20 protein-coding genes are annotated in these 57,671 nt (G+C 36.7%); 10 read left to right on the top strand and 10 right to left on the bottom strand.

Translation table 11 applies throughout. From position 1 onward, the window contains the following. Nucleotides 1-5,552 precede the first annotated feature (5,552 nt). Together HBA_RS03550 and tilS are read left to right on the top strand one after the other, a co-directional pair. Nucleotides 5,553-5,714 carry a hypothetical protein gene (locus tag HBA_RS03550; RefSeq protein ID WP_157774263.1) on the top strand — a complete coding sequence of 54 codons (162 nt, stop codon included), beginning with the start codon at nucleotides 5,553-5,555 and terminating at the stop codon, nucleotides 5,712-5,714. Nucleotides 5,715-5,812: 98 nt separating this feature from the next. Continuing rightward, nucleotides 5,813-7,375 carry a tRNA lysidine(34) synthetase TilS gene (gene tilS / locus HBA_RS03375; RefSeq protein WP_457920924.1) on the top strand — a complete coding sequence of 521 codons (1,563 nt, stop codon included), beginning with the start codon at nucleotides 5,813-5,815 and terminating at the stop codon, nucleotides 7,373-7,375. A 4,151-nt stretch (nucleotides 7,376-11,526) separates the two neighbouring features. Here tilS and prlC read toward each other — a convergent pair. The 9 genes from prlC to trxB form a co-directional block, all read right to left on the bottom strand. Beyond that, entirely contained in the window at nucleotides 11,527-13,569 is a 2,043-nt protein-coding gene (gene prlC, locus HBA_RS03370; RefSeq protein WP_097032590.1) for an oligopeptidase A, read from the bottom strand. A 2,021-nt stretch (nucleotides 13,570-15,590) separates the two neighbouring features. Next, complete coding sequence (dapE, locus tag HBA_RS03365; protein ID WP_097032589.1) at nucleotides 15,591-16,718, bottom strand: succinyl-diaminopimelate desuccinylase; 1,128 nt, start codon at nucleotides 16,716-16,718, stop codon at nucleotides 15,591-15,593. Nucleotides 16,719-19,865: 3,147 nt separating this feature from the next. Beyond that, on the bottom strand, nucleotides 19,866-20,906 hold the full coding sequence (waaF, locus tag HBA_RS03360; RefSeq protein ID WP_097032588.1) for a lipopolysaccharide heptosyltransferase II: 1,041 nt from the start codon (nucleotides 20,904-20,906) through the stop codon (nucleotides 19,866-19,868). 37 nt (nucleotides 20,907-20,943) lie between these two features. Continuing rightward, nucleotides 20,944-21,867, bottom strand: a complete 924-nt coding sequence (gene rfaD, locus HBA_RS03355; protein WP_097032587.1) for an ADP-glyceromanno-heptose 6-epimerase — start codon at nucleotides 21,865-21,867, stop codon at nucleotides 20,944-20,946. Between the two features lie 5,561 nt (nucleotides 21,868-27,428). After that, nucleotides 27,429-27,932 (bottom strand): DNA starvation/stationary phase protection protein Dps, encoded by a 504-nt coding sequence (gene dps, locus HBA_RS03350; protein WP_097032586.1) that lies wholly within the window; start codon nucleotides 27,930-27,932, stop codon nucleotides 27,429-27,431. Nucleotides 27,933-32,532: 4,600 nt separating this feature from the next. Beyond that, nucleotides 32,533-32,751: a translation initiation factor IF-1 gene (gene infA / locus HBA_RS03345; protein ID WP_097032585.1), complete on the bottom strand. Its 219-nt coding sequence runs from the start codon at nucleotides 32,749-32,751 to the stop codon at nucleotides 32,533-32,535. Between the two features lie 391 nt (nucleotides 32,752-33,142). Further along, nucleotides 33,143-34,867, bottom strand: coding sequence for a heme ABC transporter ATP-binding protein/permease CydC (cydC, locus tag HBA_RS03340; protein WP_097032584.1), 1,725 nt, complete (start codon nucleotides 34,865-34,867; stop codon nucleotides 33,143-33,145). A gap of 2 nt (nucleotides 34,868-34,869) precedes the next feature. Next, nucleotides 34,870-36,630 (bottom strand): heme ABC transporter permease/ATP-binding protein CydD, encoded by a 1,761-nt coding sequence (gene cydD, locus HBA_RS03335; RefSeq protein WP_097032583.1) that lies wholly within the window; start codon nucleotides 36,628-36,630, stop codon nucleotides 34,870-34,872. Nucleotides 36,631-36,846: 216 nt separating this feature from the next. Next, nucleotides 36,847-37,824: a thioredoxin-disulfide reductase gene (gene trxB / locus HBA_RS03330; protein WP_097032582.1), complete on the bottom strand. Its 978-nt coding sequence runs from the start codon at nucleotides 37,822-37,824 to the stop codon at nucleotides 36,847-36,849. Nucleotides 37,825-38,815: 991 nt separating this feature from the next. Between trxB and HBA_RS03325 the strand changes: the two genes are divergently transcribed. Continuing rightward, nucleotides 38,816-39,943, top strand: a complete 1,128-nt coding sequence (locus HBA_RS03325) for a DNA translocase FtsK 4TM domain-containing protein (protein WP_097032581.1) — start codon at nucleotides 38,816-38,818, stop codon at nucleotides 39,941-39,943. Here the strand turns inward: HBA_RS03325 and HBA_RS03545 are convergent. After that, on the bottom strand, nucleotides 39,926-40,099 hold the full coding sequence (locus tag HBA_RS03545) for a hypothetical protein (protein WP_157774262.1): 174 nt from the start codon (nucleotides 40,097-40,099) through the stop codon (nucleotides 39,926-39,928). The genes HBA_RS03325 and HBA_RS03545 overlap by 18 nt on opposite strands. 541 nt (nucleotides 40,100-40,640) lie before the next feature. On the opposite strand from HBA_RS03545, the gene lolA reads away from it, so the two are divergent. From lolA to ihfB, 7 genes are all read left to right on the top strand, one after another. Then, nucleotides 40,641-41,249 (top strand): outer membrane lipoprotein chaperone LolA, encoded by a 609-nt coding sequence (lolA, locus tag HBA_RS03320; RefSeq protein WP_097032580.1) that lies wholly within the window; start codon nucleotides 40,641-40,643, stop codon nucleotides 41,247-41,249. 1,386 nt (nucleotides 41,250-42,635) lie between these two features. Next, complete coding sequence (gene serS / locus HBA_RS03315; protein WP_097032579.1) at nucleotides 42,636-43,928, top strand: serine--tRNA ligase; 1,293 nt, start codon at nucleotides 42,636-42,638, stop codon at nucleotides 43,926-43,928. 5,610 nt (nucleotides 43,929-49,538) lie between these two features. Further along, the gene (gene serC / locus HBA_RS03310) at nucleotides 49,539-50,624 is read left to right on the top strand and encodes a 3-phosphoserine/phosphohydroxythreonine transaminase (protein WP_097032578.1); all 1,086 of its coding nucleotides are present in this window, start codon (nucleotides 49,539-49,541) and stop codon (nucleotides 50,622-50,624) included. A 244-nt stretch (nucleotides 50,625-50,868) separates the two neighbouring features. Further along, nucleotides 50,869-52,167: a 3-phosphoshikimate 1-carboxyvinyltransferase gene (gene aroA / locus HBA_RS03305; protein ID WP_097032577.1), complete on the top strand. Its 1,299-nt coding sequence runs from the start codon at nucleotides 50,869-50,871 to the stop codon at nucleotides 52,165-52,167. A 59-nt stretch (nucleotides 52,168-52,226) separates the two neighbouring features. Continuing rightward, nucleotides 52,227-52,913, top strand: a complete 687-nt coding sequence (gene cmk, locus HBA_RS03300; protein WP_097032576.1) for a (d)CMP kinase — start codon at nucleotides 52,227-52,229, stop codon at nucleotides 52,911-52,913. 113 nt (nucleotides 52,914-53,026) lie between these two features. Next, entirely contained in the window at nucleotides 53,027-54,703 is a 1,677-nt protein-coding gene (rpsA, locus tag HBA_RS03295; RefSeq protein ID WP_097032575.1) for a 30S ribosomal protein S1, read from the top strand. 91 nt (nucleotides 54,704-54,794) lie between these two features. Next, nucleotides 54,795-55,079: an integration host factor subunit beta gene (gene ihfB / locus HBA_RS03290; protein WP_097032574.1), complete on the top strand. Its 285-nt coding sequence runs from the start codon at nucleotides 54,795-54,797 to the stop codon at nucleotides 55,077-55,079. The last annotated feature ends 2,592 nt before the right edge of the window (nucleotides 55,080-57,671 follow it).

Genomic DNA, 57,671 nt, shown 5'->3' with positions numbered 1-57,671 from the left:
CTTTTGATTTAAATATCTATTTTCTTACCCTAATACTGACTATTTTCAGGAAAAGTATTTGTATATAACGAATAGCCGATAAGTATTTTAATACAATAATTAAAATAAAGTAATTTAGTGCTTTATTGTTTAATTTAACTGGTGAGTTAATGTATTACTTTACAAGTATCTTGTCTAAGAAATTTTTACGGTATAGTGACATTAATGCATTTATAATGCAATATATCAAAACAGCTAATTAATAAATGCACGGCTGCAAATAGCCTAGATTTCTAGGTGGTTTTCCCATGATTGTTTTTATTAATAAATAGTATCTGTGACACTAGTCATAAGGTATTACTGATGTAATTTATTAGTACCTTAATCTTTGATTTAATTGTTTCACTCTAAATATCATATTACTCATTTCTTGATACTAAAATAAGCGCAATCGCGTTACTTGTATGGCTAAACAAAATAAGAGATTATATAAATTTGTACTGTTGAATGATAGTGAAATTTATTTATATAATTAATTATATGTGTTAATATTTTCTTATCTTGATATATTCTTTTATTATCTTTAAAAGTTTAATGCTCACCATGAAGCGTCACTTAGTATTTTACTATGCCAAATTTATGTTTAATTAGTTAATTAACAGTATTATAACGATAAATTGGCAATATTTTAAATATAACATTAATAATGATAATTATTAATGTTTAGCCAATAAAATTCATGACTAATATAAGTTATTATAGATCAGCTAACTATAAACAATCATTTTAAATCTAATAGTAATGTTAATTACTAATATTATTGTCAGTTGTTTTATGTTCAGTAAGTTATCATTAATCATGTAAAATATTTGGTTATAGTTTAGTTTTAAATAGCAAATACTACTTAGTTGTTTACGATATGATATCTAATATTTTATATATTTCTGCTGACTGTATATGATATTACAAATATTTTATAAAATACAGTCAAAGATTTTGTTATCAACACAATATTGATTGATGTTGTTGCAACCATTGAAATGTTGCTTCAATATTGTAAGGGAATAAATATCATTTAATTTATATATTTTAATGTATGCAGTATCAGAAGTAAATTCCTCGTTAACTTTTCTTAACAATATCGATAAATATAGTTATGTTAAATAATGTTTTATAATACACAAGTTATCTAACATAAAGGTGATCATGGCTAGATTACCATAATATGGAGATAGTAAGTGATTTTCTAATTGATGATAATTTACTAAAAACATTACATGTTGTTTATTTAAACAACTGCAGCTAGTATTATCACGACGTACGTATCAGATAAATAGCTTTTGATATATTATGTATTTTAAAAGATTACGTACTAAGATATAAACACTATAACTTAATTAATAATGAAGTAATGCTGCTACTTAATATAATATATGTTTTAGAAAATCTTAGTTAAGAAAAATTTTATTTTATGATTTTTATTTATAATTAGTAGTTTAAGTGAATTCTTATTTAAAGTCATTACCTATAGTCGTAAGAAAAGTAATTTTATATTTACTAAATAATAGTTTTATTTTCAAGGAAAGAAAAATTAAATAAATGAATAAAATGTAGTTACGCATAGTAACAACTACAGCATAAGTATAAGTAATATTTCACGTTATCAACGGAGAATATTTATTCTCGCCATGCATGTGAGTGATGATTATAACTTATTATATCAAATAATAGGCAAAGTATTTGCTCAATTGGAGCTGCTTTAATATCAGCAGGTTTCGAGATTGTAGCCGCTTCCTAGCGTTACTAGGAAGCTTTTGACATTGTTGTGCTGTTATATGATGTTAAAATGACTTAACTAAGTTTGTGCGTTCCTTAACTTTGACGTAAACCAGCTATAAAACCTATTAGATTGATTAATATCGGTAGTGGAAACAATTTAAATACGGTCATTTTCCGGGGTGTGTTTACGTCGTAATAACGTGTCGTTCATACCGTTAAAAACTGCGGTTGCAATATGCTCAGATATCTTGCGCGTAATATTAGTACATCTTGTAAGAACGACTAAATTGGCTACTTAAGTTTTAGAGTTTTATTTTACTTAAACTTCATTATATGCTTGATAGGTGATCTAATGAGTAAAGTATTGACTGCTCGGTTTAAAACTTTAAATCGGTCAAGCTTATTTTTTATTTTTTGAGGACAATGTGCAAGTAATAAACATCAGCTTGTTAGCTATTAGTCATTGAGTCAAAACTTGTGTTTTGAATGGCAAGGAAAGTATTAATAATAGTATTATTACGCTCTAACAGATTAACTTCTTAATCTTTAAGAAAAGACAGAACTCCTTTACATAAAGGAATTGCATTTGCAAAATATTCATACGTTATCAATATCTGATGTATGCATCTTTTCTTGATAATAGACAAACCAAACACACAACTAATTGTACTATTGCATCATATTTTAATATTTATCTCAGTATTCATTTGTTTATAACATTGCTATACTACTATATATATTTTTAGCGAGTCCTTGACAATCAAATCTAGTGTCAAAATCCTGTGTGTTAGCGGTAACCATGTTAATGCGAAAAGCATCGCTCTTTTTATCATAACATTATACCCACAGGGTGTGATAGGCTTTTGGCCGGTTAGATATGGAAGAACTGTATATAACCAAGAAGTTACTAGGGTTCAAACTAAAAAGTAAATATAAAAAACGTACACGGTAAGATATCACATCTTATAGATTAAGATGTTCTCAATGAGAAATGTCCCCATAATCTTATGCAGCTAACGTCAATTACATCTCTCGATGTGGCTAGAGCAGCTCTTTAGTGGTGGTGCTAGATATGTTTGTCCGGCCATACACCGCGATGCGCTGGGCAATATTAAACTCTTGCTGGATTTAATGCTAACTATTACATCTTTTTAAGATAGCCTAGGAACCAGCGATCGGTCTGTTATACTAGATCAAGAAATATTTATTATAGATTCTTGCATTCCAGTAAGCTCCGCAGAGCTATCAAATAACGTAAAACATGATTCGTAGAGATAATTTTGATAAGAATTACATGCATTTTTTTAGAAGTATGAAAACATATAGATGTTAAAGACAATTGTACTAAAACGTTAGTAAGGCAAAATTTATTATAAATTACTAAATCAAGGAGTTAGTATAGCACCATTAGGCAGCAGTAGTATGATGAAATTATAACGTCAACCTAATCAAGGTTGTTATTTATAAAAATCATGAGATAAGGTAACTAGCGTGAATTAATCACTGAGGTTGCTGCTAACATCGCATATTTATCATTGTATACGTAGGTAATTTTGCATGATTTGTTCTATTTCAACTAAAGATAATGTAGATTTAAAGATCTTTTACTAAAATATCTATTATCTATTAAAAACAGATTAAATCAATAACTTGATTAGCAATTTTATCTAGATAAGATTATATGCCCACAGCTAGTTAGAAGATTATTAATTATTAAGTAAATAGTTGTTTGTTGCTTGCTTTTCGTTTCTGGTTACGGTAGGATTTTCGTTAGAACGCCAACGGTATACTATTTTGCGTCTATATCAGACTCGCTACAAACTAGTTAATATTTATAGCAGACAGCTAATAACACATATTAAGACTCATTCAAGAATGAGTATATTTTCAGCGCTGGCTAAGGTTTAATTCGTCAATCATTTGACTTTCATCTAAAACTTTATTGTATTTAATCGCTAAGTTCTACATAGAATTAGCTTCTAACTTAGCATATCTTAGTGCTTATTATCTACTGTGTTTCTGGATAAAATAACTATCAACTATAGCTCGTATCAAGCAGTACTTTTATACATTTTCTCCTTTTAGTTAAATACACCTTAAATTCTTCTATTATTCACAATTTGCAGTTTTCTACTAGAATTTTATTCTAGCGCGATTTTACATGTAATTAATTGAATTTATTTTACGGTCGTTTTTTTGGAGTAGGTTATTTACTATTGTGTACTACTCATATCTGCTCAGAGATAGAGATCTTACGGCGATAATATTAAATGATAAAATATTGTAGCAACAAATTACTACCTTACTCAACAAGAAGAGTAAATGTGCTTTATGCGATTATTTTCTAGCTCTTTACTGCCAGCTTTTACATTTTAGTTAGTATGCAAGGTGTACATCATTTTTATTTGCAGCTTCTCGAAAAAGCTATTTAAATAACTTACTAATTATGCGATGGCATCATGATATCTATCATGACTAATTTTTAGTATAGGGTAAGTAAGTATTTATTTCTTATCTTTTTATGTTTCTGAGATTTTTTGTAATTATAGGCGATAGTTACCCTAACATAGAGGGATTTTATGAACACATTTTCACGCAGTTTGCATGATACATATCTCTCCCTCTCGGCTCTTTAAAGAAAGCATCGTGGTGTTCATTTAGATGGTGTCGTTACTAACGCACTGCACAGTATAGTTGAATTTTGTAGTTGAAAGGGTAACGTTATTAGATATCTGTCAGCTTTAGAACATCAAAAATAAAATTTGTCAACTAATGAAGTTATGAGCACTTTTGCACAGATTTTTATATACCTATGGTATTTATACCTTAATCAAGGTTACTACCATGACGTGGTAACTAGGCAATCCCGGCTGGAGTAATGGCGTTAGAGTGAGATTTTTTGACTTTGCGGGGCGACAGATATTTTATATGATCTTGATATGGTTGTGGAACTAAACTCTTATATCTCATTATATGATAGAATATCAGTTCTAATAAAATTAAAAGATAATCTTGTTATACAAATTGACTTAATTTAAGCACTACGACGATTTTAATTTGTGGATACACAATCTTAATATATTGCCTGATTGTACACAGAAGGCATGTGTTTATAACATTATAATTACATGTTCATAATTTGACGCAGGGAACGCATAAGTTAATTAATAAATTTCATCTGATATCTTTTGTGCTTAACTTTTGAGGTAATAAACAAAATAAAATAAAGAACTATACCGTTCGTTAGTAGCATATGTTATGCAATATATAAATTACTACTTAATTATTAAACTTAAATAAGTTGATTCTCTGCTAACGCGCTGTTACCGTACCAGCGGTTGTTACTCGTGGTGTTTGCAAGCAGGATCTTTCTTGAAGGAAAGATGCATATTGCTAAATTTATTATTGATATTGTGCTTTATTCTATTAACGCTATATAAAATTTTCAACCGATATTTAGGATACGGAATTAACCTAGAATAGTTTTTATTCTGCGGATACTGAAATAAATCGTTATTTTCTGTAGATCTTGTATGGGCCGCGGTTGTGGCCGGAAAGCGGGAAAATTAGTATACACGAGGGTGTTAGTTGTGAGCAGAATATGTTGCCAGTAAACATAATATAGTTAGGGATAGATATTATTTGCCTACAAAAGTTGTACTATATTTACATGATAGTCAGCGACTATACGCGTAGTAAACATTTTAACTATCAAGTCATGAGCGTGGTGTGTTTACTCATTAGTGGACATCCCCATATAAGACCGGAATTGTCGTAAAGGAGATTTATCACAGTTGAGTGAGTATTTTATTGAGTTGCTATGCCTGCTGCAACTTGGGCAGGCAAGTCGGCAGGCAGCCCAGAGTTTGTGTAACTTAGCTTTCAGTGTTGTTAATGATCAAGCAATTGCCAATTTTAATGTCTCCAGCTTGACCTGCAAACTGGAGACAGGTTGATATGCTCTCCTGCAAGAAATTATTTTTTTTTACCGATCTTGATCGGTTACAATTGTAATTATTGTATGTGGTCTAATGCAAGTGAGCGGGTGCAGGCAATGTGCAACAGTGTTGCATGTGATGTTGCGCCTTACAGCTTGTTGGTGCTGGGATTCAGTGGCGGTTTGGATTCTACGGTATTGCTAGATATACTCACCACATTGCGCGATGGTGCAAACGAGCTGCATGGTATAAGTAAATTAATTTTCAGGGCGGTTTATATCCATCATGGATTAAGCCGTAACGCTGATCATTGGGCTGCTCATTGCGCGCACGAATGCTTTAAGCGTAACGTTTCTTTTGTCACGGCACGTGTGGTTTTTGACGCTAGGTTGGATGGTATTGAAGCTGCGGCGCGAGCCGCGCGTTATCAGGCGTTCGCATCAATGTTAGTAGAAAAAGAAGTGTTACTTACCGCACAACATCAGGACGATCAGGTAGAAACGCTGTTGCTAGCGCTTAAACGTGGCAGTGGCCCAGCCGGGCTGGCTGGGATGGCGGCGGATGTACCATTTCGCGGTCACCGCTTGTTGCGACCTCTATTAAATTATAACCGAGCAGAGCTAGAGGCGTACGGCCATGTACGTAAGCTCCGATGGCTGGAGGACGATAGTAATACCAACTTGCGGTTCGATCGCAATTTTTTGCGTCATAAGATTCTGCCCCCCATGTGCCAGCGCTGGCCACAATTTACTGCTGCCGCCGCGCGCAGCGCACAGCTCTGCGCAGATCAGGAGTTGCTTTTGGATGAATTGCTATCGCCAACGCTAAATGCGTTTATTCAGTTGGACGGATCACTGCGTTTAACGGAGCTAATAAACATGAGCAATATTAAACGAGCTGCCTTGTTACGTCGTTGGTTGAGTAAATGCGGCGTGAGGATGCCTTCATTCCTGCAATTGACACGACTGTGGCAAGACGTAGCTCTCAGTCAGCGCGATGCGGTTGCGCAAATACAGATCGATAATCGGAAGGTAAGACGCTTTCGTGATCGTCTTTATGTGTTGCCACTTTTGACGACTATTTTTGATTGCATAACGATATTGCTCTGGCCACCGGATAACGATCGACTAAAGTTGCCTGCGGAGCTTGGCACTCTTATTCGATATCTAGTAAACGTCGACAACAACTCTAATAGCCAAGCTTTTTTAATCGGCCTACCGAAGTGGAACGTGGGTATAACGGGGGTTGATAGGTTGCACGATGCCGCAATGGTCACTGTTTCAGGCTTCCATACATCCCCTAATGCCACCAAGATTATAACAGACAATAAAGTTGACATAGAGGCTATTACTTCCATTGCTGTTGGTACCCTTAATGACGCGTTGCCCGCCGCTATCGTTCGTATACCACGACTTGACGAACAGGTATCAGTGCGCTTTGGTCCAGTGAGCGGTTTGTTATATATAATTGGACGGCATCGTGGTAGAAAGTTGAAAAAAATTTGGCAGGAACGTAATGTTCCTCCTTGGCGGCGCAATAGCATACCGTTGCTGTTTTATAATGATCAGCTCATCGCAGCGATAGGGATATTTATTACCCGAGAAGGAGCACCACAGAAGTTTGATAAGCAATTATATCTGTTTCGATTATCATCGAATAGTAATTCAAGTACTAGTTAGCTTGAGAATAGTAATAGGTAAGTTATATTGTTAGAGGATTATGGTCGTGTAAATAATTAATGGTAAGTATAACACCCATCACGGATCGAGTAAAATAGAAGAACTTAAATTATTATGCACTATTGTCATTTTACCTAATTCGTGATAAACTGGATCGTGAGTGGTATTAATCTTAGTCAGGGGTATGATTAATTTGCTGATGTGTCCTTAAGGAGTAGAATATGATTCATTAGTTATTCTTTATTAGTAACTATATTTAGTTCCTAAACCATTATAGCATGGAACTTATCTTCCTAGAAGATAAAATGGTTAATTAACATGGTGCTACACTCACAAATGACACTACTAGATAACGACAAGTTAAGTAACTTACACTAAACATTATAAGATAAAGGCAAATCACGATAATCTGAAAATATTATCGAAAAGCCCTGGGTAATATTACCGTTATGGACTGTCATAATAATTTTAAAGTAAATTTAATATTAATGCAAATTACCTCAAAATATTAAACACCTTATGCAAGTGTATTGTAAATATGGTTCTCTTTTGGAGAGAACTTTCTTTAATTAATTCGTACTCTTAACGTAGAAAATAAGATATTGTTGTCATTTTTGATATAACCATAGTAAATAGAAAACCATGCATTTCTCTAGCATAAAAAACTTCACATAGTTTCCACGTCTTACGAATTTATTTTGTAACCTATTTTAACAATAGAGAGATTATAAGACATAAAAGCGTCAGGTATTAGCGAATACTAGATATTCTCGGCAATCACTTTCCATAAATTTATCTGTTGTCTTCTGGGAACAGAAGACTTAATGATATACACAATTAAGTTTAGCGCTCTATACAGAGCGTGTACTGTCACAACACACTGAGCTCTCTCTTGATAGCAAACAGCATTTGAAACTGTTCATCCGTGTTGGGTAGTTATGCTAATCTCAACTGTTTTCTTTACCTGTGAATTAATACGAAAAGTATTTACGGCCAAACTTAGAATTAAATTAGTCTAGTTAGTTCTCGATAAACTTATACTTATTAAATAAATAACGCAAACTATTAATATCAGTTGTTCGGCCATTCATTTATAATATGAGAAAAGAGCGTTTTGTTAGTAAGGCAAAATGTTATTAAACGTACCATTAACCCTAAAATAAATTAACTTTATGATTTTGAATTAAGAGAAGACAACGTCTAAGAGTAAAATCCTAAAATATTAAAGCGCTCTCGATACTTGATTTATATGAATTTTTCGATAAGTGATACGCTTAGAACGCGATATCTAAGCGCATAACTACTTTATATTTTGATGTTTATTGCAATAACATCCGTTTATGTCTTAGTAGTACTGCTGCTACTTGATCATTCATGCATTTTTCAAAATACAGTCGCAATTTAGTAGAAATAAACAAAGAATGCTAGCGTTGGTGGCTACCGGTGCCATAAGCATCGTTTTCATCGTAATTTTATACCCAAGAAATGATAAGTAGGATCTTTAGCCGGCTAAAAGTTGAAAAACCGGGATAGTTAGTCGCTAGATCTGACTTACACATAAAAACGCTTAATAGTAAAATAACATGGCAATATGATACATCTTTTTAACGAAGATTTCGCAGTTAAACTAGCCTAGCTAGGTATGATACGGGAGTGACGTTACTGATATATAATTTATGGAAAAGTGCTTCGTTTATTTAAGGGTAGTACTAAATGTGCGCGAATGTAAATTAATGGTCTGGTTATGTCAACATCACCTTTTAGAACTTAATGTTAATTTATTGAATATCTTTAGATTACCTGGAAAGCATTATTTTTCACTAGTAGCGATATTAATAACAGCGTTATTATCTGTCGTAAATATAGTCCTGATTTGTGGTTCTATCGAATAACTACAGAAGTTGCCGTTCTTTAAAATCCTGAAGGCAAAATAGATGCCTGAGGCAGGCATCTTAATAGAGTCTTGCTAACAATATTTACAACCATCTTAGATTAAAGTGTACTATTATACCACATCAAATAATGGTATCAGATTGCAATATTATAATAGAATTTTAGCGCCAAATAAATAAAAGTGCCTGTTTTTAGAAAGACTTAAATAAGTAGCTAGTATGAATTAACAGTATGTCTATTATTCCGCAACTTTTGCCAAAATAATCTTGATACGCTTGCGTTAGGAAATTCAGCTAGTACTACCTTGCAGTATTTAAGTAATATATCTGTTTTTAAATCTTTGGTATACTCCTAGATTGGGCGTTAAACTGATACCACAGATAGATTTTATCTATTAAGTAATTTTATTAAATAACTAGATGATTTATTTGTGAACATTAAAATGGATAGCTATATCAAATATAATTTAAGTATTTTAATTCGTTTCATGATTTATATAAAAATGTGATGTGTGTTTATTTCAATCTAGGATAACCGCTTTCCGGATGATCTATGCTTTTGATTTTCTTTACGTGATTTCAATACATTTGAGCACCCCATAGATACCATCGGTAATGTTTGGTTTGATATCAGTGCCATTGATAACTAGTGTTTTCTGAAGAAAATTAATCTGTAATTTTTATGAAAATCATAATCATCTAACTAGTAATTACTAGTAGATAAAGAGTTTAATTTTCAATAGCTTCTTACTTACTGATATCGTGATTTAATAATCGTACTGCTAGATTGTTTTATCTCTGGGAAAATACCAGAGGTAAATGAGTTAAACTTTTCCTAATTACCGTTATCGGTTCGGACCATATGCGACCTAAATTTTTTATAATAAGTCCGTTACCTATCACAAGTGTCTTATTAAATTGCTATTAAAGCAATAAATATGTGGTTATAACTATCTTGAATTAGGCGGGAAATACCTTCCATCGCAATTTGATGGTAAAGTATTAATTAAAATATCAAGGACTGCTTGGCATCAGCTATAATATCGAGGTTACGCGAGTTTTAATAGGTTCAATATTTAACTTATTAAGCATGGGGTTTTCCATAGTCATAAATCTATTGATATAACATTGAAAACTATTTTATCTCTGCTGTATCTAACCATCGCATTAGAGAACAAAATAGCCATAGTTTCCCATAAAACGCCCCACCTTTAATTAGGGTGGGCGCACAACATTGTTAACTATAAAAAGCTTTCTATCATTCTATTTAGGATTTTGTAAATTAAGTTATCAAGGTTAAATTCAAAAGAGTGGCCTATATTTTGTGCATGCTGCGCGCAGCGCAGCTTACGATCCGATCGTAAGGCAATTATCTACGCATTACTTTCCTTCTGGAAAGTGGCTCTAAACTATAGCATCAGCGTGTTTTTGTGGTTTATCGCGACTAATGCTTCATACTGAATTATAGCATTACATTGCATATTTTAATACTTTATTAATATATACGCTCCATGTAACTGAAGTGTAAGAGATCTTGCAAAATTTTTTGACCACCAGCCTAACTGTAAGAAATATTTAATTTGTAATAGCGGATATTTGTTTAATATCAGTATAAGTTCTTAGTAGATTTACTTACTCGATTTGTAAAGCTGCTCAACTCTATTATAAAACCAACCGTATTGCTAATGTGTTTATCTGGCAAACCAATCCATATGTAAAATAAACGGCGGGTTATTCTGATTCAGGAGGTAAATTTTCATCATAAGAATTATCTAATATACTAAAGGCTAGCGTTGAACAATTTATTCCTATAGCCTGTTACCAGGCTTGCGTAAATTAATTTATAGCATCTATAGATCAAATAATGATTCTTGTTATCGGGATCTAAGTTTGTGTAGAAATCCATATTGACACCTTCTTGTACCTTCAGCAGTTGAAATACATGCTTTAATTTTTATTTTTATAAATGCATTTTTTATTTGATGCGAAAAAAAAATTAAAATAAGATACACCACATTTAATAGTTATTAGTCTTTAGTAATTGTCAAACTTTTGTTGATCTCTTTGCTTTAGGTAATAAATCCTATTTGGGGGCTTGCTATTCTTGCGCGATCTTAGTTGTTTATGCTTTATAGTCAATGCTAGGTTAGCCTGAGGATTTCTTATGTGAACAATCCTTAGAGCGCGCGGCTAAAATCTACAAGCACATAGGGATCAATAAGATGTGCGTATCTTAAAACCGTGTGTTCAAACATCTCCTTATTCTAGGATGCCGTAATGGCGAAGCATAGCATTTAGCTGCGGTTCGCGACCTCGGAAACGGGCAAAGAGCACTATTGGCTCCTCGGAACCGCCGGAAGACAGTATTGTGTCAAGGAATAATTTACCGGTGTTCTGGTTAAAAATTCCTTCTTCTTCGAAACGTTCCCAGGCATCTGCTGCTAGGACGTCGGACCAAAGATAGCTGTAATACCCCGCTGCGTAGCCGCCGGTGAAGATGTGGCTAAATGAATGGGAGAAACGGCCCCACGGCACGGTTGGTATTACCGCCACTTGTTTTTTTACTTTCGCTAAAGTCTCTAGCACGCGCGCTCCCTGATCCGGTTGATATTGGTGATGCATGAGGAAATCAAATAAGCCTAATTCCAACTGGTGTAAGATAAATAACGCCGATTGATAATTTTTGGCCTTAAGCAGCTTATTCAAGAATTCGTCAGGCAGTGGTGCGCCGGTTTCGTAATGGCCAGATATAAATGCCAGAGCTTCAGGTTGCCAGCAATAGTTTTCCATAAACTGGCTCGGTAGCTCCACCGCATCCCATGGTACGCCATTGATGCCAGACACCCCTGGGGTATCGATACGGGTCAACATATGGTGCAACCCATGACCGAATTCATGGAATAGTGTAATAACCTCACTGTGGGTAAATAGCGCTTGTTTACCGCTTATTGGGCAGTTAAAATTACAAGTAATATACGCTACCGGCTTTTGCAATTCCCCGTTAGCTTTACGCATCATGTTTACACAATCGTCCATCCAGGCGCCGCTTCTTTTTTTATCGCGTACGTATAAATCGAGATAAAAACTGCCACTTATTTCGCCATGTTCATCAAATAGCTCAAAAAAACGGACATCCGGATGCCATGTTTCAACATCCTTACACTCTTTAGTAGTGATGCCGTAAATGCGATAGATCACTTCAAACAAACCGCTTATAACCCGCTCCTCCGGAAAATAGGGACGTAACTGCTCTTCATTAATGGAAAACAAATAATGTTTCTGTTTTTCGCTATAATAGGCAATATCCCACGGTTCTAGCGTATCGCGTCCGAAGTGACTTTGCGCAAAAGCGCTCAGTTGCGCGAATTCTTTTTCGCCCTGAGGACGCGCACGTTTGACCAGATCGATGAGAAAATCTAGTACTTGTTGGGGATTTTTCGCCATTTTCGTCGCCAAAGATTTGTCTGCATAGCTTTCGAAGCCAATCAATTGAGCTAGTTCATGACGCAGTGCTAAAATTTCCTCCATAAGGGGCCCATTGTCCCATTTACCAGCATTTGGTCCCTGATCAGAAGCGCGGGTGTTATAGGCTCGATAGAGTTCTTGACGCAGCGCGGAGTTATCGCAATAGGTAAGAATCGGTAAATAGCTTGGGATGTCTAGCGTCAGGAGCCAACCTTTCTGATCGCGGGCTTTTGCCTGGGCCTGGGAGAAAGCAAGAGCGCTTTCTGGCATTCCAATTAACTCTTGTGCATTAATTATCAATTTGCTCCAACCCATGGTTGCGTCAAGCACATTATTGTTGTAAGCTGAACCTAGCGCTGAGAGCCTGGTAACAATTTGTCTATAGCGCTTCTGTTTTTCTGCTGGTAGATCGATACCGCACAGTTCAAAATCGCGCAACGTGTTATCCACCGCTTTTTTCTGCGCCACGCTCAACTTTACATAATGCTGGCTGTTGCGCAGATTATGATAGGTTTGATACAAACCATAATGTTGCCCTACATAGGTGTAATACTCAGATAATAACGGTAAGCTTTGCTCATAGGATTCGCGTAGTGTCTGGCTGTTTTTTACGGCATTTAAATGACTTACTGTCGACCAAATTCGGCTCAAATGGTCATCAGCATCGGCTAACCGCTGGCAAAAGTTTTCCCAAGTAATAGGTTGGGATTGTGTTACTACTTCTTCAACGGTGTGGCGGCAGTGATTAATCGCGGCTTTAATGGCTGGCACGATGTGCTCGGGACAAATAGCAGTAAAGGGGGGCAATAAAAACGAGGTTAATAATGGATTAGTCATATTTTAGTCCTGATTATAGTAAATGTTTATTAAATTAACTTTAAGACTAGACTATAGCAAAAATTAATAGCAAGAAAAGTTTAATATCCACCGAACAGCTTGACTAGTTATTTTATGTCTATTGAGATTCTAACCTCAGTATGATTAAATGACAGTTTTATAATTTTTAAGTATGAGTAACTCATTGTTTGAGTTGATCGCAGATGAAGTTATGTAATTAGTAGTTAAATAATTATTAGTTATATATAACTATGCATTATTTGTTATTTGAAAACATACCCAGCGAACTACCTTTAATCAAAAGTTAAATAATGCAGATCTGTAAGAGTTGCTGCTGGTTATCTTTGGTGCCAGATGCTATCTGAAGACATACACAAGTTCTTTCTCAATAAGGAAAGTTCCTATTTCCGTGATATATAAATATTAGTCCACATACATGATTTGAGGTGTATGTTATCGTCTCCCATAAAATTTTGGGGAGGTAATCATTGTGCTTTTAATCTTTTGTTTTTTGATATTTTAAGGTATCTATTAGCCGCTCTGATTTTCTCATTAACTGCAATGTTTATTTGGTTGATTACCGAGCTCGGAATAATAAAAATTCATCCTAATGCATGGTACCTACCATAGGTGAGCAAATATCTTAGCTGAGATTTTATCTAGCTGACTATAGTTTTATTAAGTAGCGGTTGTTATAGCGTGGGACGTGTTTGTGTTAGAGCAGTATGACGCATTAGTGCTTTACAATATAGGTGCTATTTTGATTAAATCACATATAATATAATCTTGTTGTTATAAAATTATACACATAAATTAAGTTAGGTCTTCAATGTCAGAATAGTAATAAACTTGGTATCAAAATACCAGCACCTGTTTTTTTAGAACTTATTGTTTGATTCATAAATGCTTTCATAACTTTTTATACATAGGTCATTTAAGTAAAGTGTTTCACTTTGCGTTAATTAAGTGGTGCCTTATACTACGTGTGGGTATAATTCATCATAGTTGCCAAGAAGTCTAGTTAATAACCCATTAATTTGCGATTTTGTTGTCAACATATTGCTGTACAACAATTCATAAATACATAGCACTTGATGGCTATATATTCACTATAATTATAGTAACACAATTTAATTATTGATTTTAGGCAAAGTGAATCTTAAAACCGCTAATGCTTATCTGTATAATGTACTATGGTAAAAAATATTACTAATAGTTACAGACGATTATTGTAATGAGTCTTGTTTTAAGTCTGTGTTTAGCAATACTGTTGCACACATGGCTTAGAAGTTTATCCTTAACATCGAAATTTATCAGCTATTAAGTATTATAATAAATATGTGCAAACATAAAATTACCGTTATAATGTCAAGTTATTTTAGTATTGATAGGTAGATTTTTATGAATCATTACCTATATGATGCTGAAAATGGCATACAAAATAAATCAGCATAGTTTAGTTCTATACTAGAAATATATTTTTTAATACAAATGTGAGGTGCGTCATAGGACGGTTTTATAACCGATGGCTGATATTGCCCTCAGGTCTTTAATACTATGTAACTGGGATCGTTTGCGTAGAGCGGATAAAATTTATATTACCTAGATGCTGTTCGAGTAATCTAGTAAGCGCAAAATACTCTTCAGGTAAAAACCTCTCTAGCTTTAGCTATAATTTTGCTTTAAGTTCAATTAATTAAGATAATAAATATTGAGATTAGTTGTCATAAGGAGCGATACAGCGGAGACTCCGCTTGTATCGTTTAATTAAGTTAATTCAACATTGACTGTTAGTTATTTATAAAATAAGCACTAACCATGAAATGTACCCTTTTAGATATTCAATCAAGCGAGTAATGCTACAAAATATTAACTGGGTAAGCATAGGAGAGAAGTTTTCTTTGCGTCACCGCTTTCTGTAACTAGATAAAGAATCTTGCTGCTTCTTAAACTATAGCTGTTGTTCTGGGTTCAGTAGGTAAAATGCCTATCAACATATCCTGTCATTGTTAACGTAGTTATCATAAAATTAACTGTTCTATAATACGTTGGTATATGCTACTAAGCAGTTGAAGATCCGCAGCGCGTACGCACTCGTTTATTTTATGAATAGTCGCGTTTACCGGACCTAATTCCACAATCTCTGCACCCAAACCAGCAATAAACCTCCCATCTGAGGTGCCTCCGGTAGTTTCCAGACGGGGCGTTAACTTTTGATACTGTTCTATTGCTCGCACTGCCGCATTCAATAGTTTGCCGCTTGCAGTCAGGAAAGGCTGGCCAGAAAGCGACCAGTCTAGTTGGTAGCGCAACTTATGTCGCTGCATTATTGATTCCACCCTTTGGCGAATGATAACGTCTGATAGCTTGTTGCTAAAACGAAAATTGAATTGCACCTGCAGCTCGCCAGGAATAACATTATTACTGCCGATCCCGGCATTAATATTGACTATTTGCATCGTTGTAGGTGGAAAAAAATCATTGCCATCATCCCATTGAGTTTCTACTAGTTCTTTTAGCGCATTCATTGCGTTATGCACGGGATTATCCGCTAGTTGCGGATAGGCGACATGACCCTGTACTCCCTGTACTACTAACTTAGCTGTTAGTGAACCACGCCGGCCATTTTTGATGACATCTCCAACCTGACGGCTGCTAGATGGTTCACCTACCAGGCAATAGTCTATCCGTTCCTTGCGTTCCCGTAATTTTTCGACTACTTTAACCGTGCCGTTCTGTGCGGCAGCTTCCTCATCAGAGGTAATAAGAAATGCCAATCTACCCGGATGATCCGGATATTGAACAACAAAGCGTTCGGCAGCGATCACCATAGCAGCTAGCGATCCTTTCATATCCGCCGCTCCGCGGCCGTAAAGCATGCCGTCGCGTAACGTTGGTTCGAATGGTGGATTATCCCAGTATTGAGTTTCGCCGACCGGAACCACATCCGTATGGCCAGCAAAAGCCAATGTACAACTTTGGCCATGCCATGCCCAGACATTAAGGGTGTCGCCGAACGGCATTGGTTCAATGACAAAACCTAGCGCCTTTAGGCGGGCCGATATGATTACCTGACATCCTGCATCTTCGGGGCTAATTGAGGGACATTTAATTAATTGTTGAGCAAGTTCCAGTACGGGACAAAACATTTTTTCAATTCTCACTATTGTTCGTCTATTAATAATTTTTGGGGAAAAATGTCATTACAGTATATAACCATCTGTTGTTTGCATTAACGGCGTTTAATGATGTCTAGTTTATTTAGAGTATTGCACCACCCATAGCTCTGCACTCGACGATTTCTATCGACCTTAATTTACCATTAATCGCTGAGTTTTCTCTAGGTAATGCTGCGGGTGTTAAATAATCTTTACCAACCCAAAAGTTTGATAAAGTGCTATATAAGATCGATGTGAAAACCATTACGGTTAGTTATACTAATGCTTATGAAAGTGGTAAGCCACCACTTACTGTTCATCAAGCAACCGGGGTATTTATAATCATATCGCAGTTTTTGATGCCATGGATCTTCAGGGGTATTGTAAGTCGTTAGAAAAATATCAAAAACTACCTTAAGCGGAAAAGGAGTGGATAGGATCCTGATTAGCTGGCTAGGTGAATATAAGATTGCAGTATGAAGGCAAAGGACCGTTAGATCTAGTGTTGTGGTAAGCTTTTACAAATTAAATAAATTTTAATTTATTAAAGGTAAGTCACGTTTTGTTTTGATGCTTCTTGAATTTATTATTTATACTTTGCAGTAAACATTGTTTACTGCAAAGGGTGAAATATAGCATCCTCTCAACCTTTGTTAGTTTTTAAACAAACTAGAGCAGTCTTAAATACTATTTAAGTTTTTTTATTAAATTACTATTTTGTGCGGTTACTTCATAACTTGATTATTGCAAAATAAGATTTTAATTAAATTTATCGTTCTTATTATTAAACTTAGATTGTTATTACAGTAACATATGGAAAATTAAAATTATTCTCGATATTTTCTAGTTACTTTATCACTGCAAAACACTTAGTTGAAACTTAGCTAATACAATATCAATTTAATTATTATTTAATTAATGACATTATGTAGCGACATTGGAACTCTCTGCTGACCATATCTCTTCTAGATCGTCCTTAACTTGGAGTTGTACCTTTTTTTTGAGAATTAAATTAGCATATTAGTTGTTTTTTTGTACTAAACATTATTGATTATGTTTATCGGAGAATGTCTTTGTTATTGTATGCTTAATGACATGGTTATGCGCCTAACTGTAGCAAGCTGGGGGTAAGAAAGTTTAGACTACGTACACAGAGATACTTGAGAGGTTTTCTTTAGTTTTCTTTTAACTCTAAATAGCTATACTTAACCGCAACTAATTACTTACTTTCATGTTGAATAATATGAATAACGAACAATAATCAAAGGCAAGTATCTTGTCTAACCAGATTATATAGATTATATCATACTTATAATAGACGTTTGTAGCAATCAACTAAACGAACCCACCTATAAATTTATTGAACAGACGTTATTAGTCGTTTGGCGTTAACCATTTATTAGACTATTTCGGTCTTATAGCTCTATGTATGACCCTCTATGAATAATAAACTGGTTATAACAAAATTTACTTTGATAAGGCATTAACAACTTGCTTGGGTATCTGTTTTCTTTTCAAAATTTCTGAAAAGCGACTGAATCGAGTTACGGCTTTAATTATTACTTAGATAGCTTATGTTGTATTTTATCTGAGGCTCCGTAATTCTTTAAGGAATGTGCACTTATTAATAAGAGAGGAGGCTTTGATTCTAGGTGTTGTCACTAGTATTTTATTCCGCGCTCACAGTAGGCTTATATGAAGATACTTTTAAAAGGTGGTTAGTATCAAATTAGGCGAGGTAAGTATTGCTTTGTCTATTAGTTTACTTGTAGTGCATATCTAACACCACCGTCAGATAAACCCAGCAATTATTCGTTTATATTTGAATAACAGTAATGATGCCTCATCAAACTTGACTGTTTGTGCCCTGATAAATAGGCAGTTAAGAAGATGCTTTATTTCAACTTGTTGTTTCTGCGGTTTTATGAGTTAGTTATTATTTAGCGACTGGGTATTGCCATCTTTTTATTTGCTAGAGGCAACCAATTTAGCAGACTATGTTCATTCCTTAAATATTAACAACTTCTATAATAAAACGATGCGTTTGCTCCCTCGACAAAACCATGTTTGTAGTGTTCGTTTTACAGTCATTTTACTAGACCGTGTGTAAAATCATGCACAGAGTATTAGCATGCATAGGTTCAACAATAATATTGCAGTTGCTATTTTAATAAACCTCAAAATTTAGCGTAGCGATACGGCTAAGTATTGTATCCTGAATGTATCTATTATTTGCAGATCGTGAAGTGATTTCAACGTCGGCGCTTTTTAGGATTTTAATTTTTTTTGCAATTAGTTGCGTTCTCTAGTATCCTCAGATATGGTTTGCTTATGGATTAATACTAATTTTGGTAACGTTATGTTCTTTTACTTGCAAGGCTAAAATTTCTTACTATCGACTTATAGTCGATAGACTGACTTTCATAATTTTAGCCTTATTTTATGCGGTTAATTTTGATGGGGATGAGTATAGCTTTTGAAGCTAAATTTAGTTAAAATTTACTCTTTATATCACCATAAATTTTAAGTCTAGTTCTATATTGATTGCTTAATTTAAGTGGGTGTTATATTGATTTTAACTCTTCAAACTATTACTGTTTAGATTGGTTAATAACATTTAGCAGGCACTATTGGTTTTTCGCATAGAATCGCGTCTATGACTTCATTAAAATCACCTATCAATATACTTGATAGGTAGTAAAGTCATGATAAAATTCTTAATGCTTTGGCTTGCGTTAGATAACGCAGCAGCAATTAGTAGATTAAATATATTTTCTTATTGTGGCTGTTGACTTTACATGCATTATTATCAACATATCTAATATTTATTTACATAGTGTCTTAATTGGAAATTACCTTTCCGGTAAAGATATAATACTTTCCTCGTTCAGAGGAGGGGTATACATGTTATTGCAGATATAGCTTCGAGCTCAGCTCAATTAGTGGCAGCCATCAGTCGTATGGCATTATTGTAAATACGTTTATGCAAAAGATTACCTTGTTGCATGTCTGGTCACACTAGTTTCTGCATGAAAAACATTTCATGTTGTGTCATTCTTTCTTATTGAAAGTTTTACAAAATTAGTCAGTTGGATAAGTAATTTTATCCGGATCTCCTTATATCAACAATCAATATAATTACTTAGAGGGCAATAATGATTGCAATACACTCAGCACCTGAGTGGGTTGGATAGCGATTAGACTAGGATGGTATCCTTTTTTATCACTCTCGTTACGTATTTTACAGTCATTGCTTATTAAGCTAATCACCCGGGCCTTATGGGAAAGCGGCGGAGTAAAATTTGGACTACTGGGTCCGTAAAGCGCTACTAACGGACGAACTAGAGCGCTTGCTATATGCATTAAACCGGAATCGTTGCTGACGATTCCCTGACAGGCAGCGATGAGTGTTACTACTTGCTCCAGAGAAGTTTTACCGGTCAAGTTACAGCAATATGAACGAGAGTTTGTAGGCAGCAGGGCTTCGATGGCGTCTCCTACTAACTTGTCTTTTGTGGAACCAAACAGCGCTATTTGATAGCCTCGACATATGAGTGTCTCAGCCAGCGCAGCATAATGATAATGCGGCCATCGTTTAGTCAGGCTAAATTCGGCACCTGGACAAAAGCCGATAAGCGGGCGTTCATCATCCAGCATAAAAGTGCACAACATTTTATCTATGTCCGTTGAGCTTACCATGAGGCGCGGCCAGGGCAACAGTGTAGATAAATCAGTAGCACTGTGCATCTTCTGACGATCAAAGGCAAGTGCGGCATAGCGCTGCACCATCAGCGGGAAGTCCTGCTTATTTAGCGTACGGATGTCGTTGAGTAAAACATAGCGCATCTCCCCACTCCAGCCGGTTCGATGCGGGATACCAGTAAAAAACGGTACTAGTGCTGATTTGAACGAGTTAGGTAAGACTATCGCTTGCTGATACCTGTTTTGCCGCAGTACGTGCCCCAGACGTCGGCGCTTCAATAACGACAAGGTACCGTGCCCGAATGGCATAGTCAATACTTGTCTGACCTCCGGCATGAGGTTCAACAAAGGGCTGGACCAGGCGGGAGCTATCACATCAATCTCCACATTAGAATAACGCTTAGCTAAGAGGAGATACAGGCTTTGAGACAGCATCATATCGCCGACCCAAGATGGTCCGATTATCAGTATTTTTATGACTATGCTCTTTTGTTTTAAACAAAATTAATGGTTATTAATTCAACCAGCCTAAATATTCTATTACCCCATCGTATACGGTTTTAAACTTATTGTTGTATCCGGCTTTGCGCATTTGGGTCAAGTCTGCCTGTGTGTATGTTTGATATTTCTTTTGAAGCTTTTTAGGAAACGGAATGTATTCTAGCTGGCCTTTTTTATGGTAAGACACCACTGTGTTTGCAACAGAGCAAAAAGATTCTGCCTGTCCCGTGCCACAATTAAAAATCCCCGAGACACTATTTTGCCAGAACCAAAGATTGACTGCAACTACATCGCTAACATATATAAAATCGCGTTTAAAATCTTTGCTGCCGACGAAAAGTTTTGGGTTTTCCCCGGTGTTGATTTGATTGTTTAAATGGAAAACCACGCTTGCCATGTCTCCTTTATGTCCTTCACGCGGGCCATAAACGTTAAAATAACGAAAGCCACAAATTTGTGATTTGGCCTGCGGTAATAGCGTTCGGACATGCTGATCGAAGAGGAATTTTGAATAGCCGTAAACATTTAATGGTTGCTCATACTGCCGGTTTTCAATAAAGTGTTGCGTTTGCCTGCCATAAATTGCTGCAGAAGAAGCGTATAAAAAAGGGATAGAACGTTCTATGCAATAATGTAAGAGCGTTTTAGAGTACTCATAGTTATTATTCATCATGTACTTGCCGTCCCACTCTATGGTAGAAGAACAAGCGCCTTTATGAAATACTGCATCAATACCCCCAAAATCATCGCCGGCGATAATACTAGCAATAAAATCTTCTTTATCCATATAATCGGTTATGTTCAGGTCGACTAGATTGGCATATTTGGTGCCGTCTTTCAGATTATCCACCACCAAAATATTGCTAGAAACAATTTGATTTAATGCCTTAATGATATTACTACCTATAAAACCGGCGCCACCTGTGACCACTATCATTAGCTATCCTTAAATAAATGATGGAGCAGGCACAATATCAGCTCTTGATAATACTCTTGTATTATAGCATGCCCCTAAGCTTTATATGTTCTAGTTTAACTAGAAATGCGTTATGGATAAAGTGCTAGTTATTCTCTAATTGCTCATCTAACCTACTTTATAGGTGTAGATTTGTGGTTTGTGAACAGCAATATTATTTCTTATGATGATCGCAAACATTTACTATTCTAACAAAAGGAAGCTTCTGTGGATGACACCACTTTTAAAGGAATGATCGAATGGCATTGTGCACAACTAATGCGTTTGGGAACCCAGCTAGTGAATTCATGTGCTAAAATTGGCTATACTTATATTTAGCGTTATTTAGCATGTATCTCCAGACGCAACTAATTAGTCAACGGTTTGTGAGTAAAGTAAGGCATCGCGAAAATCGTGTCATATTTAGTGAGAACATGCGTCGCCATATTTAACAGGTCGCAGTGAGAAAAATCCTGTTGACATTGTGCATAAATTTTGATCACGCTGCGCTAAAATATAAAACATGCGTCAATGTCGCTGGCACGAGGATTTTAGTTTATCGTGTTGCGGTGATAAGAGGGATAAGATATAATTATAGTTCAACTAACTTGCGCATTGATGGCAAGTTTAGAAAGGAATCGATTATCAAAACACTATTAAGTGCAGGCTTGCAGTGGCTCATGTGTTTTAAAAAGAGGAGAAAGTTAGTAAATCTGCTTATCGAGATCAATTGCCATAACAACTTTTACTAACTGGCGTGGCGGATTAAGTTTTTTTGTAATCAAAGGATTAAGGAAGAATATTTTTGTGCGCTTTGATTCTTACATAGTCAATAATGAATACCACGTGTGATATTTCAATTCTAAACAAGAAACTATTTTGTTTCTGTCTATGTAATAGCATTACATTTTAATTTTAATTATAAATATTGTAGATTAGTGTAGCGCTACAATAATATATAAATATTGATTAGAGAAATTTTATACGGCAATGCTTACTACTTTGAACATAACTATAACAAAGAAGTTTTAATCATTTATTTGTTGCAATAAGATAGCAAGCAAGTATATATCACATATACGTTTTTATTTGCTTAAAACTTATTTTCGCAAACATTTACTTATTGCTTTATTTAAAGCAATATGCCATAAATAATTATTTATTTATGAATAAAGTGTTGACTAAATCAATTTGGTCGTAAAATACTTTATCTGTAGTTTATAATTAATGATAAAGTAATATACTAATTAATGTTATCTCATAATTTTTATTTATTAATTTTGTATTAAGATGTTATTTGATTCTATCAAGTCTAACGCATATTTAAATTTATTTTATCAAATTTACTTATATTTATTATAAATACACAAGCTTATCACAATTTTAATAAATTAAATTACACTTCTATAAGTAGTTATTTAACAATATTTAATATTTGTGATTATAAAGATACGAAATATTTTGTTATTTATTTTGATACGTTATATTAACGTATAATCTTAAATACTTAAGAGCGTTTAATAAAATTAATTTAGCAATAAGCAGTAAACTATATGAATTTATTGTTAATTAAAACTTAATGACTTGTTGCTTATAATTAAGTTTAAGCTTAAAAAATTATTTAGATATAAATATAGTAGGTATAACCCATAACTTATTGTGTGATTAACTGGTATAATATAACAACCAATTTAAGCCGCAAAATATTAACAGTAGTACAAGCAAATTATTGTTTTTAGGCTTGATTTACAAGAAAGATTTTTAGTTTAATTTTACTACGCTAATAAATGATCAAGATTACTTAAGTAGTTTTGTGCGCTAAAAGCACTAAATGGTTTTAAAAGTTTGCTATTTATCGCTGATTTATAAACAATAAATAATATAATAAAATATAACCTAGATTATATCTATCTATTTAATTATATAAAGAATTATATTCCATGTTTAGAGGATTTTTTAGTAAAACACTGGTAATCAATAGAAATGTAGTTAAATGTTTTATTTATGGCATTAATCTAAATATTAATTTATATATTTTGGCATTGATAAATTCGCATGTTATACGAATTTGTTTTTTTACTTGAAATGTCCATTTATTTATTTTGCTATCTTTTGTCTTATAAGTTACATCAAGCATTAAAAAACTTAGGTTATTGCTGAAGATGTTCTTTATCTTGTTTAGTAGATCTAAATCTAACAGTATATTTTCAACAACTGTATTTATCTTGTCATGTTGATCAAGTTTATGTTTCGTTGCGGTAATCTTACCTTGTCTTTATAATTGCATTGTTCAGCCGCACAAATTATTGAGCTGCCAGTGTTGCGTCCAGGTAATTTTGTAAATTATCATGCATTTTAAATATTACCTACGTATCTTACAGCTGCGGTTTTATTCAATTAAAACTATTGTTGTTGTGAGCCCTTGCGCTAACAGTTGGTGTTTATTATTAATCAACTAATACTGACCACTATAAAAAACCTTAGCTAGTTATGAAGCAGCAACTCTGCGTTGTGTGGCGTTAAGTTGTGTTATATTAGGGGTCATCTCCCCATGTGGTGAAAGTAGCAATATTGTATTACTACAATATTGTAGTTGACTTCTTTTGTAATTATTTAGTGAAGTTAGTTAGCTTAACTTTGGCACTTATTTTATTTGCAAGCTATTGCGAAGATTTTTTCTATCTATTATCCTCACCCTAATGACTAGTCGTCTTATACTTTGCGTTATATTTTCTACAGTACTTGCAGATATTTAAAACTATTAAAGTCGCTGCCTTAGTATTAATAAATTATCAAGCTAAATTAAGGTGATTATACAGTTCAAAGCTCATCTTAAATGCTTGAATGATTAAAGACAAGTCTAAACATGGTTAGTGCTTACAACCTCTCACCAGTTTATTGGCCAACAAATTCATAATTAGCCTCAGAAAAACTATACTTCTCTATCAAAATATTATTTATATAACCTAACTCAGCTTAGCTAAGCAAGTATCACAGCTAACTAGCGATCGCTAGCGCATAGTATTTTACTTTGTTCTTTGTTTTTTGTTTATGTATTTGTGAGCTTATTAATGGTAATCAACAACCATTTCTCATCTAGTCGATTAATTAACATTTTAGTTTATCCCATATTTATGAGTTATTATGGAAGCAAGACTTCTGGTATTTAAGGAATAATCGTTAGCATTTCAGGTTTCTTTATTTGTATAGGTTACGCAACTAGTCTTATTTTTTGATCAGAATTTAATTAAACATTCGGTGATGTAGTGACTTAATGTATGAACTAAATGCTGTAAAAAGTGATGTTAATTTGTGGTATAATATGCTAATCATTAAGAATTTTGCGTAACAAAACTAACACATTACTACGACCGCAGCTATTTGCTGATTAATAATGATAATAACGATAACAAAATTTACTGGCAAATTTTTCTTAGCAGGAGCGTCGGAATTTGAATTAATGGTTATTGCATAAAAGCTTTTTCTAGCTGATTAACTTGCATAACTGCTTCGTTAGACAGAGAGACTATCGCTCTTTTTGATTACACATTAAATAAAATTAATTAGGTAATGCCGTAGTAGCTATTAGCTACACTCAAGAGTGTAAAACTGAAACAAACACAGGTACTAGCCTAGTATTCGGCGGCTTGGTAGTTAACAGAGTGATACAAGGGGCTTGTAACTTTCAGGATTCGTTAAACCGATTGGTAAACAAATTTTAAGCAATTTCTTATCAATTTCGACACTACTCTCTTGTAGTTGAATTTTCTAGATTGGTAGAGTAAATATAAAACAGTGTTATGTACGATGCCTTATGCCGCCTTTTCTTGCATATATGAGGTGTGTATACCTTATTTATTAACTTCATTAGCATGACGACGATCATTAGATCTTTTAGCTAATGTTTAATATTGTTATATTTATAAAAATAGGAATGGTGCTTATTTAGCTACAATTCACCAAAATGAGCCTTACTTTTGTAGTATAGTTGTAGCCTACATCAATAGCCCATGCAAAAATAAAATCGATATTTTGCGTGCATTGGCTTTTGTCTATGCAGACTGATTGCAGAGTGCCACTGTGTGTAAACGATCGTCGCTATCAAAGTCTACTAACATATACGCTATTTTAATGAGTGATATATTTATTGATTTTTTATTTAGGTAGATGTTGTATCATTGTGTAAATACAATGATTGATGCCTGATATTATCACAATAGATGGGGGTTAAAAATGAATAACATGTTTCATAAATAAACGATAAGCCACGACTTATCTTGGTAATTTGCACTTCTCTATTTCAGCAAAGTTTACCTGATACTATCAAAAGTATAAATATTTGCTGCTGGAAGTGAAAAGACCTGATATTTTTCCTGTATTTTTCCAACCTGGTTTACCTCATGGCCAACCAGGACATTGTGGGGCAATCTTATCGCGGGCATTATTGGCAATTTAGGATAATACCGTTAGCTATAACGTTGCTTTAGTTAACTTAATTAGTGAATTATTTTCCAGGTTATTTATTTTCTGACTGCACTAAAATCATTGAAATAAGCGTGTCTTGGTAGATATTGTTACGCGTCATATTGTGTGTTTGTTATTGTGTGTCGAGTATGTATTATGTAGTATTTTATTTATTTTAGAAGGAAATAACGTTCATCGAGGTATAAGATTGTGATCTGCTGTATCGCTACTATATCTATCAATGTCATTTAGAATTTTCGGTTAATTTAAACATCAGCTCGATCACCACTTAGCAGAATACAACACTAACTTAGGTAATATTATTCAATATTGACCAGATTATCAGTGATAAGAAAAGATTTTACTTTTCTATGTTTCCTCTGTATTGGTGCCAATGCCAGAAATGGCAACTTATTTTCGTTGCAGGGGGGGGGGAGGATGGAAGAGACATTTCAATTACAACGGCGACTATGATTAAGGTAAGTTTATTAGTAGATTTTTCGCTACGTTATAGTTATCTATGTCTATAGATAAGCTAATATTTTAGATGATAGTTAAAAATAAAAGCATGTACTATGCTATAATATACGATTTACCCTTCTTGGTAGCGTCCAAGGTAAACGATAGCATGGTGCGGTTCAGTATAGCTTAATTTGGACATCTATTTATATGATAACACCGCTGCCGCGCTTATTAATACGATACTGTTAAAATCCGCACTAACCGATACAGTGACATTGCGCGTCGGATATTTCCTCTGTTTTAATTGCTTTAATATCAACTTCATGCTGCAAGGGTTTCTTGTACTTTGAGCATTGTTTTAATGCACTAACTATCTTTGCTGCCGCTTGCGTGCTTATATTTTTCTAGTAAACCTGTGCTTCTATAACATTAGCTATACCCTCTTAATTAAGATTGACTCGTCAATCTTAATTTTTACGGGGCAAGTAGGCGTTTGTTTCCTTGCGAAGATGTTACTTATAAAAATTTAGTGAAGTGCACAAGGTCAACTACCATATCGTTAGTCTTTGCGGTATAAAATATGTTAGTGCCAACCTAGATTTGGCACTAACATGAATTTATTCAATGTTAGACTCTATAAACCATAAGAATTTATCTAAGTCTCGGGAAGTAGAAATAAGGATATCAGCAGTAACCTCATCTCCGACTTCGGTAATTGCTTTACGGATATCGTTGGCTACGATACCGTAACGATCGGCCAGCTCTTTTAGATGATCTTGTACTGTATGAATAGTGGTAGGGTAACTTTTTAGTGTACTTTTATCGTTAGTAACCTGTACTGTTCCTAATGCTACACCACCTAGCTGTGCCATACGTTCAGCAATTATATCCTGATGGTTAAGAATTGCAGTATGAAAATTATCTAACATTCTATGTACGCCAATAAAGTTATTTCCACGCATATTCCAATGTGCCTGTTTAGTGATAAGCGCTAGATCCACCAGTTCAATAACAAGACGGTTAAGTATGGAAATGATTGAGATTTTTACCTTTTCGTTCATATCATTGCGCGTAAAAATAAGTTCAGAAGATTTTCTTTTAATCAATTTAACAGTCCTCATAATTACTAATTATCTTAATAGCTTGTAAAAGCTTGTCTGTAGTTCCATATGACATGATATGTATATTACTTTGTAACCATTGTGCTTCCTGTCAAGTTGTCATTATTTTGTTGTTGAATTGAAATCTTATTTTGGCGGGAGCTATGGCCTTTGTCATAGTAATGACATTATACTGTTAATTATTCTAATAGGAAAGTAGCTCTAGAAAATTGCTTATATACTCATGAACGATAAGTAAACGAGGGCTGTTGCCTTTAAGTCCGTCGCCAAGGCGACGAAGGGTCGTCGTTATCAAAAAAATAATCGCTGCATAACGTTATACGAATATATCTGATGTCTATAACGACATCATTTTGCCTCTTGCGGCCTCATCATGATGGTAAGTCATTAGGCTTGTCATCACTAGTTTGGTACTAATTGTAAAATACTTTCTTTTTTAGTTTACCCGGATTTACCTCGGTAAAGTGCTCTATATCTTTCCTTCGTTGCATGAAATGGATAAGTTGATAACTTACGACAACGTTTTTGCTAGTCATGGTGAGAATAATAAATATTCGCGTTAGGCATCTAGAATATCTCTAGGGTATCACCGCGTATTTAAGGGCTTTGCAATCATGATCTAAAGGTATTGTGACAAGGTCGCGCTATATCTCTTTACAACCTAATAACATCAGCTGACTATGGATTAATTTAAATTTAAAATACGCAGAGATAAAGTATATAGGTGTAAGGGTTTGAAATAGGTTCTCGGGTGCGATTGGTACTCTATTGATGTATTTCTTTAGTCATATTTAGGTCTGCCAAATCTAGTACCTAGTTGTGATTGGCAGGATGGTAGTTTATGAAATAATATCTCTAGGTTGCGCAAATAAACGTTGTTTTTACCGCGCGGATTACTTATTAATACCGGGATTACATTAAGAGAATGATATAAATCATTACGCATAAGATTTACTATCTGTAGTCGGAGGAAACACGAACGTGGCGAAAAATAGCCTATAATGAGAGGGACAATAATAACAAATAGATTTTCATAGCATAGATTAATTAATCATTTTGTATGATGTCTTGTCATCGTCTACAACTATACATTCACAAGAAAATCATAGACTTAATTAAATTAGTTTTACGGAAAACAGACCTTACACACCTAGTGCGGGCTGTACACGCTAGCAAGGTCTGCACCAAAACCGTGCTGGACCACATTTTGTATTTGTGTCATGTTGGATAAACCTTATAAATTGATCTTAGTCAGGTAAGATAATAACTTATTTATTTCAATATTTATCTGACTTATTATTCCGTAATTGATGATTTTTTATACGCGTGGACAAATGAAACCTGACAACAGCACGTCAGATATGGCTTTTAGTTATCAATTTATCGCATTATTAAACTTTGCGCAACTTGTACTATAAAATAAAAGTGTTATAATTAACATTGTTAGTTTAAGTGTGGCCAGGTGCGTGATTGGCGATAATAGTAACTTGAACAGGTGCATTAATCTTACATTATTCTTTTTTAGATCTTTAATTCAATTTTAAAACTAAAAATTTGCCGAACTTTCGGCGATCGGTAACCGTCTACTTTAATTATTAAATAGTGCGTGAAATATCTTTATTATTAATATAGTTAAACTAATTCATCATTTCTACATATCGAAAAAAAACTTTTATGTGATGAAGATAATTAAACGGTTTAGGCAAGTAATTAACTGTATCTGCTATGTGTTTACACTTTTAAAATACTAATAAAAATTACGCGATGGTGAAAGAATTTATTGATAACATTATTTAGTATTAGCTTACAAAGCGCTTTAAGCCACGTTTTAGATAGTTGTCGGCACACTCAGACAAAATGCTACCGACACTAGCTACTATGTTTTAATGAAATTTGTTATTAATGGTTTGCAAATTTTTTATAATGCTTAATAAGTAAAGTAACTGATGTTTATCATGCATAATTAAAGAAAGGTTATTTGCTTCATTTATAATGTAAGAATCGCGGAAATAAAAGTCGTTTACGTCAACTATCACCCCCATGGGAAGAAGCGTATGTTTCTTTATACGGTTAAAAAATCTAAAAATGCAATTTGATAATATGATATTTCACTTGAGGATGTGAATATTTAATCAAACATTGGACTTAATTTAAATATGAATTTCTCCCCAGCATATAAAAACAGTATAAATTTATAACCATAGAACATCTGCTTTGTTTGCGTTGCTTAGCAATCATTAGGTTGCGTGAAGCACTTCAGGCTTACAAACAGCCCTGTAGATCTGGTAGATTTTCGCTAGAGAATCTAGAATCTCTGCGTAAACAAGCTACAAAGGATTTATCTTTAAATGATGAAGAGCAATAAATGCATCCCATGCTTAATTTTTTTATCGTATGCTGCTGGTTTGACTTTTTATGTTCAGTTGTCATGAATTAAACAAAGGGTCGGGTTACGATATTCTAGTAGAGATTTTCAGTGGCAGGAAATTCAGGCGACTGCTTTGTTAAAACAATTATGACAGTAGTTAATTGCATGAGATAAATTGAATCTCCGATAGTAAACTGAAATATAAGACGCAAATACATGTTTCTTTAAATATTAAACAATTAATATCAATCAAGTTTGTGAGGCGTACATACAAAGTGTTACTACTAATTTTAATCAATTAACTCTCAGTATGGCATTAATGCTCGTGGTTGGCTCACGAGCGTGAACTGGAAAGTGTGCCATTCAAATTCTGTATCGCTGTCGGAAAAATAACATGTTGCTATCAGGCGACTTCTTTGTGTGGGGGCGGAATTACTTATAAGTTAGTTAGACAAACTGTGTACGTAGAAGTAAAAAATTTTATTTAGCCTATTACACATTTTTTTGTTCCCTAGACATTAATTCTTTGCTGTTTTGTATCCAAGTACCGTAGTTGTTTCAAAAAACATCTCAAATTAATAAGCAATAAGTTTACACAAATTAAAAATATTTTATTTATAGAAGAAAGTTGCACTATTATATGTTCCTACACGCCTCCCGAGCGGGCCATTATACTTCGCTTACCTGATTAAGCCGTTGATCTTCAGTAGCAATATAATGGTAAAGTTATGTTATGGGTTCAATTATCTATTAAAATTCAGCAAAATTTTTAATAAATGGATTCTTATTACTGTATTTTTAAAAATACACGTTAACTAACAGATAATAAACGGAAAGGCTACAGATCCTAATTATTTTTAAGATCACATATGCATTTTACCACGGATGTGTGTTATATCGCTGAAGCGGTAAGATTTGGCGGGCACTGATGGTCAAATATATTAACGACTTCTATTTTCCAGACAAGGCTATAGAAATTCTAACTGAGGCAATCGAAATGAATTTTCTGGTAAGCATAGGAATATAACCAGATGAAATCTTTGTCTGTTTGTTAAATTTCTATGGGTTGGATAGTGAGAGCTGTGCAACTTGCCAAAGTGTTAGATAGAAAGCTACTGCTGTTCGGTATATCTAAATATATAAATAGATGCAGCTGTCAGGTGCGAAAATGTTTGCAATTTATTGCAACATTTGATTTATAATGACAGAGATTAATCAACGTTAATGATAACAAAGCTAATATTTGTAATGTACTACTAGTTAATGATTAGTAATTTTAGTCTATAAAAATCAAATATTAGTATATAAAGATAATTCAATGAGATAACAGCAATAATGCAATTTAAGATATCCAAAATATATTTACGTGGGAATTATGTAACTATCTTTATAACTTAATTTGTTTTAATCATTTCGTAACCAACGTTATTTAAAGCAAGTAGTCGACAAATTTATCTTTAAACTAGCAATAATACGATTTGAAGTTAATAACGTTACACTGTAACGTGTATACGGCTTACTAAATGATAAAGGTGACTACAAAAATTATAGATATGTGTTTTATAATTTATGTCACGTAAGAAAAATGCAAAACCCGTTAATAAACTTTATTTTATTTATTTCGTTTATATATAATAAATTAGTGCATATTAAATTAGACGAAACAGTAACACTATTAAACACAAGCTCTGAAGTGCATATAAAAACAAGAGCTAAAGAGGATGATGAACTAATCTCTAGTAGTTTTTTTTGACCATGAAGAGTTTTCGTGTAGGGGGCGTTCTTTTTTTATAATTGCGCTAGAGGTTTCTTCAATTTCTTTTATCATTAGTTTTCTTGTTTACCTTTTTATTCTCGCGAATTCGTATCATAATTTTACTAAGCTTCATAGCTTACCGCTTAGCGATGTGATTCTAGGGAGAGTTATGTTGGATATGAATTGCTTAGTAATACATGAAGAAATGCAAACTTATTTAGGAAAATAAAGCTAATAAAATACAGACAAATTTAGACACTGACAGCAATGAACAGTGTTTTAAAAACGCACTTCACGAGGTTAAAGCGGAGCAACACCATTTGTGTGGGATAACCAATTTTGTTGTCATTGCTTTCTTCATACGTTATTACGGGTAGAAGTATTTATTAGTCGCGCGAAAAGGGTAAGTGATCGCATGAATTATACAGAGGATCGCTCTTCATTGGAAGATACCTCTGTAATGCGTTTAGGTAATCTTAGCGGCTACGAAAAACAATGCGGCCTTTGCTCAGATCATAAGGGGTGAGTTCAACGGTGACTTTGTCACCAGTTAAAATGCGGATGTAATTTTTGCGCATTTTACCGGAGATATGTGCGGTAACCACATGTTTATTTTCTAATTCCACACGGAACATAGTATTAGCTAGCGTGTTTAGTACTACGCCTTGCATTTCAATATTGTCTTCTTTGGTCATTGAATTCTCTTGATGTGAATATTATAATTTTGAATCAGTAAAATTATGCTGAAAAATTTTCAGTGTAAAGAAATGATAAGAAAAATGTGTAAAATAACAGGAAAATATCTAAGCGTCAATTTTAATGCATTCGGCTAACGGATAAATAACACCGCGTCAAAAAGTAACTCTTATTCAAAATACGTCTCTAAGAACATACAAAATATAATCTATAAGGCGATAGTACTTGTAATTTGTAGAAGAAGCTATTGCCGGTCTATTGCCTCTGAAAGCTAGCCATAGAGTTTTTCCTTATCGTTAAGTTTGCTTAACTCTGTTTATGCGGTTATAGAAATGCAGAAATTAGAGTAGAAGCTAGTAAAACAGCATAGTTAGATTTTATTTGACTTAGTTATATCACTGGCCTATAATAGTGATAGTAGCGTCCGCGTAGGGCTACTAGGTCCTGATGGCTACCTTGTTCAATAATGGTACCGCGATCCATAATACAGATACGATCGAAATGTTCCAATCCTTGCAGCTGGTGGGTGATTATTATTAGGGTATTCCCTTGGCTTCGCGTGGTTAATAAATGTAGTATTTGTTTTGCAGTAACCGCATCCAGTCCCTCTGTAGGTTCATCGAGCAGCCATAACGGAGAAGCGTGCAGCAACGCCCGGGCGATACCTATACGACGTTGTTCGCCGTTGGAAAGCGTACGGCCACCTTCCCCGAGCCAAGAATTTAATCCATCTCCCATCAATAGCTTCTCTAAGCCCACCTGCCGCACCACTGCGCACAGTTGTTCATCATTGGCTTCTTGTGCTGCTATTTTTAGATTATCTCGTAATGTCACGTTGAAAATATGCACACGCTGCGGCACTACGGTGGTCATAGCGCGTAACGTATTTTCGCTCCATTCCTTTATTGGAACATCGTTGATTGTTATATGCCCCTCTTGTGGATCGCAGGCGCGAGTCAATAACTGCATCAGGGTAGATTTTCCGCTACCGGTATGTCCGAGGAGGGCGATATGCTCTCCGGCGGCAACCGTCAGCGATAGGTTGTCGATGACAGGCGCTATCTGTCTTGAATAATAAAAACGCACCCGGAATGCGCTAAGAGCAATACTTGCGGCCGGGTCTGGACCGGCGGTGGGAAACACTACTTCTGGCGACTGGCGGATAATGAAGTTGAGTCGCGTGGCGGATGCTATCACTTGTCCCAAATGTTGAAACGCTCCTGCTATAGGTTTAAGAGCTTCAAAGGCCGCGAGTGTTGCGAACGTGAACAGCGCAATTAGCGCTCCGTAAGATTCATCGCGGCTTTCGCTACCGGTGGAGAGCCACATAATTAGCGCTAATGTTATGCCGTTTAGTAGTAATAGCAGACTTTTTGCTCCAGAGTCTAGGCCGTTTTGGTAACGTTGATGCATTTGCCATTGGTGTTCTATAGCATTTAACTGATCTCGGTAACGTTCCGCGGCGCCGTACAGCATGAGTTCGGCATTGCCGGAAAGCCAGGCATTCAGCTGCTGTCGATAATCGGCGCGTAAATCAGTTAATGTTTGTCCCACTGGTTTTCCGGCAAAATAAAATATTGGAGGAAATAGCATTAAAATAACCAACATTATCGCGCCGAGTGTCAAACCTAATAGTGGATTAAGCAGATATATGCCGGCTGTTACCGCAAGAATCGTCACCAGCGCCCCAGCCATCGGTGAGATCACGTGCAGATAAAGATGATCAAGTGTATTCACATCTGCTACCAGATGATTAAGTAGTTCCGCTTTGCGGAAGATGGCAAGTGCACCGGGAGAAAGAGGAAGAATACGGCTAAAAACGTAAAGACGCAGATGCTGCAGCATGCGGAATGTAGCATCGTGACTGACAACCCGTTCCGCCCAGCGGCCTACCGTGCGTGTAATCGCTGCTGCTCGTACGCCGGCGGCGGTCAGCATGTAGTTAAAGTTGTACAAGCCGGTAGCACCAGCTATCGCTGTGCTAGCAAGGAACCAGCCAGATAGGCTTAGTAAGCCTATGTTGGCCAAAAATGTATTAATAATTAGTAAAACGCCAAAAGCAAGTTGTCCGCTATGAAGACGGTAAAGCTTCAAATATGGCAACAAGTTGCGCATGGTTATAGTTCCTGTATTTGAGAGGCAAAATCTGCTAGCGGCCCACCACTAGCGGCCAAGTCGGTATATCGGCCCTGTTGTGCTATGATGCCGCCGGACATCACCCATACGACGTTAAAATTTGTGATAATCTGCAAATGATGTGTTACTAGCAGCGTGGTTTGGCGTCGTGTAGCGCTTTCCAGCGCGTGCATGACTAACCGTTCGCTGTGTACGTCAAGATTAGCAGTGGGTTCGTCCAACAACAACAGTTTCGGATCACAGATCAGCGCTCGTGCCAGAGCGACGCGTTGCGTCTGGCCCATAGATAGACGGCTTGCGTCTTCTCCCACAGCACTGTCTAGACCACCCTGTATAGTGTTAAGGAATTCAGTTACATAAGTATTATTCAGTACTTGTGTCAGTTTAAAATCATCCGCTGTTGGTGCGCCTAGCAGGATATTCTCGCGCAGGGTAACTGCCGGAAGCGTCGGATTCTGACTGACCCAACTTAATTGTTTACGCCACAAGCTAGGCGATAGCGTTCGCAGCTCTTGGCCATTGACTTGTAGTGAGCCGCGATATGGTAAGAATCCCATGAGTACTCCGAGCAATGAACTCTTGCCCGCGCCGCTAGCACCAATGATAGCTACCCGCTGCCCCTCGGCGACGAAAAAATTTAGCGGTCCGGCGAGTTTGCTTCCGTCTGGAGCCAGGATCCATAGATCACGAGCTAGCAAATTTACTGGTCCTTCGACAGGAATTTCATGGCCATTGCCCTGGTCTTCATCGCTATATTCCAAAAAAGAGAACAAAGATTCAGCTGCTCCTACAGCCTGAGCCTTAGCGTGATAAAACGTGCCTAAATCTCGCAATGGCTGAAAAAATTCAGGAGCAAGGATCAGTACCATAAATCCTGAAAATAGCGTAACACCAGTGCCGTAACTGCCAAAATTTAGTTCTCCCATATAAGAGAATCCGAAATAAACCGCTGCTATAGCGATAGATATTGAGGCGAAGAACTCTAATACGCCTGAAGATAGAAGTGCTAACTGTAAGACTTCCATAGTGCACTGACGAAAGGCTTCGGTAGCGTCTCGAATATTTTCCTTTTCCGCTTGAGCGCAAAAGAATAGCCGGAGGGTTTCCAGACCGCGAAGTCTGTCGAAGAAATAACCAGAAAGGCGCGCTAACGCTAGAAAATTGCGCTGGTTGGCGTCAGCGGCCCCCATGCCGACCAGCGCCATGAACAGTGGAATTAGTGGTGCTGTTAAAAATAGAATCAGCCCTGCTGCCCAATTGATAGGAAATATTACTATAAGGATCATCAACGGCACGAGTACTGATAACCACATTTGAGGTAAATAGTGGGCATAAAAATCATGCATATTCTCGATCTGCTCAAGCAACATGCTACTCCAGCTACCGGCAGGTTTGCCGTGAATCCAGGCCGGACCCAATCGTTCTAAACGGTCCAGCACCTGAGCGCGAATTTTTCGGCGTAGCATACTGCCTGCGATAAAGCCTACTTGTTCACGACTGTAATTGACTGTGGCGCGTAGTGCAAATAATGCTGCCAAAGCGATAAAGTAGTTTTTTAAGCTTTCGCGCGGTGTATGATCCATGATAAATGCTTGCAATAAGGCTGTCAATATTGAGGCTTTGGCAACAATAATCAAAGCACTCACTAGGCCGAGTAGCATGGAAAGACGCAGCCATTGGTTTACTTGCCTACTTTGTGATTTGAGCCAGCATACTAAGATTTGTTGTTTATTTTTATTCATTTAATAATTGGTTTCAAGTCGGAACGAAATGTTGTAGATAGAAAAATTCTATGTATATGATGACCTTTATTTTGCTAGAGCAATTAATATTTACCCTGTTATGCACGAGATAAAAATTACTGTCGGTTAATTATCGCACATTTAGGCAGTCTAGTTGAAACGATAATAGCGGCGCGTTTATCACACTAAGATGAGATATGGCAATCTGTCGCGTGATCAATACGTAGGGGTAATAACGGCGCGCTCTAGTGTTTCGAGATAACGTTCGGCGTCTAGCGCCGCCATACAACCGGTACCGGCGGAGGTAATAGCTTGGCGGTAGTTATAGTCCATTACGTCGCCGGCCGCGAACACGCCTGGAATCGAGGTGGCGGTCGCGGTTCCATTAATTCCGGACTGCACGAGTAGGTAACCGTTTTTCATTGCTAATTGCGATCCGAAAATTGCGGTATTGGGGCTATGACCTATAGCGATAAACACTCCGGCAACTGCCAAATCTTCATAGACATCGGCCCCTACTTTTTTTAGCCGCACACCGTTAACGCCCATATCATCACCCAGGATTTCTTCCAGGGTCCGATTGGTATGCAGAACGATATTACCGTTCTTGACTTTATCTAATAGTTGGTCGATAAGGATTTTTTCCGAACGAAAGGTGTGGCGGCGGTGGATTAAGTGGACTTCCTCTGCAATATTAGCCAAATAAAGGGCTTCTTCTACAGCGGTATTGCCGCCGCCGATTACCGCAACTTTCTGGTTTCGATAAAAAAAACCGTCGCAGGTTGCACAGGTAGACACTCCTTTTCCTTTATAGATATTCTCAGATGGTAGCTGCAAATATCGCGCAGATGCACCAGTAGCAATAATAAGCGCATCGCAAGTGTATTGATGGTTGTTACCGACCAGGTAGAACGGACGGTTTTGTAAATCAACTTGTGTAATGTGGTCGAATATGATTTTTGTATTAAATTTTTTAGCATGGGTGTTCATACGCTCCATCAGGAGCGGCCCTGTTAACCCATCAGGATCGCCAGGCCAATTTTCCACCTTTGTCGTAGTCGTCAGTTGTCCTCCTTGTTCCATACCTGTGATCAAGACCGGTTTTAAATTAGCACGTGCGGCATATATAGCAGCAGTATAGCCAGCTGGTCCTGAACCCAATATGAGTAATGTACTGTGGTTAACGATAGACATGTTTTCCTCATTGTTATTGCTTTATTATCTATTAAGATTATAAAAATAATTATGGCGAAAAGAATGCAAAATATTTAATGAAATTAATTAATCGCTGATATTGATGTCGCCAGCATGACAGATTCGGAATAAACTACACTAAACTAGCCATGTGTTAGAGTTTGCCTGTAACAGTGATTATGCTATTATATAATTGAACTTTTCATTTTGGCAATTGGTTGTGTTTTTATTGAAAATATCTATGGAAGACAATAAACAATCTGGAATTATTACTGCTGGTAGAGGTTTAAGTTTTGCATCGTTGATGCGATCTTTTTGCAGTGCGTTTCAACTCTCCCTGATTTTAGTTTAGTGCGTGTACAGATAGATGATAACTATTTATAACATTTTGAAAAAGATCTAATCTTATATTTTTCTAAAATAATGAAAAGCATTTGTAGCAGATTTTTGATCAGATTGATCACAAGATTTTTCTCTGGATGCCCTACAAAAAGAATAGGGGTTGGTTTTAATGTCGTCTTACTCAATGAAGGTAAGGATATTTTTACTCACTTTTCTAACATAGGTGCGTTTCCCTGAAATTTTTTAATTTTGTAAAAGACCATACATCACTACTAAACGACATACTATCTAGATATTGTTTTATATATTGTTTGTTGAGATTACCCTCAAATTATTTGAGCCATAAATGTTTTAGTAATTCAACTTTGCTGTGCAGAAACTGGAAAATTTAGGTTCATTATTTGTTTTAGGTTATGGTTATTACTTGCTAAAATGCTTGTATTAGATATGTACTACCCAATCCGTAATAGATTACTGTTATTGATGTTTATGTAGAGTAAAACATAGTTCCAATTCTATCATAAATGTGTATGATAAGAACTTTCATGTGAAAGTATGCTTTCGTCTGTGAATTTTTAATGCGGATATATACTATAATTAAATGATAGTTCGTAGCTATTGTTTAAGGTGACCTTAGATAGGTTTTCTTGTGCCAAAAAATAAACAAGATAGTTCCCTAAAAACTTTCAGTAACGTCCGCTGGCTCTTGGACATTGTGCTAGTTTTTTTGGGTATTTTTGCGTTTTTTTTAATGGTGGCGCTAGTTAGTTTTAGCCCCTTCGATCCTAGTTGGTTACATGCTGCCTGTCATGGTCCCATACACAATCTAGGTGGCGTGGCAGGTGCATGGTTTGCCGATACCCTATTTTTTGCCCTCGGCGTGCTGGCGTATGTACTACCGCCCATTGTTTTCTTTTTTTGTTGGGATGTATTATTTACCCAGAGTTATAAACGTGTCTATATAAATTTATTTAGTTTATCTCTGCAGTTTATCGGTGGCTTGATGTTGCTACTTAGTTCTTGTTGCCTAGCCGCGCTAAATGTTGATGATAAATACTATTTCACTGCCGGTGGTGTTATTGGCAGCTTGCTAAGCAGTGCGATTTTTCCGTGGTTTAACAACGTAATCGGTGCCTCCATCGCGATGCTGTGTATATGGGCTTCAGGGCTTACTCTATTCACCAGATGGTCGTGGGTTACCATCTCTGAAAAAATTGGAGCGGTGGTGCTTGACTGCTTTACCGTTATATCAAATGGTCTCTTTCGCAATGAATGTGATCAAGAAGATAAAAATGATCCAAAAAAAGAAGATGCAGCTCGCAGAAACGAGGCAGTGCTTAATGGTCATAACATAGGTGGAACTCAGACCATTCGGTTGTCTAATCTTCGTGCTTTAGCCACTGAAGACGACGAGCCGTATATGTGCAGGTGTCAACGAGATTTGGAGGTGCCATACTGCTCTTATCACTGCACAGTCTTGCAGTATAATAACGATATGTTCTTGACGTCAGATGACGTTGGACAAAAAAATAGTAACACACCTCTGACTTTTATGCCGGCTCCTTCTGTTACCAGGAATTGCGATAATTTGAAGTTGAAACAGGGTATTAAATCGAACCCGATGCTTATTTCGACACGACTGAAATTCTTCTCGTGGGAAAATAATATCCCTTCTCAACCACAATTGGCTAAAGCAATGAAGGATATCTGCCACAAAACAGATTGTGCGGCGGAAAAGAAGGTGTTGTGTACGCCGTTTTTATACGCCGAGCGCTAGCAGGTCATTGTTGATTCGACTGATTATTATAGCTGTCTGGTTATCCATGCCTTTGGTATAACGATGATGGGCGGTAACGTCCCCGATAATCTCTTTAACCAGTCCACGCCGTAGACATTCATCAAGCGCAGCTTGATTTATCTGCTTTTGATGCATCAGAAATTGTTAATACAAAAACTGGCTATCGCTGCTGCTGAATACGGAGCTCCTAATTCCTCTGCTGCGTAAAAGTTGACATATTCGCATTTGATTAAAGGTGTACTTGTTAAAGTACAGCTTGCTGATCATCGTATCAAGTTGGCAAGTACTTGGTCTTTCTTGAGGCAATTACCAGTTTATAGTTAGTTCTTACGTTAGGGGGTAAGGCAGTTTATCTTTCTAAATTTATTTAGTGATCTATTTCGGGGAATGTCTATTTAAGTCTTGGCAGCGATTCTAGATTAACCCTACGTTTCTAACCCTGGCATGATTTAACAAACATTGTCAAACGGTCCTATTTACACGAGATTTTAGTTTGTTCAATTACAGCAGTTAGTCTCAAAATAGGTGATTGCGTACAATGATGCCTAACAATAGGGATTTTAGCAAATATTCTTATAGTATCTCGCTAGTGTTTTGTTAAAATTAACAGCATTGTTGCGTTTATCGATGCTGTGCTTAGTGGTGCGTTTATTTTCACTTTTAAGAAATGTTTATAATGAAAAAATGGTTTATGGTCGCTTATATTTTTCTCCATATGCTGGAGGTTATGGCTTTTGCTGACGATGCCGATATACTGAACGGCCGTCTAAATAAGATTAATAGTTTTTACGCTCGATTTACCCAGATAGTAACCAGCGCAGAAGGAGATGTGGTTCAGGAAGGTGCAGGCGAGCTGTGGATGAAACGGCCGAATCTTTTCAAGTGGCATATGACCTCTCCGGATGAGAGCATTTTGGTATCCGATGGCACAACCCTGTGGTTTTATAATCCTTTCGTTGAACAAGTTACCGCCAACTGGCTTAGTAACGTTACGGACAATACGCCGTTAATGCTAATAATCCGCAATAGTGCTACTGACTGGCATCAGTATAATGTGCAGCAGCAAGGTGATAGCTTTTTGCTGGTGCCGAAATATGATAATAGCAATTTGAAACAATTTACTATTAAAGTGACTATTAAGGGTAATATTGAAGGTTTCACCGTTGCGGAGCAAGATGGTCAGCACAGCGTTTATAAATTAAATAACCAAAAGAACGGCTTGTTAGGGAATGATAAATTTTATTTTTCTCTCCCGCAAGGTGTAATGCTAGACGACCAGCGTTAATTAGCTAGCTTATTAATAAGCTATTCCTTTTTTCTTCTCAAACATACATTTCAATCGCTTGCATTGCGTATGCGATTGTCGAGATACTTTAGAAGTTTATATTTAGCGCCATTTGCTAAGTGTTGATAAACCTGCGGTTACCTCTGGTAATTGAAAACAGTTAATTTAGTGATTAAGTTATGAGGCCAACAGTCGATTGTCAAAACCATCCTAGATCTAATTAATAGCTTATTATTGTAATGCTGATGTGGCGTGGTCAATGTGCAGTGACTCCCTGTATCAAGGAAATATTTGCAAAATGATAGCTATAAAGCGTCGCAGTTTAGACGTAGGGGGCGCGCACTCATTCTATTTATCGAATGATGGTACTATCACTTTAATATTTTCACTACCGAAAGCCCTCCTGTTAGTTCAATTCGATGCTGGTTTATAGTCGTCCCAGGTTAATTTACTGATAAGGTTGACAACCGACGGTATTAAATTGGTGCTTGATCAGGTATGTAAAACAGTGATCGTGGTTGCGTCGTCTAAAATATCGTGCTTTAACCGTATAAAACCGCGGGCTACTTGCATAGATGATAAATCATGCAACTCGTTGTGCGCCCAATAATTTAGAAATGTTTTTTGAATATAAGTATGACAGTCTCCGACATCTAGGGTCAACAGTTACTAACGCAAGTGCGCTCTTAAACTAAATATCCGAAGAATACAATGCGCTCTTTGATAATAAAAGAGATCATTACTATCTCTTGATTAAGACGCTGTACACATCGGTGTGCGGAATCTGGCCTTTATCTAGTAAAGTAATTGTGGTACACGTAGTTTATTGCTATAAAATAGCGGTTCTGCTGTATGTTACACAGTTTTACGCTGGCTATATTCATCTGAATATTTGGGTAAAAACATTACTTATCCTCCCTACAGGAGGGTAGGTTGTCATCGATGTTTGGGATTTAGCGCTTGATAAGAACAGCGCAGAAAAGGCCCCAGGACAATATTTTGGTCAAATTTTTATTTGACTTATGTGTCTAAAAGTAATGCGATCTATTATACTACACCGCCTAGAGCATGATGAACTAAACAGGTCTTCGCACGTCAGTGAGGACTACTCATATATTGATATATTACCCGTACGAGATAGCGTAAAATAGTTACTCTCAGCGAAGATCACGCGTGGATTAGAGGAAAAGTGCTAACAAGCACCTTTGGTAAGAAGCGTTCTATTAAAAAATAGCCTGACAAAATACTATTAATTAACCTACTGTGTTGTGAGAGATAAGGTTACGGGTACTAAGTTAATAACTTAGCTGCAGATCAGAATGCAGTGCGATTATAAATGTATATCGCAAACGTACATAAGATAATAATGGGAAATACAAGACTAAGATGCTCGATCCCAAGTTACTACGTAACGAGCTTGACGCAGTAGCGGAAAAATTAGCTCGTAGAAAATTCAAACTGGATGTGGTTACCTTACGTAAGCAAGAAAAGCGTCGCAAAGTTCTCCAGGTAAAAAGCGAGGCTTTGAAAGCTGAACGCAATTTCCACTCCAAAGCAATTGGAGTCGCGAGATCGCGAGGGGAAGATATCGAGCTATTGATCCGGGAAGTAAATAGGCTGGGTAAGCATTTTAATGCCGCCAAAATGGAACTAACTGCCCTGCAGAGTGCGATTCACGACTACGCTTTATCACTGCCCAATATCCCAGCGGCTGAAGTGCCTGACGGATGTGATGAAAATCACAATATGGAAGTTTCTCGTTGGGGTAAACTGCGTCAGTACGATTTTCCTATCCGTGACCACGTGGAGTTGGGTGAAATCGTGGGCGGTCTAGATTTTGCCGCGGCAGTGAAATTAACCGGCACACGTTTTGTAGTGATGCGTGGCCAAATTGCTCGTCTTCATCGTGCATTGACCCAGTTCATGTTAGATTTACATACCGAACAGCATGGTTATCTGGAGAATTATCTACCCTATCTAGTGAATCACGATTCTCTGTACGGGACAGGGCAACTTCCGAAGTTTCATAAGGATCTGTTTCATACCCAGTCACTCAGAGAAGAAGCAGAAACTAGATCTTATGCTTTAATCCCTACCGCAGAAGTGCCGTTAACCAACCTGATACGTAAAGAAATCATCGAGGAAGATGATCTACCTCTGAAAATGACCGCCCATACGCCATGCTTTCGCGCCGAGGCTGGCTCTTATGGGCGCGATACTCGTGGACTTATTCGCATGCATCAGTTTGATAAAGTAGAAATGGTGCAGGTGGTTAAACCTACAGATTCAATGCAAGCTCTGGAAGAGATGACTAGTCACGCAGAAAAAGTGTTGCAGTTGTTACAACTGCCGTATCGAAAAGTGTTGCTGTGTACTGGTAATATGGGTTTTGCATCTTGTAAAACTTACGATCTGGAGGTTTGGCTGCCTGCGCAAAATGATTATCGCGAAATCTCTTCTTGCTCTAACGTTGGGGACTTTCAGGCGCGCCGGATGCAAGCTCGTTACCGCAGCCGGGCAAAAAAGAAAATTGATTTAGTTCATACATTAAATGGATCAGGCTTAGCTGTAGGACGCACGCTGGTAGCGGTTTTAGAAACCTACCAGTTAGCCAAAGGATGCATTGAAATACCTGCAGTATTGCGTCGTTATATGAACGGTTTGACTCATATTGGTTAAAAATTTGACTATTACAACTAACTTGTTATTAAATTACGTTTTGGTGTGATATCAAGCACTATTCTGATTATAGCTTAAAAATTAGGTGATACAAATTGCTAATTTATCTTTTTTAGGCATAATGACATAATGTTTGTAATCTAATTTTAAGAATATATCTTTCATATTAAACCATGTTTGTCAAACCTTGCCTGGTAGTTAATACTGATGTTGTATGTGTGGGCTGTTATTACAAATAATTTTTATTGCCTGCCTTAACATAATGATACTGTGATGATCAGACATGTCTTTTCGCGATTTACTAAGTAGATCGGACTTATCAGTTAGTTTTATTTTATATCGATAATCTACTAAGTAGATTACTTGCCGAGGTACAAGTAGGCGAATGCAACAATTAGGCTTATTATAATTATATTTGGCTTGTTTGGTGCTCTTGCTGGCCAAGATGCTGTTTGGGGTTTTGCGTATGCGTTCCTAAAAGCTGTGTTGAAGTTTTTTCATATCTGACGTTGTCTGCGCGTTAGTATCAGTGATAGTGAAAGCACGCTTATGTGCGGCTGCACACTATATATAATTTGCGAACAAGTTATCGGTGGTCTTCTATAGCGAGTGTTTTGCATTATTTTGAGTATCGTGGTCAGATAATGTCTTTTAAGTTAAGACGCTTCTCGGCTTCGAAGCGCCTTTGTTGAAAACTAAGGCTGGGAATGGACAAAGATCAGTCTAGGCAAATTATTTGCCATTAACAACTAGTATGTTATGCCGCACAATGATGCGCTCTACAATTTGTGCAACCTGTTAATAAATGTCATGTTACTACAGTCTGATTCAGACCATCTGTTGTTTGTTATGACAATAACACCGCCATTAGTATATCTTGAGGTGCTAATTCGCACATTAGATCGTAATTATAAGCTAGTGCATACTACTACCAAATCGAGAAACTAGCTTGCCCTTGTCTTTCGGCTTCTACGTCAAAAATGGCACACTGTTTACAGTATAGTCTATTTTCTGCCAGTTCCTTTATACTAATGATGTCTTAACCTCTCGTTGTGTGGTTCAGGGGCTCGTTAACTACTCCTTGGCCATAGGTATTTTCGTTAATATTTACGCAGTATTTTTTCTGCTGCATTTGCGTTTAATTCTCATCATCTTGCCACTTAAGATTCAGCGATGAGTATATTATTAGTGGTTATTATAATAACGCGTGATGCTATTCATATATACCATGCTAACAAGAATAATTTCCTGGAATGTTATTATTCAGTAAATATTACAAATTTGCTTGTTTTTGATATCCATCGTGCTGTTTGTTTCATTGAAAAACAAAATCTCTGGATTTTCATTAAATTAAAGAGGTAGGCGACTAAGATAAGAGCAGTAACTGTAATTCGACCTTTTAATTCAGTTATGGCTGGAGTGTGTTGAAAGTGATACCGTAGTAGCGCCTCATGCATTTTGTGATTTTGGTAAATTAATCTAGCATATCGCTTGATGGTATATCACACTTTTAAGTGTGATGTTGGGCAAATATAACTACACTGCAATAACAACAATACTGAAGACTTATTGTGTAGTCAAAGCCGCTGTTATCGCAAGTGAAAAACCGGCTATGACTAGCATTAGTATGGACTTACTTCAGTTATGTTCGTCTTGGTTATCAAGACCTACTCGTCAGGTGTAATGAACACTATGATCTGTAATGTCCGCAAGGACAGAAATTAGCGCGGACTTTGTGCTCGCTAAATGTAGAAGCATATTAATTTTGTGGTAGTCAACAACTTAGTTGTTAAAACCCACCCACGGTTTTTTGGTGTTCAAGAAACAGATCTGTTTTGTCATCACAGCGCGGTAATAAATGTACATACTACGAGGAATTAGATCGCTCAAATCTGGTTGATAGAAATTAGTAGTGCGTCGTATTTTGTGTTGAGTAGAAAGCTAAAAATATATATTTTATGACTGCGTTTTTTATGGGATCTCATCACGGCCAGATAACTAAAATAGATTCACGTACGACTATCCTGTTTGGTTGTAGTCGGTCAAAAGATATCTTTTCACAAGTATTTTGCTGTCATTTCTTAATCTCACTTAGTCTTAATGTACTAATCAGCTATTTCTGATTACGGGAAGATAGTTTACTAAATATTTTCTTGGGTTGCCAATTTGTTTTTTAGCAACTGCAAATGGTAGAGCGAGGTAGATTTATTTGTTACCAGATAACTGATAACGTTCAGTGGTAGCACAATGGTAATTATCATTGATTAAGCTGCATTTGTTGTTGGTGTTTGTTATTTTAAGCACGACCAGTATATCAGCTATGCAGCGAGTATCTAATAAAAGTTATACATATAAAAATGCTTTGATATTTATGCTACTAACGGAATGATGTCGTGCTTAAGCAGCTCTTCAGTCTGCAAGAAATGATATTTCCTAGCTTTTTAGGATTACGGCGACATCGGTATTAAAATCGACCGGCATTTGAATTCACTGCTTGATTTTAATCTTTCGTATCATTACTGCTTGCAGAGCAATCCATGTGGTCACTGTGAATCGAAAGCTTCTTCACTTGTATAGTAGATTTAGTTTGTTATAGAATGTCACGCATGATTGATTTTTTTTGTTATTAAACTACAGAAACAATTTTCTAAATCATGATTGAATCACGATTCAGATCAGTTCATGCTATATTTATCTTCTGATATAAAATTTGATAATCCAACTGCAGATCATCGACTCGATAACGGTAACTATCACGCAAATAAATTATTTATTACCTTAATTCCTACTATTAAATCGTTACCGATAATGCTATTTATCCTAATCCTAATTATATTATTGATGATCAAGCTGGCAACCATCAGATTAGAAATCTGCTCAGGAACGATGCTGATAACCAACGCAAGAATTTTGCGATAAAATTGATAAATTTTTATTTACATCATAAAGATTTTAGTGATTCTAAGAGAAAACTTGTTGAGGTTTAAGATTGCGATCTGTAAACAATTATAAATATTTTATCAAACAATTTTAGTCCAGCACAGCCGAACTAGTTAGCTCGGTGCATAATTAAAATTGCCTGCATTCTGGGACATATAGTTTTGTTAACGATAACATGCATTTTATAATCATTAGGTTGTAAAATTTCTAAGTCTTAATCCACGTTGGATATTATATGTTGACTAGCAAGTCAGATGTTGTCCTTAAATGGTAGTTATAGTTTAATAGTGAATAGAGTGTCTCTCAAGTGATTTATATGAATATTAAATAAAGTTGCAGCCAACTGATGTCGCCAATTGCTAGGGTAATAATAAGAGCATTGTGGGAATGAATACATTGATGCAGTAAACAATGATTAATAAAAGAAAAACAGATGCTTCTGATAAATTTAGCAAAGTAATATAGCACGATTACGGTGCTAGTAATGTACCGTCCAATGTGCGATGGAGATAAAAATTCCATTGATTTCATCTCCATTAGGAGATGAAATGGCCTACTACGTGGTATTTTGCTCTTTATAGCCATTAAGCTTATTTAAGCTAATATTTTGCTAAATATAAGCAAAAGCACGTTAACTAGTTGATTAATCTTATAATCACTATTGCGTCAAAGTGATTTACTGTGATAAATTTCGCGTGGTAAATACGAAAGATTAGCTAGATATTTTGTTGTAACTATTTGTTTATACAAATTTTAAGTTAAATGAATGAAAATTAAATTCTTGCATTTATGATGCATAAATTTCGAGCTAAATATGTTGTTTTAATATTGAACTTTGTTAAATATAATTAACTTAACTTCATTACCCATATATAATTATGGATTGCTTAAGTTCATTCTCTACTTATAGTTTTGGCGAAATATTGCTGCGATTCTCCTCTAATTATTGGCGTTTACTCTCGTAAACTATGCTAGTTTGTAGCATATTAAAACGTTTTTCTGTTATAGTTTTCATAAAATTATTAGCACAGTCTGGTGCGGCAATAGTGCATGCATATCTTTATGTAATCTTGTAGGCTCTAACAATATAGATGTGGTCTCCACACAAGCTCCCCATATGCGTGGGGGAAGTCGTGATAATGTTAAGCCGTCTTTCGCGGGCTTAGTTTTAAACCACAGAAAATTATTCAAACTGTAGTAATTATTACTCTTATTTGGGATGAAAAGGATGATTTAAAATCAAGTGTTTATTCGGGGACACAGCAGCATTTACTCATGATTACCATCGAGCAATTTAGTGTTTGCATGGTTTTTAATTATCTCTTTTGTAAGTTAAATCAGTCAGTTCACTTGATAGTGGCAATAAATCAAGAACTAATTCATGCATTAAAAATTATTCAGATATAATGCATTAATATCAGTGCCAGATAATGTTTTTTTAAACTCAGAACTGCAATAAGCTGACAAAGCATTGCTGACAGATCGCGGTAATAACAACTTTGTTGGTTAGCTACAAAGTTTTACGCTATATACATGGGTGATATTCTGGTTAAGATACTATGGGTGTAACCCATTATATATTAGTATAATTGATGATACAAACCTCCATTTTACTATCTTATAACATAACTATTAGCGTGACAAAACCTTCTATGGTGATATTTCTAATCTCCTAAATTTAGGAGACATAATTTACGCTATGTTTAAAGATGTTTTAGAAAATTATACTGGTAGAGTCGATAAAATCAGTTTCCAGATTAGGTTGTTTGATAGATTTTTAATTGTCTGATGTCAGTAGCATGAGAAGTAGATATTTTTCTTGCTGTTATTTCTGTAGTCGCTAGGTCTTTATTTGTTTAGTGCTTAGCTGAAATCCAGATGTTAGTCAAATGAATCAAAACAGGTGCCATTTTCAGAGTTGAATAACACGAGAAGGATAATGAAAAATTAATCTCTTAGAAATAACTTAAAGATAATAATGAAATATTCTTCTTTAAATATAGAGATTAATTCCTGTACGCTGGATATAGCACATTAACAAATGGGATAAGAAATAATTTATAAATTGATAATTTTTACGATGATTTAGGTTTTGACGTAGCGCTAAACATTTTAGCATTTTAGCTAGCACTTGAACCTTAACTTTATTTTGCGATATTGCTCTTATTGACATCCTGTTAGTAACATATAGGTTATCGACAATCTTCATCTAATTGTAGACCGTAGCACAAAAATGAAAGTTAACAAAATAATTGATAGAACGGCATTTAAAACATTTTGTTACGCGTTGATATAAAAAGTTTTGGGTCACGCTTTTGCTATCGGTAACACTATAGTGCATTCGCTATCTTAAATTAAGCACTTATAAGATATGTGCATGGAATAAAACCATTCTGGTTCTTCGATCGTAAGTCCCATTGCTACGAGATTTGTCTGTAAGTTAGTAAAGAAGCTTAGACCACCGTATCTTTACCGGGACTGACATACAGTATTGTGTCATTAGTGTGACTAATTATAAACTTATCAACGATAAAACGGAATGAAACAGTTTTTTCTATGTTGGATCTATATATGTGCTCTTACACATCAGGAAGTTGCGTCTTATCGTAGTCAGAGTTAAAACCATAGTAGCTTATCTAGTGGTATTACTGGCAAATTGTGGTGAGGTAAATGAATAAGGTATTTAATTTTAGCTCCGGTCCGGCGATGCTGCCAGTAGCAGTTTTGCGTAAGGCTGAGCAAGAATTGTGTAATTGGCATGGTTTGGGAACATCAGTCATGGAAATTAGCCATCGTAGTAAAGAATTTCTTGAAGTGGCTCAATCTTCCGAGCAAGATCTGCGGGAACTGTTGGCGATTCCCGAAAATTATAAAGTTCTATTTTGCCAGGGTGGTGCGCGCGCACAATTTGCGGCTGTTCCGATGAATTTGCTGGGGGATGACGATAGCGCTGATTATATTGATGGAGGTTATTGGGCGCGCAGCGCGATAAAAGAAGCACAAAAATATTGTGATCCACAGGTAATCGATATCACCACTAAAATAGACGGCTATCGCGGTATTAAACCGATGCAGGATTGGACTTTATCCGCCGATAGCTCTTATGTACATTATTGTCCGAATGAAACTATTGACGGTTTGGCGATTGATGAACTACCTGATTTCAGCGATCGGGTAGTGGTAGCTGATTTTTCCTCCTCGATTTTATCGCGCCCGCTAGATGTCAGACCCTTTGGAGTAATTTACGCCGGAGCGCAGAAAAATATTGGGCCGTCGGGGTTAACATTGGTCATTGTGCGTGAAAATTTGCTAGGTAAAGCGCGCAAAGCGCTGCCATCTATTCTTGACTACAGTGTGTTGGCTAAAAATCATTCAATGTTTAATACACCGCCGACATTTGCTTGGTATATGTCGGGGCTAGTGTTTAAGTGGTTAAAAGAGCAAGGAGGGCTTGCTGAAATGCATAAACGCAATCAGGAGAAAGCTTCGTTACTATACCGTACTATCGACGAGAGTGCTTTTTACCACAACAACATCGCACCAGCTTACCGTTCGCGCATGAACGTGCCATTTCAATTAGATAACTGCAAACTTGATGCGCTGTTTTTGCAAGAGGCTCAGACCGTCGGTTTGCATGCCTTACAGGGACACAGTGCGGTAGGCGGCATGCGTGCATCGTTGTATAATGCCATGCCTCTAGCAGGTGTGCAGGCGTTAGTAGATTTTATGTTAGGTTTTATTCGTCGCCACGGTTAACTTTTATAACCACGTTGTTGTCCGTTTCTGGTACGCGTTGCCCCTAGCTTACTTGCTAAGCTAGGATGCTTATTTTCATTGCTAATACGACACAACAGGTTCCTAAAGTGTTTCACTTACAACGTATTTTCTTTATAATACAGATTATATCTCCTGGCTGTTTGCTATTAAATAAGTTTTATGATCTTGCACCTAAGCTGTTGGCAGAATGCATGTGTTTTTTTGTTGGAGAACGTATTATATAATGCAAGAGTTATTAACTATAAATCCCATCGCGCACGTTGATGGCACTCTTAATCTACCGGGTTCCAAAAGCGTATCTAATCGAGCCCTATTGCTAGCAGCACAGGCTGCCGGTACTACACGTTTGATCAACCTCCTCGATAGCGAGGATGTTCACCATATGCTGACTGCTTTGGGTCAGCTAGGAGTTAATTACTGCTTATCGGCGGATCGCCGCTGCTGCGAAATCTATGGCCTCGGTGGCCCACTGCGTGCGGATAATGCACTGACAATATTTCTTGGTAATGCCGGCACCGCCATGCGGCCCCTGGCAGCTGCGCTTTGCTTACAGACACAGGATGTGACGCTAACCGGAGAACCGCGCATGAAAGAGCGGCCTATTGGACTTTTAGTGGACGCGCTACGACAAGGAGGAGCGAGCATTGAATATCTTGAAAATGAGCACTATCCGCCGCTGCGTTTGCGCGGCGGATATCAAGGCGGTGATATCACTGTTGACGGTAGCGTCTCTAGTCAGTTTCTTACCGCGCTGTTGATGATGGCGCCTATGGCGCCACAGGATAGTCGAATCCGCATTAAAGGCAAGCTGGTATCTCTGCCATATATCGATATAACCTTGGGGTTAATGAAAAGTTTTGGTATTGAAGTCTGGCATGACAATTATCAAGTGTTTTACCTCACTGGTAACTGCATATACCGTTCTCCGGGGGATTATCTTGTAGAAGGAGATGCTTCCAGCGCCTCTTATTTCTTGGCTGCGGCAGCAATTCGTGGCGGTACTGTACGGGTAACCGGTATCGGCCGCCAAAGTTTACAAGGAGACATCCGTTTTGCCGATGTGCTTGAGAATATGGGTGCTATTATTCGTTGGGGTGACAATTACATCGAATGTAGTCGTTCTGCATTGCACGCTATCGATATGGATATGAATCATATTCCCGATGCGGCAATGACTATCGCGACTACTTCGTTGTTTACTGATGGTGGTACCACAACATTGCGCAATATTGCCAACTGGCGCGTAAAAGAGACTGACCGATTAACGGCGATGGCTACAGAACTACGCAAAGTGGGCGCGATCGTTACCGAGGGAAAAGATTATCTGTCAATCACGCCGCCCACTAGACTCATTGCGACCCGCATTAGTACGTATAACGATCATCGGATGGCGATGTGCTTTGCGCTTGTTGCGCTGTCTGATACCCCAGTTATCATTCTAGAACCAAGATGTACTAATAAAACTTTCCCAGATTTTTTTGCTCAGTTTGCATCGTTAAGTATTCCGGCTACATTAGCATAGTGATGCTATGACCATGTATAAGCATTACGGTGACGCTTAGCGTTTTAAAGGAAAATATAATGACGGTAATAGTTCCAGTAATAACTATCGATGGACCGAGCGGTGTAGGGAAGGGGACGCTCTGCAAGGCGTTGTCAGAAGCTTTACAATGGCATTTACTGGATTCTGGTGCTATCTATCGGGTATTAGCTCTGGCGGCCTTGTATCACCGAGTAACTATTGCCAGCGAGGAATCTTTAGTGCCGCTTGCTGCCAATTTAGATGTTAACTTCGAGATTGAATATGGTTCGCTTAAAGTAGTGCTGCAAGGGGAAGATGTCAGTCAGGCCATACGCAATGAAACAATTGGCAATATCGCGTCGCAAACAGCCGCGTTTCCGCGCGTGCGTGCAGCGCTATTGCAGCGTCAACGCGCGTTTCGCGCCGCGCCTGGTCTTATTGCCGATGGTCGAGATATGGGGACTTTAGTTTTTCCAGATGCACGGGTAAAGATCTTTCTTAATGCGTCATCGGAAGAAAGGGCATATCGCCGCATGCGACAGTTGCAAAAAAATGGTTTTCATGTTACTTTTAAGGATCTTTTATCTGATATAAAAAAACGTGACGATCGTGATTGCAATCGCGCAGTAGCTCCATTGATGCCGGCAGTTGCTGATGTGTTGGTGCTAGACTCCACTTATCTAACCATCGATGAAGTAATATCTAAATCTTTAGCGTACGCTAAGAAGATACTAGCAATATTATAACGAAGCAGTTATTAATTTACTTTGCAGCAAGAAAAGGTCGCATGACGTATATTATTATTCCATGAAGCAGGAGTAATGATATAGTAATTAATTACAAATGAAGATTATCAAATATGAAAGAATCTTTTGCTCAACTTTTTGAAGAATCTATGAAGGAAATTGAAACCCGTCCTGGTTCCATCGTTCGCGGGGCTGTTGTATCTATAGCGAAAGACGTGGTTCTGGTTGACGCCGGCTTGAAATCTGAATCTGTGATTCCTGTCGAGCAGTTTCGCAATGCCTATGGCGAGCTCGAAATTAAAGTAGGTGATCTGGTTGACGTCGCTTTGGATGCCGTCGAAGACGGGTTCGGCGAAACACTTCTGTCCCGTGACAAAGCTAAGCGTCACGAAGCCTGGCTAATGCTAGAAAAAGCTTATGAAGAAGTAACTACTGTGATCGGTGTTATCAACGGGAAAGTTAAAGGCGGTTTTACCGTGGAGTTAAACGGTATTCGTGCGTTTCTTCCAGGTTCTTTAGTTGATGTACGTCCTGTTCGTGACACTTTACATTTAGAAGGTAAATCACTTGAGTTTAAAGTGATTAAACTGGATCAAAAACGTAACAACGTTGTTGTTTCCCGTCGTGCCGTTATCGAATCCGAAAACAGCGCTGAACGCGATTATTTGCTAGAAAACCTTCAGGAAGGCATGGAAGTTAAGGGCATAGTGAAGAATCTGACTGACTATGGTGCATTCGTTGATATGGGTGGTGTTGACGGCCTATTGCATATTACTGATATGTCTTGGAAGCGCGTAAAACATCCGAGCGAAGCCGTGAATGTTGGTGATGAAATTATTGTTAAAATACTTAAATTTGATCGTGAGCGATCCCGCGTTTCTTTAGGCTTAAAACAGCTTGGCGAAGATCCATGGGCTGCTATCGCGCAACGTTATCCAGAAGGCACTCGCCTGACCGGTCGTGTGACTAATTTGACCGATTACGGTTGTTTTGTTGAAATCGAAGAAGGCGTTGAAGGCCTAGTGCACGTTTCTGAAATGGACTGGACCAACAAAAATATCCATCCATCTAAAGTGGTTAATGTGGGCAGTGTGGCTGAAGTCATGGTTCTGGACATCAACGAAGAACGTCGTCGTATCTCCCTGGGTTTAAAGCAGTGCAAATCCAATCCTTGGCAGCATTTCTCTGAAACTCATAATAAGGGCGATCGTGTTGAAGGAACAATCAAATCGATTACCGACTTTGGTATTTTTATAGGCTTAGAAGGGGGTATAGACGGTTTAGTGCATTTATCCGATGTTTCCTGGAACCTTGTCGGCGAAGAAGCAGTTGGTGCATACAAAAAAGGTGATGAAATCGAGGCTGTAGTTTTGCAAGTTGACGCAGAACGCGAGCGTATTTCCTTGGGTCTAAAGCAGCTGACTGAAGAACCATTTAATAACTACCTGTTTTTGAACAAAACAGGGGATATTGTTAGTGGTAAAGTTATAGCAGTTGACGCAAAAGGTGCGAGAGTAAAATTAGCAGGAGGCGTAGAAGGTTATGTGCGCGCTTCCGAAGCTTCGCGTAACCGTGTAAAAGATGCTACACTAGTCCTGAGTGTCGGCGACGATGTGGAGGCAAAACTCACTGGCATCGATCGCAAAAATTGCATTGTTAACTTATCTGTGCGTGCCAGGGATGAGGATAATGAAAAAAAAGCTAACAATATCATGAAAAATAAGCAAGAAGATGGGAGCGTTTACAACGCTATGACTGAAGCCTTTAAAGCAGCAACCAAAGGAGAGTAATAATAACTGGTTTGCGGAAACGACTTTACTTCTATCCTATAATTAATTTATTATACTGCTCTTAAAAGAGCAGTATGAATTTAGAGAAATCATGACCAAATCTGAACTTATCGAAAAACTAGTTGACCAGCATGTTCATATCCGGGCAAAAGTAGTTGAAAATGCAGTAAAAGAGATACTCGAGCATATGGCGACGACACTCGCCGCTGGCGAACGCATCGAAATACGCGGTTTCGGTAGTTTTTCCCTTCATTACCGCGCCTCGCGCATCGGTCGCAATCCTAAAACTGGTGATAAGGTAGAGTTGGATGGCAAATGTGTTCCACATTTTAAACCAGGTAAAGAGTTACGCGATCGTGTCAATAGCTACGTTTAGCTGTTTCGTTACGGCGACCGATATAAAACAACGAGCGGAATTAATATTTTGTGGAGTCGCTGACAACCAGCATTAGTTTAACCAATATTTCAAACTGTGGTGGATTAGACGCGCGTTGTTTGTAGTATATTGTATAAATTATGACGCGGATAGTTAACAATTATCTATCAAGACGATAAAAGTAAATTATGTCAAGCAACATTCATTATTAACCTCTTATCGAAATTACATGCTCATTTTTTTATTACCATTAAAAGATCCTACTTAGAGTGTATAATGTTGAGTAAGCACCAATGTCAGTAACGTGCAGAGAAAGCAATGCTAATCAAGAAGATTGCTCAATTTGAGCAATGGTATTTTTTTGATTAATTCAGCAAAGGAAAATTAAAAATCATTCGAGGTCTGCTTTACTTGATCACTTAATAAAATTCGAGCCTGAGATCGTCAGTTTATTCTGCACATCACGACCTATAGTGTACGATGAAGGTTAATGCATCGCTTTTGTATCAGTTTGGGTAATTTGTTAAAAAAGCAAAAGAATAAATACTAGCTTACTCCTTTTTGTGGCAAGTATTATTAATGCAGTCCATTTTACTTCATGCTAAAAGTTAATGAGATTAACGAATATGAAGATAATGTGTTAAGCGTAACTTCGGTAATGAGTTGCTTAATCTGCAGTACCATTATGTTGATAGGCATAAATGATGCTGTAGCTTTTATTGGTCTAGCAATAGTCACTAGTTAAGCAAGTTGCTATAAAGTTAGTTTTAATATCGCCGATACTTTTATTAATTGCGTCGTTGCAGCTGATCTCTAAAGCATAAGAAAAATAAACGTTATAGAAAGACCACTTCACCTTTTGTTTGCACTTGCGGTACGGTCATTACCGTATTATCTACGTCCTGATTACTCCCATAATGCCTAATGATATGTAATGATTGTTTCTTACTTTTTTATCGAATCCTCCTAACAGGAGGGATTGTCAATGTTATTATTAATGATTTTGCAAGTACTGGCCATAATAATAAATAAGGCGTGCCATTGTTGTTTTGTAGAGCGGATGACCGAGGCGTCAGTACATCGCGTTTATTTTACTCCCTAACTGCTTTAAGATTATTGTTTTTACCGACAGTTGTATTGACTAAGTTTGCTCTGTTATCCCGGGCAATCATCACGCTTTATTATGTTTATTGGTGCGAAATAAACAATATTGAGCCAGAAATAATTAAATGCTAGTAACCCCGCCTAGTCATACTGAATATCTTGGTTGATAAAATTATCAAATATTCATCGAGCATTTCCATGTATACGGGTTTAATGTTCTGGGCGAAATAGCGTGGTAGCGACCAAACAAAAGCTGGTGTGTTGGGGTGTATGAATCAAGAGCAATTCGATAGCTAGTTAATACATAGTGTATTTGAAAGCTACATATCAGTCTCGAGTTATGGTTTAATTAACCATAATGCGTGAGCAGCACAATTTGCATTACTGTTCATCTTTATCGTCTTGAGGTTCCCACTACTGTTTTAATGGTTATGATCCTCGCGCGGGGTGGGATATGTAATGGCAGCCCAAATACGAGTTTCTCCGCTTAGCACAGTTCTTTGACGCTGATGTTTTTGATCGTCATTTGCCGGCAAAATTTCCACGCTGAGTTTGTCTCATATTTTGCTGTAATACTAATTGCTAATCAGCATAAGAGCTGGTATGGCTATAATAAATAATAGTTAATATTTTCTTTTACCACAGAGGAGACGCTGATTTTATTCTTTTGAGGGGTATTTGCTGCCTACTCTAGGCAATCAATGAGCTTGTTGTATTTTCAGTGTGATATTATTTTGCTGCTTATATAGTTTTTTTATTTTCTACAATATAAACCTTGTGCTGGTACTATCGGTCAAATTGGTAGTAAGCGTCGATGGCGTCTTTTATCAAAATATTAGTCATTCTAGAAGCTATCATTAATAATGCAGTTAAAAAGGAGATGTAAGCTTTCAGTTATAGCAATTTTACAGAATCTCTGATTGATTGGTACAATGATGACGCCTCTAGTACCGTTTGAGCAGCAGAGATGTTTGATATTCTTTGGGGGGGGGATAAAACTAAAGCCTGAATCAGTATAGTTGACTGGTATGGCGCCATTATTTAATGATATCTAACTAATAGCATGGAACCCCCACATTAGGGCGCGTTTATCATTGTTGATACTCCATACTTTTAAGTCGTCAAATACGGGAACATCGTGTGGATAAGAATTAAATTCTTAAGATATTTAAGAGAGCACCAGCTCCGGGGAAATAACGACTTCTGTGTATGCTGTGGATAAGATAATAGACGCTTGCAATTTATTTGTATAAGCTATATCGAATCCCAGGCAAAATAAGCGCTGTGACGCCTAAAAATCAACCCGCGGTGCGTGGAAGATCCTTCAGGTTTATCTTCTCTCTGCTTACATCATCATAGTAAAAACTCCCTAGCCTCTTTTTCTGGAGGTCGGGTTGTGATCTTTGTAAGTGATAATTTAACTTAAATAGCATGCTACACAATAAACCACCATGTAGGCTTTCTTCTTTTGGCGCTCGGGTTTTTATG

The organism is Sodalis endosymbiont of Henestaris halophilus, from assembly GCF_900161835.1.
GTDB lineage: Bacteria > Pseudomonadota > Gammaproteobacteria > Enterobacterales > Enterobacteriaceae.
This window is presented reverse-complemented; position numbering and strand designations above follow the sequence as displayed.

Coding starts and splice junctions, on each gene's coding strand:
- HBA_RS03545 (WP_157774262.1), bottom strand. CDS start 40,099: ATGCATCAAAAGCAGATAAATCAAGCTGCGCTTGATGAATGTCTACGG.
- prlC (WP_097032590.1), bottom strand. CDS start 13,569: ATGACTAATCCATTATTAACCTCGTTTTTATTGCCCCCCTTTACTGCT.
- dps (WP_097032586.1), bottom strand. CDS start 27,932: ATGAGGACTGTTAAATTGATTAAAAGAAAATCTTCTGAACTTATTTTT.
- lolA (WP_097032580.1), top strand. CDS start 40,641: ATGAAAAAATGGTTTATGGTCGCTTATATTTTTCTCCATATGCTGGAG.
- cydC (WP_097032584.1), bottom strand. CDS start 34,867: ATGCGCAACTTGTTGCCATATTTGAAGCTTTACCGTCTTCATAGCGGA.
- cmk (WP_097032576.1), top strand. CDS start 52,227: ATGACGGTAATAGTTCCAGTAATAACTATCGATGGACCGAGCGGTGTA.
- rfaD (WP_097032587.1), bottom strand. CDS start 21,867: ATGATAGTGGTCACAGGTGGCGCCGGTTTTATAGGTAGTAATATCATT.
- trxB (WP_097032582.1), bottom strand. CDS start 37,824: ATGTCTATCGTTAACCACAGTACATTACTCATATTGGGTTCAGGACCA.
- tilS (WP_457920924.1), top strand. CDS start 5,813: ATGTGCAACAGTGTTGCATGTGATGTTGCGCCTTACAGCTTGTTGGTG.
- aroA (WP_097032577.1), top strand. CDS start 50,869: ATGCAAGAGTTATTAACTATAAATCCCATCGCGCACGTTGATGGCACT.
- dapE (WP_097032589.1), bottom strand. CDS start 16,718: ATGTTTTGTCCCGTACTGGAACTTGCTCAACAATTAATTAAATGTCCC.
- ihfB (WP_097032574.1), top strand. CDS start 54,795: ATGACCAAATCTGAACTTATCGAAAAACTAGTTGACCAGCATGTTCAT.
- serS (WP_097032579.1), top strand. CDS start 42,636: ATGCTCGATCCCAAGTTACTACGTAACGAGCTTGACGCAGTAGCGGAA.
- cydD (WP_097032583.1), bottom strand. CDS start 36,630: ATGAATAAAAATAAACAACAAATCTTAGTATGCTGGCTCAAATCACAA.
- rpsA (WP_097032575.1), top strand. CDS start 53,027: ATGAAAGAATCTTTTGCTCAACTTTTTGAAGAATCTATGAAGGAAATT.
- serC (WP_097032578.1), top strand. CDS start 49,539: ATGAATAAGGTATTTAATTTTAGCTCCGGTCCGGCGATGCTGCCAGTA.
- infA (WP_097032585.1), bottom strand. CDS start 32,751: ATGACCAAAGAAGACAATATTGAAATGCAAGGCGTAGTACTAAACACG.